The following is a 57,671-nucleotide window of genomic DNA, read 5'->3' as shown; positions in this document are numbered from 1 at the left end:
GAAGCCCCCAAGCTGATTGCCGGATATGCCAGTAAGGTCCGTGACGAACGTGAAGTGACCTACCTGCCGAATGGGAATGGACTTTTTAAGGACAGCTTTGCTCATCTCCTGGAAGGCTATTCTCCCAGTGTGAGCAGGTTGGCACACCATGGACATAACCTCCGTTTTGACCCGGCAAGCTCAGTCGTGATGCCGGCGGATGAAGGCGACAAGGTTGCCGTCGAGGTGGTCAGTGACAACACGTACTACTACGTGGTCACAATCGACTTCAACAATCGGTACCAATGGTAATTTCCTCATCTTTCTTACCCCGCTGTCCCTGGCGACGGCTCCATTCCGACTAACCCCGGCCTCTGTGCCGGGGTTTTCCCGTATCGCAGGTTCGGCGGATTCTAGTGGTCGGTGGGATGGAGAACCCGGTTCTGTGGGGATATCGCTGCCGTTCCCGGGGGGTGGGGTCCCACGGGTCGATACGCAGTGGCCACATCAATGCGGACATGAACACTGCCGGGTAGGTGGGTTGCAGGTGACCCACCAACCCCGTTTGAGGTGGGTTCTGACAGGGGATTCCAAGGTTTGACACAGTGTGTGTCAATATTTATCCATGCGTAGAATACTCACCGGCCTCATCGCCGGCACAGTGGCGGTTGCCGCCACCATCTCCCCAGTTCAGGCATCCTCGGAGAGTGGGCTGTCCAGCCTGGGCTCCAGCGAGGGATACAGTTCTTCCGAGCTGTCCTCCGGTGTGTCCTCCGACGCGGAAGCAGAGGACTCCGGTGAGGAGTTCGCCGCCACCAGCAGCGGGGACGATCTCACCATCGCGATCGCTGTCCTGGCCACCGGTGGCATCATCGCAGCAGGTCTGACCTGGGCTGTTCAGCAGCGACTGATCGCCAACCCACTGCCCGGGATCATCCCCAACCCGCCAGCTCTCCCCGCTCCGGCTCCCGCACCTGCACCAGCTCCCGCACCTGCACCAGCTCCGGCTCCAGCCCCGGCTCCCGCGCCAGCCCCGGTGCAGCGTCAGGCCGCACCGGCACCAGCCCCCGCGCCTGCTCCGGCAGCACGTTCCTACAAGAACTGCACCGCTGTGTGGAACGCCCTCGGCCGATCCATCAAGAGGGGGGAACCGGGTTACGCCAGCCACCTCGACGGGGATAGCGACGGCATCGGTTGCGAGCGGGATCCGCGCTAGAGTAAGCAACCACTGACGGTCTTTCTGTCAAGCCCCATGGGTTCTGGCCTGTGGATGAATCACCTTCATCCCCGGCCCACCTGTGGGGCTTTTGTCATGCCCTTGTCGGGGTGGGGTCTCCCGGGGTCGAATCAGGTCACATGACCGATCGACAGGGGGACACATGAAAACTGAGAAACAGAAACTGGGTGCGGTGGGGGAGAACCTCGTGGCAACCCACTACGTCCGGCGCGGCTACGGGATTGTGGAACGCAATGTCCGCTATCCGTTCGGGGAGCTGGATCTGATCGTGGAGGATTCAGACGGCACGACCGTGTTCGTGGAGGTGAAAACCCGGCGGGGGACGGGGTTTGGTTCGGCCGAGTCGGTGACGGGACGCAAACTCACCCGGATGCGGCGGGCGGCCACCACCTGGCTGCAGGGCAGGCATTACCGCGAGATCCGATTCGACGTGGTCACGGTGGTCATTGATCCCGCCACCGGCGGATATGTGCTGGATCATTATGAGGGGGTTGACGATGGCGCTCGGTAGATCCCTGACCACTGCCCCGTCCGGGGTGAACGCCACCGTCGTGCAGGTGGAGGCCAATGTCGGTGCCGGACTGCCGGGCACCTACGTGGTGGGGCTTCCCGACGCCTCCATCACGGAGAGCCGCGACCGGATCAAGACGGCGGTGATGAACAGCTCCCTGACCTGGCCCAAAACCAAGGTCATCATCAGCCTGTCACCCGCCTCCGTGCGCAAGAGTGGCTCCCACATCGATTTGGCCATGGCCGTGGCGGTGTTGGCCGCGCAGAACAAGGACCGGGATTTCCGGAGCAGGGCCGCCGCCACGATGTTCCTGGGGGAGGTGGCGCTCGACGGGTCCCTGGTGCCGGTCACCGGGGTGCTCCCGGCGTTGCTGGCTGCCCGTGACCACGGGGTGGGGGATGTGGTCATCCCCGCGGGCAACCTCGCCGAGGCAGGCCTCATGGAGAAGCCCCGGGTCCATCTAGCCACCCACCTGCGTGACATTGTCGCCTGGCTGGATGGGCTGATGGATCTGGATCAGGCGTCCCGCGGATTGGATCTGGACGTGGATAACCACCCGGATATGCGTGATGTGGTGGGGCAGCCGGAGGCACGGTTCGCCGCCGAGGTGGCCGCCGCCGGGGGACACCACATGATGATGCTGGGTCCCCCGGGGTCGGGGAAATCCATGATCGCCCAACGCCTGCCTGCACTGTTGCCACCTCTGGATGAGCAACAGCGCATCGAGGCGACCGTGGTGCACTCGGTGGCGGGGCGGACCTTCAACGGGGCGGTGCTGCGTGCCCCGTTCGTGGCTCCCCATCACAGCGTGAGCAGGGCCGCGTTGCTGGGCGGGGGATCGGGCAACCCCATGCCCGGCGCGGTCAGTCTGGCCCACCACGGGGTGTTGTTCCTGGATGAGGTCAGTGATATTCCAGCGTCCACCCTTGATACTCTGCGCACACCGCTGGAATGTGGCAGTGTCCGGATCGTGCGTTCGCGGCAGGACATCACCTTCCCAGCCCGGTTTCAACTGGTGATGGCGGCCAACCCGTGCAGGTGCGGGGCGGAGCAGCCCACCGAGTGCACGTGCACCGGTGCGGCCCGGGCCTCCTATCTCACCAACCTGTCCGGACCGCTGCGGGACCGGCTGGATCTCGTGGTCCGGACACACGCGAAGGGATCGGTGCTCGTTAACACCGGGGAGGAGGCCACCGCGCCGATTGCGGAGAGGGTGCGGGAGGCGCGGCGTCGACAAGCATCCCGGTGGTCGCGGGCCGGACTGCGCGACACGGTCAACGCCACCGTCGACCCGCACCGGATGCGCCGGGAGTTCCCCGCCTCGGAGGAGGCGATGGCGTACCTCGGGGTCTTCCTGGCCGACGGGGTGGTCTCACAACGCGGGGTGGACCGTGCACTGAAACTGTCGTGGACCCTGTGTGACCTCGACGGTGGCGCCAGGCCGGATCTGGATCACGTGGCGCGGGCCCTGGAACTGCGGGGCACGACCGGTGTGGAGGTGGCGGCATGAGCGCGATGATCACCGACCGGCTCAAGGCGTGGGCCTATCTCTCACGCGTGGTGGAGGGGCCGAGCGCGCACCTGCAGGCACTGCTGAAACAGGGGCGCGACCCCGAGGCCATTGCGCATGCGGTGAAACACCGGGAACCGTGGATTGGGGACCTGCTGCGCGAGACGCTGTCCCGGTATGAATGGGATGTGGCCCAGCAGGACCTGGAACAGATCCTCGCGCTGGGTGGTCGGCTCATCACACCGGAGGACCGGGAGTGGCCGGCGACGGAACTCGACCACGCCTTCGGGTTCGCAGCCTCGGGCATGAGTGATCATGTCCGCACCTACCAGGACGATGCCGTCCCACCCCATGCGCTGTGGGTGCGGGGTGGTGACCTGCGATCCCTGACCGCCCAGGCGGTGGCGCTGGTGGGCACCCGGGCGGTCAGTCAGTACGGCCGCGAGGTCACCGCCCTGATCGTGGACAACCTGGTGCCCCACCAGTGGACCATCATCTCCGGCGGGGCGCTCGGGGTGGACACCGTAGCCCACACCACCGCCCTGCGCGCCGGGGGTTCCACCGTGGTGGTTGCCGCATGTGGCCTGGACCGTTCCTACCCGGCCCACAACCGTGCCCTGTTCGAGGAGATCGTGAGCAGGAGTGGGGCCATCGTGACGGAGTATCCCCCGGGTACACCACCGCAGCGACACCGGTTCCTCACCCGCAACCGGCTGGTGGCGGCCCTGTCCCAGGGGACGGTGGTCACCGAGGCGGCGTGGCGTTCCGGGGCGCTGAACACCCTGAGCTGGTGCGCGGGGCTGGGGCGGGTGGCCATGGCGGTGCCGGGACCGGTCACCACAGCCGGGTCCCTCGGCTGCCATGAACGCATCCGCAACGGTCACGCGCAGATGGTGTGCAGTGGTGATGAGATCCGCTCGCTACTGGGGGCGATCGGTGGCATGGATGCCCAGGAGCAGTATGAACTCAACTTTGCGGCCAACCCGATCCAGGGACTCAGCCGAAATGAACTGCGGGTCTACGATGCGCTGGGCCGACACCCACGTGAGGCTGCTGAGGTGGCCACCGAGACAGGTCTGACGCTGGCCCTGGTGATCCATCTGCTGGTGGATCTCAACTCCCGCGGTCTGGTTGCCAGGGAGGGCGTGCGGTGGGTCCGGATCGCTGAACAGGGTGCCGGAGCGGGAGGTGACACCGGTGGTGGGTAGAGCAGAAAAGTGTGGGAAAAGGCTTGCGCGGGGATTCGGGCGCAGATATTGTGGGTGAGGCAAGCCTAAGTAAAGTTCTTCAGGGTTCGGGCTGGTTCCCTGGAGGCCCACCTCATGACCGGGTGGTGGTGTCACTGTGGAAACACGCGGCACCACCACCTGGTTCCGGGGACGCTAGGGTTATGCATCATGGGTGAGTCAGAAGTGAAGGCGGCACGTTCTCCGGTGGACGTGTCGCCTTCTTCTGTTCTCTACAGCTGATGATGGCAGGTAGGGGCCGGTAGCGGCCGACAGGGAAGGACGGGAGGACACGATGGGTGATGACCACAGACATTCACAGATGTCCGAGGCGATCGAGGATTTCTGCGATTACCTCACCCTGGTGGTGGGGCGGTCCGAGGCGACGGTCCGGGGGTACCGGTCGGATCTGCGCCACATGGCTGACACCATCCCCGAACTGACGGATTTCACCCTGCCCAATCTCCGGGCCTGGTTGGGCCGGGCCGTGGAGGAGGGCAAAAGCAGGGCCACGCTGGCCCGGCGTACGGCATCGGTGAAGTCGTTTTCCACCTGGGCGGTCAAGAGCGGTCTCATCGGCGGGGACGAGGCCGCCCGTCTGGTGTCCCCGAAGGTGACGCGCAACCTGCCGCGCGTGTTGGGTGAGGTCCAGGCGGGGGAGTTCATGGGCAGTGCCGCCTCCGGCAGCGAGGATGAGTTCCGCCGCGACAGTGCCATCCTGGAACTGCTGTATGCCACGGGGATGCGTGTCTCCGAACTCTGTGGCCTGGACCTGGGCGATGTGGACCATCACCGGCGGATGGTCCGTGTGCTCGGCAAGGGTGACAAGGAGCGCATGATCCCCTTCGGCAAGGCGGCCGCGGACGCGCTGGAGCAGTGGCTGCAGGTGCGGGACCAGATGGCGAAGGTCGATGACGCGCTGTTCGTCGGGGTGCGCGGGGGGCGTATCGACACCCGGCAGATCCGCCGGATCGTCGAGCGGACGGCGCAGGTCGCCGGGACGGATCACCTCTCACCCCACTCCCTGCGTCACACCGCCGCCACCCACCTCCTCGACGGTGGGGCGGACCTGCGCCAGGTCCAGGAGATGCTGGGGCACTCCTCCCTGCAGACCACTCAGATCTACACCCACGTCAGTTCCCAACGCCTGCTGGAGGCCTTCCGGCAGGCACACCCGCGGGCCTGACCGGTTTCAACCGGATGGTGGGGGTGGGCAGCAGTCCGACGGGGTTGATGTAGTCATCACCGATCCGCGCACCCCACTGCAGTCCGGGGTGGGCGGTGGTCGGGTGCCCCAGCGTCCCGATGGCCTGCTTTACGACGACCGGGTCGCCGGTGGAGACGTGGGCGTGCACCGGCTGGTAGGTGGTGCGCACCCCGTCTGCGTGGTCAATCGAGATCGTCGGGGTGCCGGCCACCATCCCGGCGAATACCACGATGCCGTCACCGGCGCTGACCACCTCCGCGCCGATCTCCAGGGGCAGGTCCACCCCGCGGTGTCCCGGCAACCAGTTGTGCTCCGGTTTGTCGAAGGCCCGCAGCACCGTGCCAGCCCGGGGCAGTCCCGACGCCGGATTGACATAGGCCCGTGCGTCCGACAGGAAGGAAAGCGGTAGCGCCAATACAATAAGGACTGCAAGCAGCGCCCGGAGCAGATGTCGGAGGTGGTGTGTTACGCGCCGCTCATCATGGTGGATCGGATAACTGGTGATTCTCATAGTGTGATGGTCGCCCACAACCGCAGCACTGTCACCGGCGACAACGCGGCCCTGTGGATGGTGGAGCGGTTGTGACCGGTGGGAAGTGATCCGGGGAGGGGTTATCCACAGTCTCCTCCCACCGTTTGGAGGTGCAGGTCAGGCTGTGTAAACTGTTCCCAGCAGTGTGCCCGGATCTGTCCCCGCCCAGGCGGATGAGAGTCCCAGGTCATTGACTACGCGCGGTGGCATTTTGAAGATCTCTTCGAAAACCCAGCTCAACCAGGTCCCAGAACAGTACTTGTTGTGGGTGTTGGGCAGGTAACCCATCGCTAGGGTGCAGGATCAAAACCTGCACAACATTTTTCAAAACCGAAACTCAAAACTTAAAGAAAGGGGCTTACCATGGCAGTCGTAACCATGCGAGAGCTTCTCGATGCTGGTGTGCACTTCGGCCACCAGACCCGCCGCTGGAACCCGAAGATGCGTCGTTTCATCTTCACCGAGCGCAACGGCATCTACATCATCGACCTCCAGCAGACCCTGACCTACATCGATCAGGCCTTCGAGTTCGTCAAGGAGACCGTCGCACACGGTGGCACCATCCTGTTCGTCGGCACCAAGAAGCAGGCCCAGGAAGCTGTCCAGGTTGAGGCAGATCGCGTCGGCATGCCGTACGTGAACCACCGCTGGCTCGGTGGCATGCTCACCAACTTCCAGACCGTGTCCAAGCGTCTGCACCGCATGAAGGAACTCCAGGCAATGGATGCTGCTGAGGACGGCTACGAGGGCCGCACCAAGCGCGAGACCCTCATGCTGACCCGCGAGCGCATCAAGCTGGAGCGCGTCCTCAGCGGTATCGCTGACATGTCCCGCATCCCGTCCGCTCTGTGGATCATCGACACCAACAAGGAGCACATCGCTGTCGCTGAGGCGCACAAGCTGAACATCCCTGTTGTTGCCATCCTGGACACCAACTGCGACCCTGACGTTGTCGACTTCCCGGTTCCGGGCAACGACGATGCCATCCGCGCAACCGCTCTGCTGTCCCGCGTCATCTCCACCGCCGTGGAAGAGGGCAAGAAGGCACGCGAGGAGCGCCAGCTGGCAGCTGCGCGCGACGCCGCCGGCGAGCCCAAGTCCGAGGACGCACCAGCTGAGGCTGCTGCAACCGAAGAGGCACCGGCTACCGAGGCTCCTGCAGCTGAGGCACCGGCAACCGAAGAGGCTCCCGCAACCGAGGCTCCTGCAGCCGAGGCACAGCAGGAGACCGCAGCTGAATAAGCTGTAAACATCAGCTGCACCTTCAAGCCCCCACGACGATGGAACTTTTCACCTAAGAATTTCACGTGACGTGGGGGCTTTTCGGGCAGTCTCCCGCACCGGCTACCGGGTGGTCCATGTACGATCACCTAGGACGGGCGGGCTGGGCCGATGTGCCCTAACCTAGGCTTGTAAAGCATTAATTATCCATACATAAGGAGGATCGCCCCCTAATGGCGAACTACACCGCTGCGGATGTTAAGAAGCTCCGCGAACTCACCGGTTCCGGCATGCTCGACTGCAAGAAGGCCCTGGAGGAGTCCGCTGGAGACTTCGACAAGGCTGTTGAGATCCTGCGCGTCAAGGGCGCCAAGGATGTCGGCAAGCGCGCAGAGCGCAACGCCACCGAGGGTCTGGTTGCCGTCTCCGGCGACACCATGATCGAGGTCAACTCCGAGACCGACTTCGTGGCCAAGAACGATGAGTTCAAGAACTTCGCTGCCAAGATCGCCGAGGCTGCTGCCGCCGCCAAGGCCAACTCCCCTGAGGAGCTTGCAGCAGTGGACGTCGACGGCCAGTCCGCACAGGACGCACTGCAGGAGTTCTCCGCCAAGATCGGCGAGAAGCTCGAGCTGCGTCGTGCAGTCACCCTCGAGGGTGACAACACCGCTGTCTACCTCCACCACCGTTCCGCTGACCTGCCACCATCAGTCGGCGTTCTGGTTGCGTACTCCGGTGAAGGTGCCGAGGCTGAGGCTGCTGCACGTCAGGCTGCCATGCAGATCGCTGCACTGCGCGCCTCCTACCTGACCCGCGAGGACGTCCCCGCCGAGGTCATCGAGAAGGAGCGCTCCATCGCCGAGCAGATCACCCGCGAGGAGGGCAAGCCGGAGCAGGCCATCCCGAAGATCGTTGAGGGTCGCCTCAACGGTTTCTACAAGGAGAACGTGCTCCTGGAGCAGGCTTCCGTCGCTGACAGCAAGAAGACCGTCAAGGCTCTGCTGGACGAGGCTGGCGCCACCGTCACCGCCTTCGCCCGCTTCGAGGTCGGCCAGGCTTAAGCCTGCCACCCGGGGATCCTGATCCCCGGCAGTGGTGACCACCCCGTTTCGGGGAACTCACCACCACCATCAGCCCCGCCCATCGACATTGCTCTGATGCGCGGGGCTGAATCATGTGCACAATCCCCACCAGCCGGTGGGGCCCGCCGTGACACCCTCACACATCTGCGCACCCTACCCGCCGGTGCGCCCATGACACTGTAAGATCAGATGCCAGAAACGGGAATGCCCCAGAGGCATGCCCATGAGACAGACGAAGACCCCAAAGAGGTCTGTCGACAACAACCGAAGGAGAACGCCACGGTGACCACCTCGAGTGCAGAACCCCGCAACAGCTACAAGCGTGTGATGTTGAAGCTCGGAGGTGAAATGTTCGGTGGCGGCAAGGTCGGCATCGACCCCGATGTGGTCGACAATGTCGCCCGCCAGATCGCCGAAGTGGCCAAGAGCGGCGCGGAGATCGCCGTGGTCATCGGCGGTGGCAACTTCTTCCGTGGCGCCGAGCTGCAGCAGCGGGGCATGGACCGCGCCCGCTCGGACTACATGGGCATGCTCGGCACCGTCATGAACTGTCTGGCACTGCAGGACTTCCTCGGACAGCACGGTGTGGAATGCCGCGTCCAGACCGCCATCAACATGGCGCAGGTCGCCGAGCCCTACCTGCCGCTCCGTGCGGAGCGCCACCTGGAGAAGGGCCGCGTGGTCATCTTCGGTGCGGGCATGGGTATGCCGTACTTCTCCACCGACACCACCGCCGCCCAGCGTGCCCTGGAGATCGGCTGCGATGTCCTGCTCATGGCCAAGGCCGTCGACGGTGTGTACAGCGCCGATCCGCGCACGAACCCGGGCGCCGAGCTGTTCACGGAGATCACCCCGAAGGAGGTCATCGAGAAGTCCCTCAAGGTCGCCGATGCCACCGCCTTCAGCCTGTGCATGGACAACAACATGCCGATCCTGGTCTTCAACCTGCTGACCGACGGCAACATTGCCCGCGCCGTCAACGGCGAGCGTATCGGCACGCTCGTCCAGTCCTGATAGATTTGTCTAGAGAACATGGCTTCCGCAAGGAGTCCTGAACTGCGAAAGCACAGGAGAAACTTTAATGATTGATGAGATCCTCTTCGATTCTGAAGAACGCATGTCCAACACCGTGGAGCACACCCGCGAGGACCTGATCACCATTCGTACCGGGCGTGCCAACCCGGCGATGTTCAACGGTGTCCTGGCCGAGTACTACGGCGTGCCCACCCCGATCACCCAGATGTCCAGCATCTCCGTGCCGGAGCCGCGCATGCTGATCATCAAGCCGTACGAGATGACCTCGATGGGTGTCATCGAAAACGCCATCCGCAACTCCGACCTCGGTGTCAACCCCACCAACGACGGCCAGGTGCTCCGCGTGACCATTCCGCAGCTCACCGAGGAACGCCGCCGCGACATGGTCAAGATCGCCAAGGGCAAGGGCGAGGACGGCAAGATCGCCATCCGCAATGTCCGCCGCAAGGGCATGGAGCAGCTGAAGAAGCTCCAGAAGGACGGCGAGTTCGGCGAGGACGAGGTCGCCGCAGCCGAGAAGGAGCTGGACAAGGTCACCGCCCGCTACGTCGAGCAGGTCGATGAGATTGTTGCCCGGAAGGAAGCGGAGTTGATGGAGGTCTAGAGACCCCATCATCTTAGGAGTCGTCGTTTCATCGTCACAGTCAGGGCGGGGGAGCGGCGCTTTCTTCTGTTTCCCGCGTGCCCCGTGGAGTCACCCCTGGGGAAGCGGACGACGCGATCTGCGTTTCATCAGTTTGAACCCCCGAGGAGAACCCCATGAGTGAGCCGGAGCACCATCACCGGACCGTGCGGATGCCCAAACCGAAAAATAGTGCGGGTCGTGATCTCAAGGCCGCGATCGGCGTGGGCGTCGGTCTCGCTCTCCTGGTGATCGCGGGCATCGTGCTCAGCCCCTGGGGCTGGTACCTCGTGGTCGCCGGTGCCGTGGCCGTCGCCACCTGGGAGGTCGGTGGCCGCCTGAAGGAGTCCGGCTACCACCTGCCCATGCCCATCATGATCATCGGCGGGCAGGCCATGGTGTGGTTCTCCTGGCCGTTTGAGACCTCCGGCATCCTGGCCTCCTATGTGGCCACCGTTCTGGTGTTGATGTTCTTCCGGATCTTCTACAACGGCCCGGAGAAGGAGGCCAGGAACTACCTGCGCGATACCTCCGTGGGCATCTTCGTCCTCACCTGGATCCCGCTGTTCGGCAGTTTCGCGGCGATGCTGTCGCTGATGGAGAACAACAACGTCCCCGGAACCTTCTTCATCCTCACCTTCATGTTGTGCGTGGTGGGTTCCGACGTGGGTGGTTATGCAGCGGGCGTGTTCTTCGGCGCCCACCCGATGGCACCGGCGGTCAGCCCGAAGAAGTCCTGGGAGGGTTTCGCCGGTTCCATCCTCCTGGGATCGCTCACCGGTGCGCTTGCGGTGCACTTCCTGCTGCACCACCACTGGTGGCTCGGTGTGATCCTGGGCATCTGCCTGGTCATCTGCGCCACCCTCGGCGACCTGGTGGAATCCCAGTTCAAACGCGACCTCGGCATCAAGGACATGTCCAACCTCCTACCCGGACACGGTGGGCTGATGGACCGTCTCGACGGCATGCTGCCCTCGGCGATGGTCACCTGGCTGATCCTCAGCGTGGTGAGCAGCTCCTACGCGGGGTGACAGGTAGGTTCAAACAGCAAAGGGGGCCCGCCCCGGGGTAGTGGTTCAACCCCCGGCGCGGGCCCCTTCTGTGACTCTCAGGGGACGATCAGGACAGTGCCTTCTGGATCTTCTTGATCTTGCGGCGGTACTCGAACATGCGGACCCCGCCGACCATCGCCATGATCAACGCACCGGTGATGGCACTGAGCAGGTAAGCGACACCCGCTGGGATCTCGAAGGTCCAGGTCAGGATGTTCATCTCCACGGGGGCCTGGTTCTGCAGGATGAAGATGAGCAGGGCCACCAGCAGCAGCGCCCCGACCACGAGTGCGACCCAGGTTCCACCGACCAGGGTGCGTGTGGATGCCGGTGCGGGATCCTGGTGCAGGTTGTCCGGATGGTCAACCGGGTCGGTATCCTCCCCCCGCAGCGCCGGTACCGAGGCGGTAGCATCACCGGCAGGCGGAATATCCCCGGCGTAGGGGGCGGTGTGGGGGTCGGTGTGCGGGACATCGTCGGGATGTGATCGGTCCTTGGTCATAACATCATTGAACTCGCGAACCCGGGATTCCGCCACCTATCCACGCTATTGATACATAACTGATGGACAGTGGGGTGGGCGTCGACAAGCATCCCGTCGGGTGACCGCGCGCGTCACACCCGGGCCGCCCCGGTGATCCCGGGCTCCGGAGTTAGACTGATGGGTCCCCGACGTGCAACAATGGGAATATTATGGCTACACCCTTACCCCTGGTATTTTCTGCCCCCAAGCGCGGTATGCCACCGGCTCACTTCGCAGACCTCTCCGATGAACAACGGATCGAGGCGCTTTCTGAGCTCGGCCTGCCCAAGTTCCGACTCAATCAGATCGCCCGCCACTATTACGGCCGGCTCGAAGCTGACCCGATGACCATGACCGACCTGCCCGAGGACGCCCGCGCCAAGGTCAAGGAGGCCCTCTTCCCGACGCTGATGGAACCCCTCCGCGTCGTGGAGGCCGATGATGAGAACACCCAGAAGACCCTCTGGAAACTCCATGACGGCACCCTCCTGGAATCTGTGCTCATGCGTTACCCGGATCGTGCCACCCTGTGCATCTCCTCGCAGGCCGGTTGTGGCATGGCCTGCCCGTTCTGTGCCACCGGTCAGGGCGGGCTTGACCGCAACCTGTCCATCGGTGAGATCGTCGATCAGGTCCGCAACGCCGCCGCGACCATGCATGCCGAGGGTGGGCGTTTGTCCAACATCGTGTTCATGGGCATGGGTGAGCCACTGGCCAACTACAAGCGTGTGGTCTCCGCGGTTCGTCAGATCACCCAGCCGTCCCCGGACGGTTTCGGCATCTCCCAGCGCAGCGTCACCGTGTCCACTGTCGGCCTGGCGCCGGCGATCAGGAAGCTTGCCGACGAGGACATGTCCGTCACCCTGGCTGTCTCCCTGCACACCCCGGACGATGAACTGCGCGATGAGCTGGTGCCGGTCAATAACCGCTGGTCCGTCGCCGAGGTGCTCGACGCCGCCCGCTACTACGCCGACAAGTCCGGCCGGCGTGTCTCCATCGAATACGCGCTCATCCGTGACATCAACGACCAGGGCTGGCGTGCCGACATGCTGGGTGAGAAGCTGCACAAGGCGCTCGGTTCCCGCGTGCACGTCAACCTCATCCCCCTGAACCCGACCCCGGGTTCCAAGTGGGACGCCTCCCCACGCGAACGCCAGGACGAGTTCGTCCGTCGTGTCATCGCCCAGGGCGTGCCCTGTACCGTGCGTGACACCAAGGGCCAGGAGATCGCGGCGGCCTGTGGTCAGCTTGCCGCGGAGGAGAAGTAACCTGCATCTGCTGATCATTGGCATTATCAGCATTCATCCATAGGGTAACGCTGGTAATCTCGGGCGGGACTATCCATGAACAGGATAGTCCCGCCCGATTTTTGTTTCATGGAAAGCTGATGAGCCGATGACCGATCCGACTCAGGGAATACGCCTGACCGACCCCACCCTCCAGGCACTGGCCGTGCGTGATCTCACCAAGATCTACGGTGGCCAGCCCGCCGCGGACAGTATCAACCTGGACATTCCACGGGGGGCTCTCTACGGTATCGTCGGCCCCAACGGCGCGGGTAAGACCACGATGTTGTCCATGGCCACCGGCTTGGTGCGCCCCACCCGAGGTACGGCGTGGGTCGCCGGGGCCAACGTGTGGGAGGACCCGTTGCGCGCCAAGCGTGCCATGGGACTACTTGCCGACGGTCTGCCCATCTTCGACCGGCTCACCGGTCGTGAGCTGTTGAGTTACGTGGGTGCACTCCGCGGTCTGGACGAAACTGTGGTCCAGGAACGCAGCATGGAGCTTCTCGACGCACTGGGCCTCGCCGATGCGGGGGCCAAGCGGATCGTGGACTACTCGGCCGGCATGACCAAGAAGATCCTGCTGGCCCAGGCATTGCTGCACAATCCCGAGGTGCTCATCCTCGATGAACCACTTGAGGCTGTCGATCCCGTATCCGGCAGACTCATCCAGGAGATCTTGCGGAACTTCACCGCCGCCGGGGGCACTGTGGTGTTGAGCTCCCATGTGATGGAACTGGTGGAGGGATTATGTGATCACGTGGCCATCATCAACCAGGGCCGCGTGGTGGTTGCCGGGCATGTCAATGACATCCGGCGCGGGCGTTCCCTGACCGACGTGTTCGTGGATGTGGTCGGTGGTGCGGCACTGGGGGAGGGATCATTGTCCTGGCTCGGTGGCCGGGATGAGCCCGGAGAGGACAAGCGACGGTGACCAGGACACTGCTGGGGCTCCAGGCCACCATGTGGAAACGCACGGTGTCCGGCAACAACGCCGCAATCACCATGATCACGCTGGTGTCCATCTACGGAATCATCGGCCTGTTCAGCTTCATGCTGATGCTGGGGGAGGGGTTGTCCGGTGGCTCGATGGGCATCCTGGCCGGCATTGTTGCCTCCGGAACCATCGCCTACACCATCGCGGCCATCATGTGGCCCTCTGGCGAGGGGCAGCTGCACCCTGCAGCCTTCGCGCTCATACCGATCCGCGCCCGGGATATCCTCCCGGCGATGGCCGTGGCCACTCTCATGCAGTCACGGGGCATCCTGGCGGTGATCTGCACCGTGACCACCGCCGTGGTGTCCTCCCTGTTCTACCCACCGGCGATGATCCCCGTGGTGTGGGTGATGCTGGCCTGCGCCCTGGTGATGACACTGCTGCTGGGTGAGCTGATCAGTTCCCTCGGTTCCTCCTCATCCTCGAGGGTGAGCAAGGAACGCATGAGCCTGTACGCCTCCGTCGGGTTCATGGTGGTCATCATCGCCTACCAGCTGATGACCTCCCAGGGCGCCTCCGCCCATGTGGACGCCTTCGGACAGATCGTGCGGTGGACCCCCTTCGCCTCCACTGCAGGCGTCATCGAAGCCGCGGCAGCGGGGCAGTGGTTGATGGCTGGGATCCTTCTCATGCTCACGGCCTTCTACCTCGCACTCGGTGTCCGGTTGTGGGTGGCATTGATCAACCGGGCGTTGACAGCGCCACTCGACGGGGGAACCGGATCTCCGACCAAGACGCATAAGGAGGCAGACCCCACGGCCCGGGTCCTCATCCCGGCCGCACTGCCGAGCACACCCTTCTGGGCGGTCTACTTCCGGTCCCTGTTGTACCTGGTCCGCGATTCCAGACTCCTGGCCTCCCTGATCATCTTCCCGATGCTGGGCATCATCTTCCTGGTGCAGGCCTACACCATCGACACCTTCATGATCTACGCGGGACTGGTCATCCTGGCGGTGTTCGGTGGGGCCATCGCCACCAACGATTTCGGTTATGACGGGCCCTCCACCTGGGTAAACATGGTTTCCGGTGCCCCGGCTCGTTCCCTGCTGCTGGGCCGTCACCTGGCGCAGATGACCCCCGTGGCCGCCGGGGTGCTGCTGTTTGCGATCCTCACCCTGGTGATCGCCGGGAACCTGTATCTCAGCATGCTCATCATCGTGATCACCTTCGGAATCCTGGCCACCACCGCGGGCATCGCGCTGTTTGCCACCACCTTCAATCCCTTCGCCACCGCGAAACCCGGCACCAGCCCCTGGGGTGATCGCAGTGGGTATTCGGGCGCGGCCTTCGTCTCGGCGTTTGCCACACTGCTGCTGGGGTGGATCCCCTCCCTGCCCGCCATCGCGCTCACCATCTATGGCTATGCCGGCGGTGTGACCTGGGCGGTGGTGTTGGGTCAGGTCCTGGCCCTGGTGATTCCGTTCGCCCTCTACACCCTGATGATCCGGATCTGTACCCGACGGGTGGAGGACCGGATGCCGGAGATCTTCGATAAGGTCAAAAGCTACGTGGGCTAACCGGGGTGTGTGGACTCGGCCGGGGGACAAGCCGGTCGGCGGGACCGGTCTGGGGGCAGGTCTGTCGACCTGACCGGTTCGAGTGGGCGGAGCAGTTTCTTTCCCCAGCGCACGCCGGGGAAGGATAGCTCCGTCATGAGGGGGTGTTCCTGTGAGCCATCGACCGCGGGGGAGTGCCCACTATGTGTGGGGAGATATGCTCACTTCCGGAACACTCCCGGTATGATCCCGCATATCAGAGGGGGAAGAAGGCATGAAAAAAGGAGCCCGAACAGTATTCGGACTCCCAGGAGAGAAGGAGGAAACCCCTACTTCTTCTCCTCCAGACGCAGCTGGCGGACACGCTCAGGATCGATGTTGACCGAACGCAGCTGGTTGTCGGTCAGCTCACCCCAGGTGCCGGACAGGGTGGACTGGTCGTAGTTCCAGTCAGGCTCCACATGGCCGAGTGGCTTGTTGCGGGCGGTGAGGGTGCGGACCTGGGAGAGCTTGGGCTCGAACAGGTGGATCAGCAGGCCGATGGCGATCAGTGCGGCGAGGACAAGCAGCCAGATCGTCTCGACGTGACCCTGGTGGTTACCGAAGTTGAAACCGAGCAGGAACAGCACAGAGATCCAGCCGGAAATCTGGATTGCGTTGCGTCCGATGTCATGCCAGCCCCATGCTGCCGACGGCTCATCAAGGGTGGAGACACCGTTGTAGATCTCGGGCTCAATCTTGTGGGAGGAACCAGCCACGTCATACTCCTTCATTCGCACACCGCTGATGGAGATCGGCGCGCACCTACAGAACTTGGTTTACTTCCGTTCATGTTCTCACATTTCCCCTGGCGACGCTAAAAAACCACTGTGGTGCATGTCGCTCCCTGTCGCGCTGAGCTGGCGGAATGGGGTTCGCCTGCTGGGTTTTTCCAGAACCCCATCCTTAGTATTGCCCCAAACGGGTGTACCCGGGCACCCCGATCAGCCAAATCAGCCGGGTCCCCACCACGTTCATACCGCGTCCCCACCCCTCACCGCGCACCCTGTGCCGTGCCCAGCCCTGGAATCCACCAAACCCCGGGGAGGGTGCAACAATGGTCCCTGTGACTACAAAGATTCTCATCCTCGGCAGCACCGGATCCATCGGAACCCAGGCGTTGGAGGTTATAGCTGACAACCCCGATCTGTTCACCCTCGTGGGTATCGCCGCGGGCGGGTCCAACCCCGGCCTGGTCATCGAGCAGGCCCGGGCCTTCAACCTCCGGCCACACCAGGTCGCGGTGGCAGGGGAGCGGGCTGCCGCCGAGGTGGGTGAGGCTCTCGGTGGAACGGTCATCGACGGTCCCGACGCTGCACGCACACTGGTGGAATCCGTCCAGGTCTCCGACCCGGCCGATACCGTACTCAATGCGCTCGTCGGTTCCATGGGGCTGGGGGCCACACTGGCCACGCTGCGCTCCGGTGCCCATCTGGCGCTGGCCAACAAGGAATCACTGGTGGCCGGTGGTGATTTCGTGATGTCTCAGGCGCGTCCCGGGCAGATCATCCCGGTGGATTCCGAGCATTCCGCGATGGCACAGTGCCTGCGCAGTGGCGCCGAGGGGGAGGTTGCACGCATCGTGCTGACCGCCTCCGGTGGGCCGTTCCGTGGCTGGACCCGCGAGCAGATGTGGGAGGTCACCCCGGAGCAGGCGGCGGCACACCCCACCTGGTCCATGGGGCAGATGAACACCCTCAATTCCGCCACCCTGATCAACAAGGGCCTGGAGCTCATCGAGGCGACCCTGCTCTTTGACACCGACGCCGATCTCATCGATGTCACGGTGCATCCCCAGTCGATCATCCACTCGATGATCACCTTCAAGGACGGCTGCACCATCGCCCAGGCATCCCCGCCGTCGATGAAGCTGCCGATCTCCCTGGCGATGAACTGGCCCCACCGGGTCCCCGGGGCCCAGCCTGCGCTCGATTTCACCCAGGCCCATACGTGGACCTTCGAGCCTGTCGACGACGCCGCGTTCCCGGCCGTGCAGTTGGCGCGGGACGTCGCACAGCAGAAGGGCACCTTCCCCGCGGTGTACAACGCCGCCAACGAGGAGGCCGCGGCCGCCTTCCTCGCCGGCCGGATCCGTTTCCCGCAGATCGTGGATGTGGTGTCGGAAATACTCCAGGGGGCTTCCGGGTTTGCTGGTGTATCGTCAAATATCGAAGACATTCTGGCCACCGAATCCGAGGCCCGCACGCGGGCGAATCAGCTCATTGACCGGTTGGCCCGATAAGATCATGTCTCGGTAACACCAGTAGTCAGTTAAGGAGCTCCACCGCGTGGCAGCCTATCTCGTCGGTGTGGTGCTGTTCTTCCTCGGCATCGCAGTAACAATCGCGCTTCACGAGTGGGGCCACTACATCACCGCCCGGGCCTTCGGGATGAAGGTCCGCCGGTTCTTCATCGGCTTCGGACCGAGCGTGTTCACCGTGCGCCGCGGTGAGACGGTCTACGGCCTCAAGGCCGTCCCCGTCGGTGGTTTCTGTGACATCGCGGGCATGACCGCGCAGGATGAGCTGGCACCGGACGAACACCACCGCGCGATGTACAACAAGCCGTGGTGGCAGCGCATCATCGTGCTCTCCGGCGGTGTGGTGATGAACATCCTCGTCGGGTTCGTCGTGCTCTACGGCGTCGCGGTCACCTCCGGCATCCCGAATCCGGACGCCGATTTCACGGCCACGGTGGGTTCCGTGCAGTGTGTACCCGACCGCCAGATTGATGCCACAACCCTGTCGGACTGTGTCGGCACCGGACCGGCCGGGGATGCGGGCGTGCGTGTCGGGGACCGGATCCTCGCCGTGGGTGACCGTGAGGTCGCCTCCTTCGAGGAGGTCCGTGACACCGTTCAGCAGCTGCCGGGCGAGACCGTCACCCTGAGCATCGAGCGCGACGGGATGCTTATCGACGTCCCCGTCATCGTCGAGGAGGCCACCCGCCTCGATGCGAGTGGCCGGGAGGTCGCCGTCGGAGCCATCGGTGTGACCAGCCAACCGCCGACCGATGTGTACAAGAAATTCGGCCCCGTGGAGGGTGTGGGAGCAACTGCACGTTTCACCGGCGACATGATCAGTGCCACATTTGACGGTCTGCTGGCCTTCCCGGGCAAGATCCCCGGGGTGGTCGCCTCCATCTTCGGTGCGGAGCGGGAGATCGACGGCCCGATGAGCGTGGTCGGCGCCTCCCGCATCGGCGGCGAACTGGTTGAGCGGTCCATGTGGGACATGTTCATGATGATGCTGGCCAGCCTGAACTTCTTCCTCGCCCTGTTCAACCTGGTTCCGCTGCCCCCACTGGATGGCGGGCACATCGCGGTGGTGCTCTACGAACGCATCCGGGACTTCTTCCGGAAACTGCGCGGCAAGACCCCGGGTGGCCCGGCCGATTACACCAGGCTCATGCCGATCACCGTGGGCATGGCGGCCCTGTTGATGTCCGTCGGTGCGACCGTCATCATCGCCGATGTGGTCAACCCGATCAGGTTGTTCGGTTAGGGCGTCGGTGACAACAGGGCCCGGCAATTGCCGTCTCTGCTGAATCCGCCTGCAGTGATAGACTTTCCTGACATAACTGACTTCAACCCGGAACGTTTCACGGCAGCCGGGGAACCCCACCGGTTCTGACTCTGCCGCACCAAGGAGCATCTAACGTGTCTATGCCAATCGGTCTCGGTCTACCCCCAACCCCACCACCAGTTCTGGCTCCGCGACGTAAAACCCGCCAGCTGATGGTCGGATCGGTCGGTGTCGGATCCGATCATCCGATCTCGGTGCAGTCGATGACCACCACCAAGACCCACGACATCAACGCCACCCTGCAGCAGATCGCCCAGCTGACCGCCAGTGGCTGTGACATCGTGCGCGTGGCGTGCCCGATGCCCATCGATGCCGAGGCGCTGCCCATCATCGCGAAGAAGTCCCCGATCCCGGTGATCGCCGACATCCACTTCCAGCCCAAGTACATCTTCTCCGCCATCGACGCAGGCTGTGCCGCCGTCCGTGTGAACCCGGGCAACATCAAGGAGTTCGATGGTCGCGTCAAGGAGGTCGCCCAGGCCGCAGGTGATGCCGGTATCCCGATCCGTATCGGTGTCAACGGTGGTTCCCTGGATAAGCGCATCCTGGACAAGTACAACGGCAAGGCCACCCCGGAGGCCCTCGTGGAATCCGCGCTGTGGGAGGCCAGCCTCTTCGAGGAGCACGGCTACGGTGACATCGCGATCTCGGTGAAGCACTCCGATCCGGTCCTCATGGTCGAGGCCTACCGCCAGCTGGCGGAGAAGTGCGATTACCCGCTGCACCTCGGTGTGACCGAGGCCGGCCCGAAGTTCATGGGAACCATCAAGTCGTCTGTGGCCTTCGGTGCACTGCTCTCCCAGGGCATCGGTGACACCATCCGCGTGTCCCTGTCTGCTGATCCGGTCGAGGAGATCAAGGTCGGCGATCAGATCCTGCAGTCGCTGAACCTGCGTCCCCGCAAGCTGGAGATCGTCTCCTGCCCATCCTGTGGTCGTGCCCAGGTTGATGTGTACAAGCTGGCAGAGGAGGTCACCGAGGGCCTCGACGGACTTGAGGTCCCCCTGCGCGTGGCGGTCATGGGTTGCGTCGTCAATGGCCCCGGTGAGGCCCGTGACGCCGACCTGGGTGTCGCTTCCGGCAACGGTAAGGGTCAGATCTTCGTCAAGGGCGAGATCATCAAGACCGTGCCCGAATCCCAGATTGTCCAGACCCTCATCGAGGAGGCCATGCGCATCGCCGAAACCATGGACCCTGAGGTCCTGGCGGCCGCCGAGGCCTCCGGCATGAAGGCCGAGGTCAAGGTCACCCGCTAGACCTTCTTTCCTTCCCGGCCGTCGATCACCTCGTGTGATCAACGGCCGGTTTTTCATGCGGGTGGCCTGCGGGGGATGATCTGAAAACACCCACGGTGTGGGAGGCGGAAGCAGGCGGGGAGCTTTGTTAATCTTCACGCATGAAGAAGGCGTGGCGCAGATCCGTGGTGGCAGCAGTCATGACGACGGTCATGGCATCAGGAGGTCTCATCGCCTGCACCCCACGCCCGGACACCGCCGACCCGGTCGCCGCGGATTTCCTGGAGGCCTGGGACAACCAGGACTATGAGGCCTTCACCGGGATCACGGACCAGGCCGACCTGGCCGCCACCACGATGCAGACCACCTATGCGGGACTGCAGGCCGAGGATGTGGAACTGACCCTCGGTGACGTCCAGTCGCGTGAGGCGATCGCCACCGCCACCTACACCGTCACCTGGAAACTTCCCCGGGAACGCGAGCTCACCTATGACGCGTCGATGACCCTGACCAAGATGGGCGACGAGTGGACCGTGCGCTGGCAACCGTCACTGGTCCATCCGCAGCTGGGCGCCAACCAGCATCTGGAACTGCGCGCCGTCAACGCCCAGCGCGCCAGCGTCATCTCCTCCGACGGTGTTCCCGTCCTGCAACCGGGCACCACCTACCGCATCCTGGTGGACCCTGCCGAATCCTCCGATGCCGCCGCAGCCGTGAAGAGGGTCGCCACCTCACTAGAGCAGTCCCACGCCCGTGACCCCCGGGTCCCGCGCATCGACGCCGAGGAGGTGGTCTCCCAACTGGGGGACACCCCCTATTCCCTGGCCACCGTCGATGAGACACTGGGCCGGGAGATGGAGCAGGAACTGGCCGGGGTGCCGGGGATCGTCTTCAACGATGAGGCCGCCATGGTCTCAACCGACCCGTCCTTCGCCCCTGACATCGTCTCCCGTGTGGCGCGGATCGTCGATGAGGAGCTCGATGGTTCCAACGGCTGGCGGGTCTCCATCGTCACCGCCAACGGCGCGGTCATCGATGATGTTGTTTACCATGCCCCTGAGCTGGCACCCAGTGTGCGCATCAGCCTCGACCACGATGTGCAGCGCGCCGCGCAGGAGGCGGTGGACATGCGGCAGGAGATGCAGGCCATGCTGGTGGCTGTGCGCCCCTCCAGCGGTGAGATTCTCGCCGTTGCCCAGACCAGGGAGGCGGATAAGGACGGCAACATCGCGCTGATGGGTATGTTCCCACCCGGCTCCACGTTCAAGATCATCACCGCGGCCGCCGGCATCCAGAACGAGGGGATGACACCGGGCACGCCGGTACCGTGTCCCGGAACCATGAACATCCTCGGGCGCGTCGTGACCAACTACAACGGTTTCTCCCTCGGCACCACGTCCCTCGACCGGGCGTTCGCCTCCTCGTGCAACACCACCTTCGCCGACCTGTCCACCCGCCTCGCGCCGGGGGAGTTGCAGGACGTGGGCAAACAGTTCGGCCTGGGGATCGATTACCAGATCCCTGGGTTGGACACCATCACCGGCAGTGTCCCCGAAGGGGAGACCGCCCTCGACCGCACCGAGGCCGGTTACGGTCAGGGACTCGACCTGGCCAGCCCGTTCGGCATGGCACTGGTGGCCGCGACCGCTGCGGCGGGACGGACCCCGACCCCGGTGCTCATCTCCGGGCACGAGACCACCGCCAGCGAGCAGCCACCGGCTCCTGATCCGGCCGCGATCTCCCAGCTGCAGTCCATGATGGCCTCCGTGGTCAACGGTGGTACCGCACGCGGTATGCAACAGACCGGTGGCCAGATCTACGCGAAGACCGGTGAGGCCGAGATCAACGAGGGGTCCCACTCCTGGTTGACGGGATACCGCGAGGACGACATCGCCTTTGCCACCCTGGTGGTACTCGGTGGGGGATCGGAAACCGCCACCGCCATCACCGACCGGTTCTTCATCCGGCTCGATGAGATGCGGACTGAACGGCAGCCGACCACCACCGCACAGGAGTGATGCCCGCGGATGTGGGAAGCCTCGCCACTACCGGTTCGGCTCCCCTGAGGGTGGGGTACTAGCATGGTGACCATGTCTACACTGCGCGCACCGCTTGTCCCCGGAGAACCAACCCCCATCAGGAAGGTCCCCGCCCACATTGAACGTCCTGAATATGTGTGGAAGGACGAGGTGCAGGAAGCCATCGGTGAGCCCTATGTGCAGACCCCCGAGGTCATCGAGGCGATGCGCGAGACCTCCCGCATCGCAGCCAACGCACTCAAGGTCGCCGGTGCCGCTGTGGCACCGGGTGTGACCACCGATGAGATCGACCGCATCGCCCATGAGTACATGTGCGACAACGGCGCCTACCCCTCGGACCTGGGGTACCGGGGCTTCACCAAATCCGTGTGTGTCTCCCTCAATGAGATCGTGTGCCACGGCATCCCGGACACAACCGTCATCCAGGACGGCGATATCGTCAACATCGATGTCACCGCCTACAAACACGGTGTCCACGGTGACTGCAACGCCACGTTCCTGTCCGGGAATGTCTCCGAGGAGCACCGCCTGCTGGTCGAGCGCACCGAGGAGGCACTGATGCGCAGCATCCGCGCCGCCAAGCCGGGACGTGAGATCAACATCATCGGACGCGTCATCGAATCCTACGCCAAGCGCTTCGGCTACAACGTGGTCCGCGACTTCACCGGCCACGGTATCGGCCCGACCTTCCACAACGGCCTGATCGTGTTGCACTACGACAACACCCAGTACCGCGATATCCTCGTCCCCGGCATGACCCTGACCATTGAACCGATGATCAACCTGGGTTCCCTCGACTACGAGATCTGGGATGACGGCTGGACCGTCCAGAACAAGGACCGGAAGTTCACCGCCCAGTTCGAGCACACCATCGTCATCACCGAGGACGGCAACGAGATCCTCACCCTCCCGGACGAGAACATCTGACACCCATGGCCGCAGGGTCCGCGTTCCTGATCGCCGGCACCACCTCCGATGCCGGGAAATCGGTCATCACCGCCGGGTTGTGCCGTGCCTTCGCGCGCGCCGGGCTGCGGGTGGCACCGTTCAAGGCGCAGAACATGTCCAACAACTCCGCCGTCACCTCAGACGGTGGGGAGATCGGCCGTGCCCAGGCGCTCCAGGCCCTGGCCTGCGGGTTGGAACCGTCCGTGGAGTTCAATCCCATCCTGTTGAAACCCGGCCTGGACAACCGTGCACGACTGGTGATCATGGGCCGGGAAGAGGGGGATGTGGGTGCCGGGGACTATATCCGACACCGCCATGACTTAAGGGGCATCGCGGCGACACAGCTGGCACGTCTGCGGGAACGCTTTGACATCGTGGTGTGCGAGGGGGCGGGATCCCCGGCTGAGATCAATCTGCGGGCCACGGATGTGGCCAATTTCGGTCTGGCGCAGGCGGCACGGCTGCCCGTCTACATCGTCGGTGACATCGACCGGGGTGGGGCGCTCGCCCACCTGTTCGGCACCCATGCGATCATCTCCGAGGAGGACCGCGCGCTGATCCGCGGGTTTGTCATCAACAAGTTCCGCGGGGATCAGGACCTGCTGAAGCCCGGCCTGGTCCAGTTGGAGGAATTGACCGGGGTGGCGACCAAGGCGGTGATCCCCTTCATCGATGGTGTCTGGATCGACGCGGAGGATTCATTGCAGTCCCCGGTGGGGCGCGTGGTCGGTCCGGGCGGGCGACACCCCCTGGGAACCCAGCGTCTCACCATCGCCGCGATCCGACTGCCCCGGATGCTGGGTGCCACGGATGTGGAGGCGCTGGCGGCGGAACCCGGGGTCACGGTCACCTGGGTCGATGATGTGGACTCGGTGTCCGATGCTGATCTGGTCATCATCCCCGGCACGACGGCCACCGTGGCTGATCTCGCCTGGTTGCGGCACCGGGGTCTGGATCGTGCGCTGGGGGACCGTGCCACCCGTGGGATGCCGATCCTGGGCATCGGTGGTGGGTACCAGATGATGGCCACCACGATCACCGAGGAGGGTCACGCCCCGTCGCCGGTGGCTGGCCTTGCGCTTTTCGACGTCCACATCACCTTCACCCCGGACACCACCATGGTCAATCACGGCGACGGTTCCTATGAGGTGCACCACGGGCGGGTGCAGCACCACGGCGAGCAGGCGTGGATTGAGGGGGAGGGGGCGCGTCGACAAGCACTCTTCGGTACCCACCGGCATGGGTACCTGGAAGATGACCGCGCCCGACGGCGGTTCCTCACAGAGGTGGCTGCCCGTGCCGGGAAACCCGGCTTCACCGTCTCCTCCGACACCTCCTTCGATGGTGCCCGGCTCGAGCAGCTCGATCGCATCGCCGATGTTCTCGAGGAACACTGGGACCTGGATCAGCTCCTGGAGGAGGTCAGCAGCCCCGCGAGCGTGGCCAGCACACCGGAAACCAGATAGGTCCAGGCCACGATCACCGGCGACAACCACGGCCACGGGACCTGTGCGGGCAGGACTGCCTGCCCCATCGTGTAGACCATGAGCAGAATCATCATGATGGCGGGCACCGGGATGATCCACCCCGGGAGGGTCGTCGGTGGTTTCCTGACCGCCCGTACCAGCGGGAAGATGCACCCTGCGATGGACATCACCGCAGCCGCCACGATGATGATGGTGGTGATGGTGGTGTCAGCCCCCAGCGACAGCCACGCAACCACCCCGGCACCCCCGGTGGCCAGCAGCGTGGGGCCAGCCCATTTCAAGGGCAACTGTCCAAGCCCACCGAGATAACAGGCCAATGCTGCGGCCGGCATGAGGTAGAACGATGCGGTCATCCCCACCGTGGCGAGTATCGGCGACGACCCCAGCCGCGCGATACCGACGATCATGCCAATGCCGAGGATCACCACACCACCGAGCGCCGAGAGCCACTGGTAGATCCGCGGGGCGTGACGGTGCCGCAGTTGGGTGACCACCGTCGTGGCTCCGAGGGCCACCCCGGCGGCGGACACCAGCGCATAGATCGGGCTTCCCGGCACCAGGGCCGCGGCGATGACCGCCAACAGAACCGCCCCCGCGGTGGCAAGGCTGGCCGTTCCCGCCCGGATATCGCGGTCTCGGGGGCGCGGGGTGAGGGAGCCGTGCAGGGAGGGGATCGACACGTTGGGGATCAGTATTCTTCCGGGGGAGGGGGAACGGACAGTAGCGGAATCGCCATTCAGTCTACCCACCCACCACCCCATCCCCGGTGCCGCCCCGGGTGCGTACAGTCCCAGGCGGTGGTGACCGGTCAGGAGGTGGCGGAAAAGACAAAGGCACCCACCGGTGGGTTGCGTTGTGCTGCCGCGGGGGTGCCTTGTCAGACGTGAACTGATCGGATGATCAGCCTGATTACTGGATGATGCCGTTGTACTTCAGGAAGTTGATGATCGGGAAGACGATGACGCCGAGGATACTGCCGACGGTGAGGGTGTCAAAGACATTCTCCCAGGCACGCAGCCAGCGGGGAACGGGCTCGCCACTGTCATCGCGGGAGGAACCGAAGCCATCGGTGCCGTAACCCGGCTCGTCAGCGTTGAGGTCCTGACCCCACTCCGAGGCGGTGGAACCGTTGGAGGAGATCATCTCGATCAGGCCGGGAGGGGTGTCCTCTGGCTGGTTGGTGTCCTGGGCGGCGGCGACGGTCATGCCACCGAGGGAGATGGCTGCGGCGGAAACAATGGCGATGGCAGAGTTGCGGAACTTACGCATGGGATGCGGACCTTTCAGATCAGGCAGTGGTGGGAGGGTGACTTACTTCAGAACGCCGGTGTAGACCAGGTAGTTGTAGGCAGGGAAGACGATGACACCCAGAACGGAGGCGATGGCACCGATCCAGGTCAGGTCGTACATGTTCTGGACCCAAGCGGGGAGATCGTCACGGTTGTGCTCCTCACCGAGGGCATCCTCGCCGGTGACAGGCGTGCCGGCATCCCACTCATCGCCGACGGCAGCGAAGCCACCGGAGGACAGTGCAGGGAATGCAGAGGAGAGATTAGCGTTGGAGTTGGTGTCCTCCTGGGCGGTGGCGATGGAGGCGGTACCCATGGACAGGGCGAGTGCAGTGATGCCAGCGACTGCAGCGGTGCGGAAAGAACGCATGAGATAGTCCTTTGTAGTTGTTAGTTATTTCCCACCCTTATGGGAGGGGCTGAACAGATTAGTCAGCAACCTCAGATGAAGCGCCAACTGGGCGGATCGCTTAAGACGCAGTGTACCGAGAGCTACCACGGAAGGTGGGAGATCGCTGGGAATAGTCCAGCAAAACAATTCCCATCATATAACCCCGGTGTGCTGCCCAGATTGTCCCAATTGGTGGTTAGACCATCTGACGCACACGAGTCTATAGAAAAATGCTGAGCATTCAACGGAGAAGGCCGACATAAGGCCAAGTTTTTCCAAGCCTTCTCAAAGGTGGATGCTTTTACCGATGTACGCTGGGCCTGCAATTAGAGTGATAATCATCACTCCCCCCCCCACATAGGGGAGAGGGGAGCAGCATTCAAGGGGAGGCTGCGACCGGAACCTAGAACTCCAGGCCCAGAAGTGCGTTTTCGATGACCTCAGGCAGGGCCGGGTGGATCCAGTACTGGCGAGTGGCCACCTCGCGGACATCCAGATCAAACGCCATGACGGTGATGAGCTGCTGGATGAGGGTGGATGCCTGGGGTCCGATCAGGTGGGCGCCCAACAGCCTGCCCGAATCACGGTCGGCGATCAGCTTGACGAATCCCGTGGTGTCCTCCATTGCCCAGCCGTAGGCGACATCACCGTAGTTCTGCACCTTGATGGTCAGATTGTGGCCCGCAGCGCGCGCCTCGGCCTCGGTCATGCCAACCTGGGCGATCTGGGGATTGGTGAACACCGCGGAGGGAACGTGGTCATGGGGCATGGTCTGCAGTGCATCAGGGTGGAGGAGGTTGTGGCGCACGGCGCGCATCTCCGCGTTGGCCACATGCTTCAGCTTGAACGGGCTGGACACATCCCCCAGGGCCCACACGCCTGGTGCGGTGGTGCGGCCGTACTCATCCACCTTGATACGACGGCCGTCCATCTCGATGCCTGCCGTGTCCAGATCCATCTGGTCACCGTTGGGGGTTCGTCCCGTTGCCACCAGCAGCACATCCGCTGTGATCGGATCTCCGGAGTCCGGGCTGACGGTGACGGAACCGTCGGCATTGTCGGTGACACCGGTGACGGAGGTGGACATGCGGACATCAACACGTTCCCGGGTGATCTTGGCGATGCGGGCGGAGATATCTGCATCAGCGTCGCGCAGCAGCACCTCGGAACGGTTGATCAGGGTGACCGTGGTGCCCAGGGAGGAGAAGACGTGGGCGAACTCGAGGGCGATGAAACCACCGCCGACGATGACCAGGGAGGAGGGGAGTTCCGGCAGGTGCATAATGTCTTCATTGGTGTGGTACCGGGCGCCGGACTCCTTGATCACCGGCGGGATGAAGGGACGGGAGCCGGTGGCGATCACGATCTGGTCACCGGTGATGACCTTCTCCACGCCAGCTTGACCCGTGGAGATGGTTTTCTCCCCGATGAACCGGGCATGCATGTCACAGACATCGATATTGGGGGTTTCCGGGCCACGGCGGTAAGCCTCCCCGCCCTCGGCGATGAGATCAATGCGGCGGGTGAAGACGCGGTCGACGATGGACGGCCAGTCGACACTGTTGTAGGTGGCGTCGATGCCGTACTTCGAGGAGTCGCTGATCTCGCGGGCGATGTCGGCGGCATAGACGTACATCTTGGTCGGGATGCATCCAACGTTCAGACAGGTGCCACCGAAGGTGCCCTTTTCCACGATGGCGATCGACTTGTCGTCGAATTCCGGACCCGGAATCGAGTTGCCGGAACCGGTGCCGATGATGATGAGGTCATAGTGCTTGGTCTCAGTCATGGAAATGTGGACTCCTGGAATCTACGTGTCGGTGGAACTGGGCGGGTGAAACAGGGGGCGAACAGTCATGGTCGGGTGTCCCTTCCACGGCAGAACTGCGGTGAGCAGCCCAGTGTCCGGCCCATCGTCCTACAACAAGGTGAACGGGGGGTTTTCTTCCCTCAGTATCCCATCGGTACCCGGGTCACACCCCACCCGGGTGGGGCGGGGTGAAGAGGTCACCGGCGGCGCAGCCACTCCACGGTGACCTCAAGGGCCCGGGTGCGCACCGGTTCCCGGGAGAGGAAGACATCGTGCATTGCCTCCTCCAGCGGTGAGACGGTCACCCGGGAGGAGGGGCGGGCCAGGTGCGGTGCCCATTTCCTGATCTGTCTGACATCCAGGACACCGTCGGAGGACATGAGGTCGGGGCTGGGGATCTTCTTCAACCAGGATTTCCCCGAACACAGGGTGAGTACATCGACTCCAACATTGACCCGGTTCTTCTGGACCTCCCGCTGGCCGAGGGTGATCGCGCGGAGCCATCCGAAGGGTTTCCGGTGTCCGCTGACGGGTTTCATCTCGGTGTCGAACTCCCACTCTCCGCGGTAGTCCCGGTGGATGGACCGGCCGTAGAGACCGAGACCGCCACCCGGGGCGAACCGGGTGGGCCGCCACCGTCCCACAACCCGGAACACCGTGATGAGCAGGGAACGGATCGGCTCCGGGTACATCCAGTCCAACCAGGGACTGTTCATGACCACCGCCGGGATGGTGGCGTGCAGGTCGGGGGAGGAGGTGCGCAGATGATCCAGCCACAGGGTGACGATAAGCCCACCGGTGGAGTGGGCGAGCGGAATCATCGTGGGGTGCTGCCGGGTGATGAGCTGCGTGGCCCTGGTGAGATCCGGGTAGTAATGGGCGAGATCGGTGGTGTAGTGCCAGTTCTGCCCCTCGCGGTAGGAGCGGCCGCATTTGCGCAGATCCAGGGCGTAGACCGCAAAACCCTGGTCGTGGAGAAATTCCGCAACCTCGGTGTGGAAGAAGTAGTCGGACATGCCGTGGACCCACATGACGGCCGGTCGTTGCCCGAACTCCCCGTCATCTGTGGTGCCGGGGCGGTAGCGCACCAGGGTGCACACCACGTCGGTTTCCCCGTCCGGATCCCGGCCCAGGGGGATGGTCAGACTCTGGTATCCGGGACCCAGGATGTCCTGCTGCCAGTCACCGTCCGGGGACGGTGCATCTCCTGCGGCACGATCGTTGATTGTCGGCATGTGTCAACGATAGGGCATGTCTTCCGGACAGGTGGCGGCAATCGGGCTGGCGCGCGACTGGGCAGCGGGTCCGGACGGTGCGGTTTCCCTCATCACACCCTCCTCGCATCCTCCGGTGTGCCCGGAATCTTCCTGGGGGTGGTGAACGGGGGAGATTATGGGCATACGGGCCAGGTTATGTCGAGGGTATTTACGTACCCCCGTATCAGCAGGCGTACACTACTGAGCTACGGACAACGTGCACCTGCACCCCCTCAAGGTCTAGACCGGGACAGGTGTTCACCACGTGTTGCAGCGCCATCCACCCCTGTGCAGTCACCCGGGTGGATAGTTGTGTGCAGCACGCAGGGTGTGTTCGGCAGACCACTCGCGGAGATAAAAGGAAGTTGAACATGTCAGATTCCCCGAAGAACGCACACAAGGTCACTGACGAGGCGGACGTCGTCCTCGTCGGTGCTGGAATCATGAGCGCCACCCTCGGTGCGATGCTACGCCAGCTGGAGCCCGGCTGGTCCCAGGTGATCTTTGAGCGTTTGGATGGTGCGGCACAGGAGTCGTCCTCCCCGTGGAACAACGCCGGTACCGGCCACTCGGCGCTGTGTGAGCTCAACTACACGCCGGAGAAGAACGGCAAGATCGACATCTCCAAGGCTGTCAACATCAATGAGAAGTTCCAGGTGTCGCGCCAGTTCTGGGCACACCAGGTCGAGGAGGGCATCCTCTCTGACCCGCAGGAGTTCATCAACGCCGTTCCCCACGTCTCCTTCGGCCACGGTGCCGACCAGGTTGCCTACATCAAGAACCGCTACAACGCACTGAAGGATCACCCCCTGTTCCCCGGCATGGAGTACGCCGATGACCAGGAGACCTTCGCGGAGAAGCTGCCACTGATGGCCGAGGGCCGTGACTTCTCCGATCCGGTCGCCATCTCCTGGATCAAGGAGGGCACCGACATCAACTACGGTTCCCAGTCCAAGCAGTTCCTCAAGGCCGCCGAGGACGGTGGCACCGAGATCCGCTACGGCCACGAGGTCAAGGACATCACCAAGGATGGTGCGAAGTGGAAGGTCACCGTCAAGAACGTCCACACCGGTGACACCCAGACCATCCGCGCCAACTTCGTCTTCGTCGGTGCCGGCGGCATGGCCCTGCCCCTGCTGCAGAAGTCCGGTATCCCCGAGATCCGTGGTTTCGGCGGCTTCCCGGTCTCCGGCGAGTGGCTGCGCTGCACCAACGAGGAACTCATCGAGCAGCACGCCGCCAAGGTCTACGGCAAGGCATCCGTCGGTGCCCCGCCGATGTCCGTCCCGCACCTGGACACCCGCGTGATCGACGGCGAGAAGGGCCTGCTGTTCGGCCCCTACGCCGGCTGGACGCCGAAGTTCCTCAAGGAGGGTTCCTACACCGATCTGTTCTCCTCGCTGCGCCCGACCAACCTGGCATCCCTGCTCGGTGTCGGCGTCCAGGAGATGGGCCTGACCAAGTACCTGATCACCGAGGTGGTCAAGGACACCAAGGCCCGCATGGAATCCCTGCGTGAGTACATGCCGAACGCCAAGGAAGAGGACTGGGAGCTGATCACCGCAGGTCAGCGCGTCCAGGTGATCAAGCCTGTCGGCGCACCGCGCTTCGGTTCCCTGGAGTTCGGCACCACCCTGATCAGCAACTCCGAGGGCTCCATCGCCGGTCTGCTCGGTGCCTCCCCGGGTGCCTCCATCGCACCGGCCGCCATGATCGAGCTGCTGGAGCGTTGCTTCGGTGACCGCATGATCGAGTGGGGCGACAAGATCCAGGAGATGGTCCCGTCCTACGGCAAGAAGCTGGCCAATGAGCCGGAGATGTTCGCCGAGCTGTGGGAGTACACCCAGAAGACCCTGAAGCTGGAAAAGGCTTAAATTCCGTTCTTCAAACCACCCCCTGTCGCCGGTTGTTGCCGGCGACAGGGGGTGGTCGTCGTTGCGGCCCCGTTAACTGCTGCTTGTCGACGACCCCCTGATCCGTCCGGCTGGGTAAAATTTCAGGCATGCAGAGGATCACACCCACGATATGGTGCGCTGGCAATGCAGATGAGGTTGCTGCATTCTACGAACACGTCTTTGAAACTGTCCCGGGTGGGGTAGTCATCCGGCAGGTCGAGCGGTACCCGGAAGAGGGGCTTCTCGATTTTCAGCGACCTCTGGCAGGTAAGACGCTGACCATCACCCTGGAGATCGCCGGTTTCCAGTTCATTCTCCTCAACGCCGGTGATGAGTTCCGGCCCACCCCGGCCCTGAACTTCATGCTCAACTTCGACCCCATCCTCGGCCCGGACATGGGTGAACTCCAAAAACTCGTCTGGGACCGCTTATCTGAGGACGGTCGTGTCCTGATGGATCTGGGACAGTACCCCTTCAGCGGGAGTTACGGGTGGGTGGAGGACCGTTATGGCGTGAGCTGGCAACTCATCCTCACCGATCCGCAGGGCGAGCCCCGGCCGTTCATCATGCCCTCCCTGATGTTCGGGGCCAGGGAACAGAACAGGGCCGCCGCTGCCCAGGAACGCTGGGTGGAGGTCTTCCCCGACTCCCGGTTGGGTGCCCGAGCCGTGTATCCCGAACCCGCCGGTCCCGCAGTCGAGGGAGCGGTGATGTTCTCCGAATTTCAACTGGCGGGGCTGTGGTTCACCGCCATGGATTCAGCTGTGGAACAACCCGGGTCCTTCACCCCGGGTGTCTCCCTGCTGTTTGCAGCCCGCGGACAGCAGGAACTGGATCGTATCTGGGCTGCACTGTCCGCGGTTCCCGAGGCGGAACAATGTGGGTGGCTGACCGATGAATTCGGGGTCAGTTGGCAGATCGTGCCCGACACCATGGACGAACTCATGACGCGTCCGGGTGCCTTCGGGAAGCTGCTGGCGATGAAGAAGATCGAGATCGCCGACTTCGACTGATCAGGTGCCGCAGAAGGTCATATAGGTGTCCTCGAATCCATCAGGGCCTGGCTGTTCGTAGAAGTCCATCCCGGCCCGTCGGGTGAAGGGGTCGGTGACCAGGCTCAGCAGGGTGGTGAAGGCATCCCACCGGCCGTCGACGGCCTGGGACAGCGCCTCCTCCACCAGGTGGTTGCGGGGCACGTAGACGGGGTTGAGCTTCTGCATGCGGATGAGATCCGGCTGGACGGCCAGCCACCGCGGGATCCAGTCCTCGAACCCAGTCGGCGGGGTGGACTCCACCGACCACTCACTGAGTGTGCGGTTCAGGGTGGTCGCATCGGGTGAGTGGGTGCGCATCAGCTCCAGATAGGACTCGATCAGGCCGGCGGTCTCCGGCGCGTCCGCGTCCAATCCCAGCCCGGCGGACAGCTCCCGGTGCAGGGCATCGTTGTAGCGGTCGGTAAAGGTGTTGATCAGCTCCTGGGCCCGGTCCACCCCGGCGTCGGGCGTCTCGCCGAACAGCGGGATGATGGTCTCCGCCAGGCGGGCGAGGTTCCACCCCAGGATCAGCGGCTGATTGCTGAACTTGTAGCGGCCATAGGTGTCGATCGAGCTGAACACCGCGTCCTCCCGGTAGCGGTCTATGAAGGCACACGGGCCGTAGTCGATGGTCTCACCGGAAACCAGCGTGTTATCCGTGTTGAGCACGCCGTGGACGAACCCAAGTCGCATCCACCGGGCCACCGTCTGCGCCTGGGCGTCCATGACCTGCTGGAAGAATCCGGAATAACGCTCCGGACCGGGTTCGGGGAACTGGGCCCCCAGCTGGGGATAATGCCGGGTGATCGCGTGATCGGCCAGCCGACGCGTCAGGTCGATGCCCCCGGTGATGTTCGCGTACTGGAAGGAACCGACACGGATATGGCTGGTGGCCACCCGGACCACCACAGCGCCGGGCAGCACCCGGTCACGTTGGATCTTCCGTCCCGTGGTCACCACTGCCAGCGCCCGGGTGGTGGGCACACCCAGCGCATGCATGGCCTCGGAGACGAGGTATTCACGCAGTGCGGGCCCCAGTGCGGCCCGGCCGTCCGCCCCACGGGAGTACCGGGTTCGGCCCGACCCCTTGAGGTGGATGTCGCGCAGGACGCCGTCGGTGCCGCGGATCTCCCCGAGCAGGAGGGCGCGCCCGTCCCCGAGGCTGGGCACGAACTGCCCGAACTGATGGCCCGCATACCCCTGGGCCACCATCTTCGTGGTCGGTTCCGGGTTGAGCCCGAGGAGGAACTCCACGCCCGCGGGCGAACGCAGCCAGTCCGGTTCGATACCGAGCAGGCGCGCGAGGTCCTCATTCAACACCGCCAGCTCAGGCTCCGGCTGGTCCTCACCGCGCCAGGGGGTGGTCAGCTCGGGGAACTCCCCGGCGAAGTGTGCCTCCAGGGTGAACGGGGCGGATGGATGATCGGTGGGCCGTTCCGGGTTCGTTGGGGTACTCATGGTGCCAGCCTAGTGATATCCACCGGCTAGGATGATGACTCATGAATTCCCATGACTTGGCCCCTGCAACCCCCGCCGGTGAGGTATCCGGCACCGTCCACACCGTTTCTCTCATCGGTGGTGGGCCGGGTGCCTGGGACCTGATCACCGTGCGCGGGATGAACCGTCTGCGGGAAGCTGATGCCATCCTCGCCGATCATCTCGGCCCCACCAGTGAACTGGATCAACTGTGTGATCTGTCCACCAAGGAGGTGGTGGATGTCTCGAAACTGCCCTACGGCCGTCAGGTGGCGCAGTCCCGCACCAATGAGCTGCTGGTGGAATATGCCCGGTCCGGGAAGAAGGTGGTCCGGCTCAAGGGTGGGGATCCCTATGTGTTCGGGCGTGGTTTCGAGGAACTGGAGTACCTGGCGCACCATGGCATCGCCTGCGAGGTGATCCCCGGGGTGACCAGTGCGATCTCAGTGCCGGGGGCGGCGGGTGTACCCATCACCCAGCGCGGCGTGGTGCACTGTTTCACGGTCATCTCCGGGCACCTTCCCCCTGGCCACCCGAACTCCCTGCTGGATTGGGATGCCCTGGCGAAGACGGGTGGCACGCTGTCCATCATCATGGGGGTGAAGAATGCCGGGCGGATCGCCGAGGCCCTCATCCGGGGAGGTCTGGCCGCGCACACCCCGGTGGCGATCATCCAGGAGGGCACCACCCAGGCACAGCGGTCGGTGCGGTGCACCCTGGACACCCTCGGCGAGGTGATGGTCAGCGAGGAGATCAAACCACCTGCCGTGTACGTGATCGGCGAGGTCGCCGGGCTGGGGCAAACGGCGGTCAACTGACCCCTGGATGTTCGATCAGTGAACATCCTGCACACATCCGGGGGTGAATCAGGTCACCTGGGACTCGTTTTCGTCCGACTCCGGGACGGAAATCCAGAGGGTGTGTAGGGTAATCCTGATCCCATGCACGGTGTGGCACCCACAGACAGTCGTGATGAGGGCCGGGGTGACAGGGTAGGACCCTAGGTCGCCGGTCACCGTGCCGGTTACCCGAAAGGCCAGCGATTACCCCATGTCCACCAGTCAGGTGCTCCCATACCCGTTCTCCGCAGTGGTGGGGCAGGATGAACTCCGCCTCGCACTGATTCTCACGGCCATCTCACCCCGCATCGGTGGGGTGGTGGTCCGTGGCGAGAAGGGCACAGCCAAAACCACCACCGTCCGTGCGTTTGCCGGGCTGCTCGGTGATGCGCCACTGATCAACCTCCCGCTCGGTGCCACCGAGGACCGCGTGGTCGGTTCCCTCAACATGGAGACCGTCCTGACCACCGGTCGCGCCGAGTACAAGCCGGGCCTGCTGGCCCAAGCGGACGGGGGCGTGCTCTACGTCGATGAGGTCAACCTGCTTGCGGACCACCTCGTCGATGCGCTTCTCGACGCCGCCGCCAGCGGTCGCGTCTCCATCGAGCGCGATGGCATCTCCCATTCTTCACCCGCGAACTTCGTGCTGGTGGGCACCATGAACCCGGAGGAGGGCGAACTGCGCCCGCAGCTGCTCGACCGCTTTGGGCTGGCCGTGGATGTCGTGGCCTCCAACAACCCTGAGACCCGCGTGGAGATCATCCAGCGACGCCTGGCCTATGAGGCCAACCCCGAGCAGTTCGTGCAGAACTGGGCCGCGCAGGATGAGGAGATCTCCCAGCGCATCCACGCCGCCCGTCAGCTGCTGGCTGATGTCGAGCTGCCCGGTGAGCTGCTCTCTCAGATCGCCTGGCTGTGTTCCCGCATCGAGGTCGACGGCATGCGCGCCGACCTCGTGATCACCCGCACCGCCCTGGCCCACGCAGCCTGGCAGGGACGCACCCAGATCACCGATGAGGATGTCGAGGTCGCCGCCCGCCTGGCACTGCCACACCGTCGTCGCCGCAATCCCTTCGACGCCCCGGAGATGGAGGAACGCAAACTGCAGGAGGTGCTGCAGGAGGCACGCAACTTCTACAAGGACACCACCAAGCAGGGACCCGCGGCCGAGGAGACGGACGAGGACACCGGCGCCACCGCCTTGGTCGACACCGAGAACCCCACCGATGAACAGGGGCAACAGGGCACCGCGCAGGCCAAGGCACAGTCAACCGGAAAGGTAGGTACTGCCGGACACGGCGAACCCTTTCGCTCCTAGGGTTTTCCGCCTCAACACCATGGGCGATGAGGACTCCACCCCGGGTCGTCGCTCCAAGTCGTACACACGCCAGGGTGCGGATGTCCGACCGAAGAAGGACGGACACGGCATCAACCTGGTGGGCACCCTCATGGCCGCCGCCGACCGTGGCGCCGCCGTGGTGGACGGCCTGGTGGATTTCCGCCCGGAGGATCTGCGCGGGTCCCTGCGCCGCGGACGCGAGGCCAACCTCATCGTGTTCGTGGTGGACACCTCCGGATCCATGGCTGCCCGCTCCCGGGTGCGTGCCGTGACCGGTGCGATCATGTCCATGCTCACCGACGCCTATCAGCGTCGCGACAAGGTGGCGGTCATTGCGGTCAACGGCAACAAACCAACCCTGGTGCTGGCACCGACCAGTTCCGTCGACATGGCGCAGAAATCGCTCGACGCCATGCCCATGGGTGGGCGCACCCCTCTTGCGGAAGGCCTGATCATGGCCCGCGATCTCATGGAGAGGGAGAACCGCAAGGAGCCCTCCCGTCGTCCGTTGCTGGTAGTCATGACCGACGGCGAGGACACCTCCGAGGCCGGTGAAGCCGGTATCGCCACTGCAGCCCGTGCCGTGGTCAAGTCCGGTCTGTCCGGCAACCTCGTCATCGACTGCGAGGGACGCATGAAGGTGCGCAAGGAACGCGCCGCCGTGCTCGCCCAGCTCCTGGGTGGGGTGTGTGTACGTCTGTCGGAGATGAACGGCGACAACATCAAGACGGTCATCAACGCGTAGCGCTGACACCTAGACCACCAGCGTCAGCGTCTCCTTCTTCCCCTCGTTGATCTCCACGGTCATCCCCGCCCCGCGGGCGATGTCCGCGACCTCACCCGCGGTGGTGGCCTCCTGTGGTGAGGTGGCCAGCACCCGGGCGAGCTCACCCTTGTAGTGCTTGCTGAAGTGACTGACCACCTTCCGGGTCCCGTCCCCCTGCACCGACTCCACCCGTACCGTCACCGCGCCGGGGACCTTCCCGAGCTGCTGGTAGGTGCCGCTGCGCAGGTCGATGATCAGGTCATCAACTCCGGTCAACACATCGGTGATGGCTGACCCCCAGCGGGCCTTCATGGTGGGTGTTGTCCCCTTCGGATCGGGGAGTTTGGTGCCCCCGGACAACCGGTAGTGGGGGATGTGGTCCCCGGCCCGCACCACGCCGAACAGGGCGGACCCAATGGCCAGTCGGTTGAGGGCAGCGGGGGTGAGGGTGTCGGCGGCGAGGGCGTCGTAAAGCACACCGGAATACCGCAGCACGGCGGGCATGGTGGGGGCGGTGCGCAACACGGTGTTGGCGACGGCCTCCGGCCGGAGTTTCTCCGAGATGCCCAGGACCGGCAGCGCATTGTCGGGGGACAGGGCCCCCAGATCGGTGATGATCGACTCGCGGACACCGGTGAGGTCGGCGAAACTCAACGAGGCCAGATCGAGCGGAGCACCCGCACCACCGGGTGTCTTGGTTTCAGAAGGGGGCAGGAGGATGAGCATGGCTAACAGCGTACAAAACCCCCTGATCCCACCCGCTGGGGCCCTGCAGATCCCGTCTGCACGGTGGGTCATAACGGGTAATGACGGCGCACCCGGCTGCGGGGGAGTATGGTGCGTTTATCCGCAGATGGCAACACCGGTTAGTCTGGCTCACGTCCCCTCCGATTCCCCGGCCGATCCGGCCTGCGGGGAATCAGGAACAGGCACTCTCACCAGGTACTTCACGGACACCTCAGCCGGTGTCCGCGGGGAATTTTCCAAAACACCGCCCGGCAGCGGGTCAACCCAGTTGAAGGGGTATATTTTACACTCATGATTACTCGTCTTTCCACGCTCTTCCTGCGCACCCTGCGCGAGGACCCGGCTGACGCCGAGGTGCCCAGCCACAAGCTGCTGGTCCGTGCCGGTTATATCCGTCGTGTCGCCCCCGGCGTCTACTCCTGGCTGCCCCTCGGTCTGCGGGCGTTGCGCAACATCGAGCAGGTGGTGCGCGAGGAGATGGATGCCATCGGTGGACAGGAGCTGCTGTTCCCCGGTCTGCTGCCCCGCGAGCCGTATGAGACCACCCAGCGGTGGACCGAATACGGAGATTCGCTGTTCCGCCTGAAGGATCGCAAGGGTGCTGATTACCTCCTGGGCCCCACCCATGAGGAGATGTTCGCCTCCACGGTGAAGGATCTCTACAGCTCCTACAAGGATTTCCCGGTCACCCTGTACCAGATCCAGACCAAGTACCGCGATGAGGAACGTCCCCGTGCGGGCATCCTGCGTGGCCGTGAATTCGTGATGAAGGATTCCTACTCCTTCGACATGACCGACGCCGGCCTGGAGGAGTCCTACGCCCGCCACCGTGCGGCGTACCAGCGCATCTTCGATCGCCTCGGCATCGATTACGTCATCTGTAAGGCCACCTCCGGTGCCATGGGTGGGTCCGCCTCCGAGGAGTTCCTCGCGGTGTCCGCCAACGGTGAGGACACCTTCGTGCGTGCCACCGACGGCGACTTCGCCGCCAATGTGGAGGCCGTGGTCACCCAGCCGGGTCAGGAGCGCTCCATCGAGGGCCTGCCGGAGGCCGTGGTCCATGAGACCCCGGTGTCCGAGACCATCGAGACGCTGGTGGCGTGGGCCAACTCCATCGGGGTCACCGTCGAGGGTCGTGAGGTTCAGGCCTCCGACACCCTCAAGTGCATCGTGGTTAAGACCCGCGAGCCGGGTGCCGAGGAGTGGGAGCTGACCGGTATCCTGGTTCCGGGCGACCGCGAGGTGGACATGAAGCGCCTCGAGGCCTCCCTGGAGCCCGCGGAGGTGGAACTGGCTGTCGAGGCCGACTTCGCCAAGTACCCGTTCCTGGTCAAGGGCTATGTCGGTCCGGTCGGTCTGGCCCGCAACGGTGTCCGGGTGCTGGCCGATCCCCGCGTGGTCACCGGCACCTCCTGGATCACCGGTGCCGATGAGAAGGAACGCCACGTCGTCGGCCTTGTTGCCGGCCGTGACTTCACCCCGGATGGTGTCATTGAGGCCGCCGAGATCAGGGAGGGTGACCCGGCGCCGGAGGGACAGGGCACCCTGACCCTGGCCCGCGGCATCGAGATCGGTCACATCTTCCAGCTGGGCCGCAAGTACACCGAGGCCTTCGACGTTCAGATCCTCGACGAGAACGGCAAGCGCGCGATCCCGACCATGGGTTCCTATGGCATCGGTGTCTCCCGCCTGCTCGCGGTCCTGGCCGAGCAGCGCCACGACGATGCCGGCCTCAACTTGTCCGCCGCCGTCGCCCCGTACCAGGTGCACGTGGTGGCCGCCAACAAGGACGCCGCCGCCATCGAGGCCGCCGAGCGGTACGCCACCGAGCTGTCCCGGGCGGGTATCGACGTGCTTTTCGACGACCGCCCCAAGGTCAGCCCCGGCGTGAAGTTCAAGGACGCCGAACTCCTCGGCATGCCCTTCGCCCTGATCCTGGGCCGTGGTTACGCCGAGGGCACCGTGGAACTGCGCGTTCGCGGTGGCGAGAAGACCGAGCTGCCGGTCGATGAGGCGGTGGAGACCATCGTGCGCCTCGTCAACGAGGCACGCGGCTAGTCTCAGCGTCCCAACGACAACAACACCCGCCCTCCTTATCCCACCTGTCTGACGGTGGGGGAGGGCGGGTGTTGTTGTGTGTCGGCGTCGCCGGGGAGCCTAGTCGGTCACCCCGGTGCCCAGTTCAATACCCAGGCCAGGAACCGAGTTGATGAGGTTGCGGGTGTAGTCCTGCTGTGGGTTGTTGAAGATGGCATCGGTGGGTCCGGCCTCCACCACCTGTCCCTTCTTCATCACCACCACGTCGTCGGCGGTCTGGCGGACCACCGCGAGGTCATGGGTGATGAACAGGTAGGTCAGGGACAGTTCATGCTGCAGCTCCGCCAGCAGACGCAGGATCTGGTTCTGCACCAGCACATCCAGGGCGGACACTGCCTCATCGAGCACAATGACCTCGGGGTTGAGGGCGAGTGCGCGGGCGATGGCGATGCGCTGGCGTTGACCACCGGAGAGCTCATTGGGGTAGCGTCGCATCGCCGAGCGCGGCATGGACACCATGTCCAGCAGTTCCGCGACCCGCTTCTCGCGGGCCTTGCGATCCCCACCGACCTTGTGGATGACCAGGGGTTCCTCGATACAGCGGTAGATCGAGTACATCGGGTCGAGCGAACCATAGGGGTTCTGGAACACCACCTGCAGTTTGCGGCGCATGTTGAACAGATCCCTGCGGCTCAACGTGGACAGATCCGTGCCGTTGTACAGCACCTGCCCACTGGTGGGTTCCAACAGGCTCAGCACCATGTTGGCCACGGTTGATTTACCGGAACCCGATTCACCCACCAGTGCCGTGGTGGTGCCCTTGCGGACATAGAACGACACATCATCCACGGCCTTGAGGGTTTTCTTATCCCCACGTGAACCCCGGATGTTGAACTCCCTGGTGAGGTTCTTGACCTCGATGACGCGTTCCTCCGTCGTCGGGTCCACCGTGTCTGCAGTGGCACCGGCGGTGAGCAGCTCCGCGGATTCCACGCCCTTGGCCTGTGCGCTCTGGATGCGGGCGGATGCCAGGGAGGGGGCCGCCTGGACCAGGCGCTGGGTGTAGGGGTGTCGGGGGTTGCGAAGGATCTGCAGGGATGGGCCGGATTCGACAATGCGGCCGCGGTGCATGACCACCAGGTGCTCGGCGCGTTCCGCCGCCAGACCCAGGTCATGGGTGATGAACAGCACCGCGGTACCCAGATCCCGGGTCAGTCCCTCCAGGTGGTCGAGGATCTGGCGCTGGACGGTGACATCCAGGGCAGAGGTGGGTTCATCGGCGATGAGCAGTTTCGGGCGGGCCGCCAGACCGATGGCGATCAGGGCACGCTGTCGCATGCCTCCGGAGAACTCATGGGGATACTGTTTGGCACGACGCTCAGCATCGGGGAGTCCCGCCTCCTCCAGGACTTCAGTGACGCGGGCATCCATCTCGGAACCCGGGACCACGTTGTTGGCCTTGAGGGACTCCTTGACCTGGGAACCGATCTTCCACACCGGGTTCAGGTTGGTCATGGGGTCCTGGGGTACCAGTCCGATCTCTGAACCGCGGTACTTCTCCATCTGTTTGTTGGACAGACCGGTGATGTCCTCACCGTTGAAGATGATCTTGCCGCCGGTGACCTTTCCGGTGCCCGGCAGCAGGCCGATGATAGACATGGCGGTGGTGGATTTACCGGAACCGGATTCGCCCACGATGGCCACGGACTGGCCGGGGTAGACGGTCAGGTTGGCGCCGCGCACGGCGTTGACCACACCGGTGGAGCTGGTGAAGGAGATCTCCAGGTCACGGAGTTCCAGCAGGGGTTGGTCACCCGGGTGATCAGGGGTGTTCGGGGTGGTGGTGCGTGGATCGGTCATCGCTTCCTCGCCTTCGGATCGAGAGCGTCACGGACGACATCGCCCATCATGATGAAGCTCAAAACGGTCAGTGCCAGTGCCATGGCGGGGTAGAATAGCACCATCGGCTGGGTACGCAGGGAGGTCTGCGCCTTGGCGATGTCCGCACCCCAGGACACGATGCTCGGGGGCAGGCCGATGCCCAGGAACGACAGGGTGGCCTCGGCCACGATGAAGGTGCCCAGCGCGACGGTGGCGTACACGATGATCGGTGCCGCGGCATTGGGCATGATGTGGGAGAGCAGCTGCTTGACCTTGGACGCACCCAGGGCGCGCGCCGAGGTGACATACTCCTCGTTCTTCACGGACAGGACCGCACCGCGAGTGATACGCGCGATATTGGTCCAACCGAACAGTCCCAGGACGAGCACCACGGTGACGATGGTGCGGTGTTCCTTGAACATCTGCATGACCACGATGGCGGCCAGCACCAGAGGGATGGCGAAGAACATGTCGGTCACGCGCGAGAGAATGGTATCGACCCAACCGCCGAAGAAGCCGGCGAGTGCACCGAAGACGGTTCCAATCAGCACCACCAGCAGGGTGGTCAGGACACCGACGGCGACAGATGCGCGGGCTCCGTAGACGGTGCGGGCGAAGATGTCACAGCCCTGGCGGTCGAAACCGAAGGGGTGGCCCGGCTGGGGGCCGTCCAGGGAGTTGGCGAGCACACAGTACTGCGGGTCGGTGGAGGTGAACAGCTGCGGCACCAGCGCGAGGGCGAGGGCCAGCAGGATCAGCACGGAGGACACCCAGAACAGGGGACGACGGCGCAGGTAGTTCCAGGCCTCACCCCACATGGAGGTCGGGGCGGAATCATCGGCGACGGCATCGACAGCACCGAGACCGGTTTCATCCTCCTCGGCGATGAAGTGGTCCTGACCCGGGCGGATCAACGCACCGTGGCGGGAACTGGAGGGGAAGAAATGGGCATTCTCAGGGGTCTGGTCATCCTGACCGAATGCCTTGTTGGTGTGGAATTCATTGTTAGGCATAGCGGATCCTCGGGTCGAGCACGGCGTAGATCAGGTCCACGACAAGGTTGGCGATGATATACACAATCACCAGGACGGTGACGATGGAGACCACCGTGGTGGGTTCACCCCGGAGGATGGCCTGGTAGAGGGTGCCACCGACACCGTTGATGCCGAAGATGCCCTCGGTGACAATCGCGCCACCCATGAGCGCACCCAGGTCGGCACCGAGGAAGGTGGCCACCGGGATCAGGGAGTTGCGGAGGACGTGGCGGTTCATCACGGTGAAGTTGGACAGGCCCTTGGCGCGGGCGGTGCGCACATAGTCGGCCCTCAGGTTCTCACTCACCGACTGGCGGGTCAGGCGCAGAACATAGGCGAAGGAGACGGCTCCCAGCACAAACGCGGGCATGAGCAGCGCCGTGAAGGTCTCATTGGAACCGACCGTCACGGGCAGCAGTCCCCATTCAACGCCCACCAGGAACTGGAGGACGAAACCGATGACGAAGGTCGGCACCGCGATGACCACGAGCGACAGCACCAGGACGGTGGAGTCGAAGATACCGCCACGGCGCATGCCGGCGTAGACACCGAAACCGATGCCGAAGACCGCCTCGAACGCCAGCGCCATGAGTGCCAGCTTGATGGTGACCGGGAAGGCGTTGGCCATGACGTCGATGACCGGTTGTCCGGAGAAGGTCGTTCCGAAATCAAGGACGAAGATGCCCTGGATGTAGAGCAGGTACTGGATCAGGAACGGTCGATCCAGGTTGTACTCCTCGCGGATTCTCTGGGCCGCGGCCTCGGTCAGGCCACGGTCACCACCGAGGGCCTGGACGGGGTCACCAGGCATGAGGAACACGAGGGCGTAGATCAGCAGAGTTGCACCGAAGAAGACCGGAATCATCTGGAGCAATCGCCGCCCGACGTAACGAAGCATGAGCGTGGGTGTCCTTGCTTGTTGTGGGGTGGATGATGGATGGATAGGTGCCGTGTGGCCTACATCATCCTCCTGCGGCGGCCTGGTGGCTGCAAACGCAGGAGGGTGAGTCAAACCACACGGAGAATGGGTGTTGACAACCGAAAGGCCCAGGAATCGTTTCGGGGTCCTGGGCCATTCGGGGTCTGCGACCGGGGGTGAACCTGGTCAGCGACGGGTGTCAGATCCTAGTTCTTGGTGATCTGGTAGTACGCCGGCTGGGAGTTCCACATGAACTCGACGTTGTCGACGTTGTTGGAGTAGCCACCGACCGCGTTGGAGTACCAGGTCGGGATCGCCGGGAGGTCCTGCAGGAGGATCTCCTGTGCCTCGTTGTAGGAGGTGACGGCCTGCTCGGCATCCTCGGCGCCGGCGGCCTCGCTGAGCTTGGCGTCGAAGTCGGGGTTGGAGTAGTCACCGTCGTTGGAACCTGCACCGGTGCCATACAGTGGGCCGAGGAAGTTACCCAGGGATGGGTAGTCCGCCTGCCAGCCGGTACGGAAGGCACCGTCGATGGTGCGGTTGGTCACGTCATCGCGCAGGGACTTGAAGTCCGGGTAGGGGTTGCCGATGGCGTTGATACCCAGGGTGTTGCGGATGGAGTTGGCGACAGCGTCGACCCAGGCCTGGTGGCCACCGTCGGCGTTATAGGAGATGGTGAACTCACCGTTGAACGGTGCGATCGCATCGGCCTCGGCCCACAGCTCCTTGGCACGCTCCGGGTTGTACTCAAGCACCTCGGCGCCGGTGAGGGAATCGGAGTGACCGTCGATGACCGGGGAGGTGAAATCGGTTGCCGGGGTGCGGGTGCCCTCGAAGATGGTCTCGGTGATCTCATCACGGTTGACGGCCATGGAGATCGCCTGGCGACGCAGCGCGCCCTCCTCACCGGAGAAGTGCTCGAGGCGCTCCGGGATGGTGAAGGACTGGAAGACCGCGGACGGCTGGTTGATGGAACGGCCCTGGAGTTCATCCTCGTAGGTGGAGAACGCGAAATCCGGGATGGCGTCCAGTACATCGAGGTTGTCGGACAGCAGATCGGCGTAGGCGGCATCGAAGGTCGGGTAGAACACGAACTTCACGCCGTCGTTCTGGGGTGCACGACCGCCGTCGTAGTCCTCATTCGGGACGATGAGGGCATCCTGGTTGTGGTTCCACTCGCTCAGTTTGTAGGGGCCGTTGCCCACCGGGTTCTCGCCGAAGGCCTGCATGTCCTCGAAGGCGGATTCAGGCAGCGGGTAGAACGCGGAGTATCCCAGACGCAGCGGGAAGTCGGACTCGGGCTGGTTCAGCTCGATGGTGAAGGTGGTGTCGTCGACGACCTGCAGGCCCTCCATCTCCTCCACACCCTCCTCATAACCCAGGATGGGCTCGAAGAAGTAGGCGGAGAGCTGATCATTGGCCACGGCGTAGTTCCATGCGTTGACGAAGCTCTCTGAGGTCACCGGGGTGCCGTCGGTGAAGGTCGCGCCCTCCTTGAGGGTGACGCGGTAGGTCTTGTCGCCCTCGAGTTCGATGGATTCCGCGAGATCGTTCTCCACGGAACCGTCCACGTTGTAGTAGACCAGTCCGGCGAAGATGGAGTCGACGATGCGGCCACCACCGACCTCATTGGTATTGGCCGGAACCAGGGGGTTCTGCGGCTCGGTGCCGTTGACGATCACATAGTTGTCACCGCCGGATGCGGAATCGCCGGTGCCACCGGCGGAGTCGGACTCGGAATCCGAGGAGCATGCGGCGAGGCTGAGTGCCAGTGTCGCTGCCGCGGTGACGGCAAGAGACTTCTTTAAAGTCATTTGAGACCTCCGTGAGTTTTAGGTTGATTCCACCGGTGCGATGTCGGTGGAACCCCGTGCCTGAATCCTAAATGTGACTCATGTCGCAACCAAACCGGTTTGAGATGTAAATTTCATGCGTTTGTCAGCAAAAATTAATTTATTAGGGAGGAAATCGCTTCTAGCTGGGCATTGTCGGAAGGGCCCGGAATTCCGGGCGGGCAGCCGGTGACTGATTTGTTATCGTTTCTACCCCCGTAGGTGGGGCACAATTGAATCCCCAGCATGGGATCGATTGCACATCAGGGTGCGACGGGGTCACCCGCGTCAGGTGGCTCGCCGTCGACCCCGGCAGGGGGCCGGGCACGGGGGAGGCGTCGGGCGGGCGTCGATAAGCAGCGCCCTGGGGGTCAGGCGAACGCGACGGTGTCGCGCGCGGTGGACCCGGCGACGCGGCTGGCCAGCAGGCGCCAGGCGGGGTCGGTGGCCACGGAGGCGGCATTGTGCCAGGAGGTGACCGCATTGTCCTGCACCTCGCGGATCAGCGCGAGGGCGGTGTCCGGATCGGTCGGCTCGGTCAACCCGGTCAGGTCATAACCGGGTTCCGAGGGGGCGGTGTCGGCGAAGGGGTCGATGGCGGTGCGCAGTACCGCGGCGTACCCGCGGTGGCGGTCGATGGCCTCCTGGGTGGCATCCGTGAGGTCGGGGGAGACGTAGGCCAGTGCGACCCCGAGTGCCCAGGCGGCGGCGTACTCGGTGGCAAGCAGATCCTGCGCCCGGGTCAGGTCCTCACCCTTGAGAGAGATGCCCTCCGGGATGTCGATCTCCTCCGCGGGCGGTGCCAGGCGGGCCTGATCGATGTAGTGACCGATGATGAGGGGGACCGACTCGGTGGGAATCTCCTCCAGGTGACCCAGGATCTGCTCCTGGCTGACCATCATGTGTGCGGCGGCGTCATCCGTGGGGGCGGCGGCGATGGCCGGGACGCTGAAGGTGCAGGACTCGGGGAGAACGCCGTCGTCGGTGAAACCGCACAGCCGTTCAATCTCCGCGGTGATCTCGTCTGCGTGTTCCGTCCGCAACGCGGAGGCGCCCGGCGCGGAATCGGTCAGGGCCTGGGCATCATGCAGCGCCTCCTGATACATCTCCACCAGGGCCTCGTCGGGGGTGGGCGACGGGGTGCAGGCCACGGCCAGGGTGGTCGCGAGCGCGGTGATGATGGTGAGGATGAGGTGCTTCGTGAAGCGCATGCGGTGAAGTGTAGCGGGTGGGTGGGACACCCTCGGACACCCGGCGGTGATCAGTGTGTCCACCGGACAGTAAGGTGTGGGCATGGCTTTCCCCACCGCTGAAGAACTCATCGCCCTCATCACACCCGTCGTCGCCACCCACCATCTCGACGTGGAGGGGCTGCGCGTGACCAAGGCCGGCCCGAAATCAACCGTGGCCATCAAACTCGACTCGGATTCCCGCCCCGACCTCGACCTCCTCGAGGTGGTCAGCCAGGAGATCGGTGAGCTTTTCGACGCCGCCGAGGCCCGCGGTGAGCTCAGCTTCGGTGCGGGCTACCTGCTCGAGGTGTCCACCCCCGGCGTCGACATGCCGCTCACGCAGCCGCGGCACTGGCGCCGCAACCGTACCCGCCTGGTCAGCCTCGATGTGGATGGCAAGAAACGCATCGCCCGCATCGGCGCACTCAATGACGAGGAAACCGCCGTCATCCTCATCGAACGTGATAAAAAGCTCCTCTCCGTCACGGTCCTGGAATTGGCTAATTCCCCCCGCGCAGTGGTAGAAATTGAATTCGCGAAACCCGCGCAGGATGAACTCGATCTCACGGGACGCACATTCGACGAAGCCGTGGACGAAACAGACCGCTAGAATCCACGGAACCCTGAGAGGAAGACAAGTGAATATTGATGTCCAGGCTCTAAAAGCCATTGAGAAGGAAAAAGGCATCCGGGTGGAGGACATGATCCGCACCATCGCGAACGCCCTGTTCCATTCCTATCTGGACAACCGGGAATCAGATGGCCCGGAAAACTCCAAGGCCCGCGTGGACATTGATGTCGCCACCGGTGCCGTTGCCGTGATCGTCACCGAATTCGACGATGAGGGTGCCATCTCCTCAGAATACGATGACACGCCGTCCAACTTCGGACGTGTCTCCGCCCGCGCGGTGCGTGACGCCATCGTGCGGCGCCTGCGTGAGGCTGAGGCCGAGCGCGCCTTCGACGCCTACGCAGACTACGAGGGCACCGTCATGTCCGGCCTCGTCCAGGCCGATTCACGGGCCGCCGAACGTGGCATCATCGTGGTCCAGCTCGGCACCGAAAATGACAGCCAGGATGGCATCCTGCTGCCCGCCGAGCAGATCCCCGGTGAGAAACTCAAGCACGGCGACCGCGTCAAGAGCTATGTGGTCGGCGTGGGCAAGGGCCCGGTTGGCATCCAGATCAACCTCTCCCGTACCCACCCGGAGCTCGTGCGCCGCCTGTTCGAGCTGGAGATCCCCGAGGTTGCTGATGGGTCCGTGGAGATCGTCGCGATCTCCCGCGAGGCCGGCCACCGCTCCAAGGTCGCGGTCCGTGCCACGGTGAAGAACCTCAACGCCAAGGGTGCCTGCATCGGCCCACGCGGTCAGCGTGTGTCCAACATCATGCGCGAGCTCGGTGGCGAGAAGATCGACATCATCGACTACTCCGATGACCCCGCCACCTTCGTGGGTAACGCACTCGCCCCATCCAAGGTTGTCAGTGTTGAGATCGTCGATGCGGAACAGCAGGTCGCCCGCGTGGTTGTGCCTGACTACCAGCTCTCCCTCGCGATCGGCAAGGAGGGGCAGAACGCCCGCCTGGCAGCGCGTCTGACCGGATGGAAGATCGATATCCATTCCGACATGGGGTAGTTGCACGGGGTGACCGCGCTTCCCGGGCTTGTACCGGGGGCGTTCTAGAGTGCGAAGTTTGCCTGGAAATTACCCTGGTGTCACTCCGGTGACGGGCAGATGAAGATTGGAATCGGTGATTATTGAATCACAGGTTCCAATTTCTGCTCTAAATAGCGTAATATTGGAAAAGGCCCACATGCGGCCTGTGGATTCTGCACCGAACCCCGGATTTTATTTCCGATCGGAACGGATCAGAAGACAGTCACGGTGAACCAGCGTGGTGAACCAAGGTAGTGCGAAAGGGATTGAATGCAGCTGGCCCCCGACACCGGTGTGGACGACGTGGACAACGTAAGTGCACCTGTCACCGAGGCGAACGCTGCTGTCAAAACGATCCGGATCCGTACCTGTATCGCCACGAAGCGACGGGTCGATGACATCGACCTCCTTCGTGTAGTCGAACACCCGGGACAACCAGGTGTGATCCTCCCTGATCCGAAGCGTCGGATGCCAGGTAGGGGAGCATGGCTGACACCCACCATTGCCGCATTGGAGCTTGCTGAACAGCGTCGTGCCTTTGGCCGTGCGCTGAGGGTGTCCACCACGGTGGATACAGGTCACGTACGCACGTACCTGGTGGAACAGACCACCGGACCCGACATTGTAAGGAAGACCGAACACTGATGAGCACACGATGAAGCATCAGCGATGAACGTCAATAATCATTGCTAGAGTTCTAGGTCCGTCACGGGCCTTTGACCTCTAGCGAAAATCTAGAGGAGAAAAGTGCCCGGAAAGCTACGTGTACACGAGCTCGCGAAGAAGCTCGGTATTACCAGCAAGGAACTGCTCACCACGCTCAAGGAGCAGGGTGAGTTCGTCAAGACCGCATCGTCCACCATCGAACCGCCGGTGGTGAAGAAGATGCAGGAACACTATCAGGCAACCGGTGGGGCCAAGGCCGACACCGACAGCAAGCCGACCCCGGCGAAGCCCGCCGCCAAGCCCGGTGCGCCAGCACCGAAGCCAGGAGCAGCGCAGAAGCCCGCCGCCCCGACCCCGGGTGCCGTCGCGGCCCCGAAGCCGGGTACCGCTGCCGCCAAGCCGACCCCGGCGAAGCCGGCACCGGCCCAGCCCGCAGCACCGAAACCTGCTGCAGCCAAGCCAGCTGCCGCCAAGCCAGCCGCCGCGAAGAAGGCACCGGCCCAGCCTGCAGCACAGAAGCCAGCCACCCCGGCATTCTCGGGTCCCACCCCGGGAGATGCCGCGAAGAAGGCTGCCGAGGACAAGGCAACCCCGAAGCCGGGCGGCGAGGCACCACGTCCGAACGCCATGCCACGGCCGATGGCGAAGCCCGGCCCGAAGCCGGGTGCACGCGCACCGCGCGTGGCCAACAACCCGTTCTCCACTGGCGCCGCAGACCGTCCGGGACCACGTCCCGGCGGTGGTGGACCCCGCCCGGGTGGCGGACCCCGTCCCGGTGGCGCACCACGCCCACAGGGCGGACAGCGTCCGGGCGCACCGCGCGATGGTCAGGGCGGCCCACGTGGCCAGCGCCCGGGACCGGGTGCCGGTGGCCCACGCCCGCAGGGTGGTAACGCCGCAGGCGCAGCCTCCCAGGAACGTCAGGGTGGCGGACGTCGTCCATCACCAGCCATGATGCCTCCGACCCCCGGCCAGATGCCTGCGAAGGCACCCGGTAAGGGTGGCCGTGGCGGTGGCCAGGGTGGCCCCGGTGGCGGCACCGGTGGTTTCAACCGCGGTGGCGGCGGTGGCGCAGGTCGCGGCGGACGTCGCGGTGGCACCGCAGGTGCCTTCGGACGTCCGGGCGGCGCACCACGTCGTGGTCGCAAGTCCAAGCGTCAGAAGCGCAATGAGTATGAGTCGATGCAGGCACCGAACGTCATTGGTGGCGTTCGTCTGCCCGACGGCCGTGGCCAGACCCTGCGTCTCGCCCGCGGTGCCTCCCTGTCCGACTTCGCCGATAAGATCGGCGCGGATGCGGCAGCACTGGTGCAGGCCCTGTTCAACCTCGGTGAAATGGTCACCGCGACCGCATCGGTTTCCGACGAGACCCTGATGCTTCTCGGTGATGAGATGAACTTCAAGGTCGAGGTCGTCTCCCCTGAGGATGAGGACCGCGAGCTCCTCGAGAGCTTCGACCTGCAGTTCGGTGAGGACATCGGCGACGAGCAGGACCTGGCCAAGCGTCCCCCTGTGGTCACTGTCATGGGTCACGTCGACCACGGTAAGACCCGACTCCTGGACACCATCCGTAAGGCCAACGTCGGTTCCGGCGAGGCCGGTGGCATCACCCAGGGCATCGGTGCCTACCAGGTCCAGGTCGAGGTCGAAGACGACCTGCGCACCATCACCTTCCTGGATACCCCGGGTCACGAGGCCTTCACCGCCATGCGTGCCCGTGGTGCCAAGTCCACAGATATCGCTGTTCTGGTCGTGGCCGCCGATGACGGCGTCATGCCCCAGACCATTGAAGCCATCAACCACGCGAAGGCCGCTGACGTGCCGATCGTGGTTGCGGTGAACAAGATCGATAAGCCGGACGCTTCCCCGGAGAAGATCCGTGGTCAGCTCACCGAGTACGGTCTGGTTCCGGAGGAGTACGGCGGAGACACCATCTTCGTCGACATCTCCGCGAAGCAGGGCACCAACATCGATGAACTGCTGGCCTCTGTCTGCCTGACCGCGGACGCCGAGCTGGATCTGGTTGCCAACCCGGACATGAACGCACAGGGTGTCGCGATTGAAGCGCACCTCGACCGTGGTCGTGGCCCGGTTGCCACCGTTATCGTCCAGCGCGGTACCCTCCGCGTCGGTGCCTCCATCGTTGTCGGTGACACCTATGGTCGTGTCCGTCGCATGGTTGATGAGTACGGTCGCGATGTCGAGGAGGCCGGTCCTTCCCGTCCGGTCCAGGTGCAGGGTCTCAACGGAGTGCCCGGCGCCGGCGACAACCTGCTCGTGGTCGAGGATGACCGCATCGCCCGTCAGATCGCCAACCAGCGCAATGCCCGCAAGCGCAATGCACTGGCAGCACGCTCCCGCAAGCGCGTCTCCCTCGAGGATCTGGATTCAGTCCTCAAGGAGACCTCGGTCCTCAACCTCATCCTCAAGGGTGACAACGCAGGTTCCGTGGAAGCACTTGAGGAGGCACTGCTCAAGATCGAGATGGAAGATGAGGTTGAGCTCAACATCATCGACCGTGGTGTCGGTGCGGTCACCCAGACCAACGTCACCCTGGCTGCAGCCTCCAACGCCGTGATCATCGCCTTCAACGTCCGCGCTGAGGGCAAGGCCACCGAGGAAGCCAACACCGAGGGTGTGGATATCCGTTACTACACCATCATCTACCGCGCCATCGAAGAGGTGGAGGCAGCCCTCAAGGGTATGCTCAAGCCGATCTACGAGGAGCGCGAGGTGGGCAAGGCCGAGATCCGTGCGATCTTCAAGGCTTCTTCCATCGGCCTCATCGCAGGTTGCATGGTGGAAGAGGGCAAGGTCCGCCGCAATGCAACGGCCCGCATCATCCGCGATGGCAATGTCATTGCCCCCAACGCGAAGATCGAGTCCCTGCGTCGTGAGAAGGACGATGCCACCGAGGTCTCCGCAGGTTACGAGTGCGGTATGGTGCTGTCCTACCCGGACATCGCCGTCGGCGACAAGATCGAGGTCTTCGAAATGGTCGAGGTTCCACGCGAATCCTAGGATCCCCCGCGGATCCGGGCACACCACCAGGTGAGGCCCGTCGCGTAGCAGCCTGAAGGCCCGGCCCCCCGGAACATGTTTCCGGGGGACCGGGCCTTTTGTCGTTGTTTCCGGCAGGCTGGCGGGAATCCACACCGGTGTGCGGAATCCCTTTGCGGACAGGGTAGAATCTGCGGATAATCAGTACAACTGTCAAACCTTAAGGAGTGGTCCTCATGGTGGATAACGCCCGTGCGGCCAGAATGGCCAAACGCATTCAGACCATCGTCGCCAGCGCAATCGAACGCGAGATCAAGGACCGTCGCCTCGAGTACATCACCATCACCGATGTCACCATGACCGGCGATCTCCATGACGCCTCCGTGTTCTACACCGTCCGTGGTGAGAACGTGGGGGATGAGCCGGATCTGGAGGCTGCAGCCGAGGCGCTCCACCGTGCCCGCGGCCAGCTCCGCAAGATTGTCGGCGAGCAGCTGGGTGTCCGGTTCACCCCGACCCTGACCTACCGTGTGGACACGGTTCCGGAGGCCTCCGCCCACATGGAGGCCCTGTTGGAGCGTGCCCGCCAGCGGGATGCGGAACTGGCCAAGCTCAAGGAGAACGCCGTTCCGGCGGGTGACCCCAACCCGTACAAGTCGGATACCCGTGAAGAGGATGAGGCGTAACGTCTGTGACCATCCATTCTGATTTCCGTTCAGCAGCGGAACTGGTATCTGCTGCCCACACGGTCAGTGTGGTCGGGCACCTGCGCCCCGATGCGGATGCCATCGGCAGTGTCACCGCGACGGTCGAGGCACTGCGGCAGCTGGGCAAGGATGCCCGCGGCTACATCGGCCAGACGGACCCGATGCCCTCGAACCTGAATTCCATTCCCGGGTCGGAGGAGATCATCTTCACCTCCGTCCCGCCGGTCTCCGATCTCATCATCGTGGTGGACTGTGGGTCCCAGGAGCGCACCGGTGAGTTCGAGGAATCCATCATCGGTGCCCGTGACCGGACGATCGTGGTGGACCACCACGCCACCAACCCCGGTTTCGGCCGGGTGAACCTCATCAGCACCGAGGCGGAATCCACCACCACGATTCTCCTTGACTGGTTCGATGTGCTGGGGGTCCAGACCACCCGCACCATCGCCCACGGCCTGTATGCCGGCCTGCTCACCGACACGGGCTGTTTCCGTTGGGGTCGCCCCGTCATGCATGACATGGCACGTCGTCTCATGGAGCACGGTCTCGACATCCGTGAGATCTCCGCTGAGCTCATCGACAAGACCTCCCTGGAGGATCTCCAGCTGGTGGGTCGCATCATGTCGCGGATTGAGATGCACCGTGCAGGTCCGTACCGCCTCGCCGTGCTGGTGGCCGATCACGCCACCATCAACGGTCATTCCAAGGCCGCGGTGGAGGGCCTCATCGAAATGGTCCGTGCGGTTGACGGTGCCGATTTCGGTGCGGTGTTCAAGGAGTATGAACCGGGTGTGTTTACGGTTTCCCTGCGCTCCTCCCACCTGAGCGTGGGGTCCCTGGCGGTTCATCTCGGTGGGGGTGGGCATGTCCCCGCCGCCGGGTACACCGCCCGCGGTACCGAACTGGAGGCACTGGACACGCTCATCGCCGCCGCCGTCGAACTTGGGGAGTCCCTGACCACCACACACATGGCCAACGGTTAGGGGTCATTGATCATCCATGTCGCCTGATCCGTCCAGTGGGAACCCCGGCCATCACAGCAGTGACACGTCGGGTGATTCCACCACCGGGGAGGAGCTGGGCCAGGTCACCGCGCGGCAGATCTTCGCCCTGGCCCTGCCGGCACTGGGTGTCCTGGCGGCGATGCCGTTGTATCTGCTTCTGGATACCGCCGTCGTCGGCCGTCTCGGCGGGTTTGAGCTGGCGGCCCTCGGTGCCGCCGTGACCATCCAGTCCCAGGTGACCACCCAGCTGACCTTCCTGTCCTATGGCACCACCGCGCGTTCTGCGCGTCTCTTCGGTGCGGGGGACAGGCGTGGTGCCATCGCCGAGGGGGTGCAGGCCACGTGGGTGGCCGTGGCTGTCGGTGTGGTCATCGCAGCGATCATGATCCTGTTCGCCCCGTGGTTCACGTGGTGGCTCTCCGGGGACCGGGAGGTGGCGGACGCTGCGGCGCAGTGGTTGCGGGCAGCCGCCTTCGCCGTCCCGCTGGTGTTGATCATCATGGCCGGTAACGGGTGGTTGCGTGGCATCCAGAACACGCGACTGCCTCTCTATTTCACCCTGGCCGGGGTGATACCCGGCGCGGTTCTCATCCCCATCATGGTCGGCCGGTACGGGCTGGTGGGATCGGCCTATGCCAATGTCATCGCAGAGGGGATCACGGCTGCCCTCTTCCTCATCGCGCTGGTCAGGCACCACGACGGGCCGTGGCGCCCGCAGTGGGAGGTGATCAAGCGTCAGCTCTTCCTGGGCCGTGACCTGATCATGAGGTCGCTGAGTTTCCAGGTGGCCTTCCTGTCCGCAGCGGCGGTGGCGGCCCGTTTCGGAACGGCCTCACTGGCCGCACACCAGGTGATGTTGCAGCTGTGGAACTTCATCACCCTCGTGTTGGATTCCCTGGCGATCGCGGCACAGACACTGACGGGTGCGGCGCTCGGGGCCGGGTCCATGGCCGTGGCACGAAGGGTGGGCACCCGGGTCATCGGGTATTCCGTGGCGTTCGCCGGCCTCCTGGGCATCATCTTCGCGGCCCTGAACGGCGTCATCCCGCGGTTGTTCACCCGGGACGCAGCGGTGCTGGAGGCCATCAACAATCCGTGGTGGATCATGATCGTCATGATCATCCTGGGTGGTGTGGTCTTCGCCATCGACGGTGTTCTGCTCGGTGCGTCGGATGCGGTGTTTTTGCGCAACGCCTCCATCCTGGCGGTGCTGCTGGGTTTCCTGCCGGGGGTGTGGATCTCCTACCTCGTCGACGGTGGGCTCACCGGCGTGTGGGTGGGGTTGTTGGCGTTCATTGTCATCCGTCTCATCGCGGTGGTCTGGCGCTTCCGGTCGATGCGCTGGGCGCGGGAGGGGAGCGCGCTGTCCTGATGAGCACTTGTTGTCGCCGACAGTCCCTCCCTCATCGCGTAAACTATCAAAACCAGACCGGGCCGCATCCGGCCGTAGGGATTAATGGGGATCAATGAAGGCAGAGGTGAACGTGACCACAACACTCTGGGCGGTTGCAGACCTCCACGCAGCGGTGAAGGCGAATGCCGATCCGATCGAGAAGATCCAGCCGAAAGACCCCTCTGACTGGTTGATCGTTGCTGGTGATGTGGCGGAACGCACCGAGCTGGTGTTGTCGGTGCTCGCCCGTCTCCGTAAACGCTTCGCCACCGTCATCTGGGTGCCGGGCAACCACGAGTTGTTCTCCCGGTCCCAGGACCGGTACCAGGGGCGGGATAAGTACAACGAGCTGGTGGAGGGGTGCCGCAGGATCGATGTGCTCACCCCGGAGGATCCGTATCCCGTCTTCGCCGGGGTCACCATCGTCCCCTTGTTCACCCTGTACGACTATTCCTTCCGACGCCCCGGTTTCACCGTGGAGCAGGCGGTCCAGGCCGCCCGTGACCGTCAGGTGATGATGACCGATGAGTTCTCCATCGCCCCGTTCGTGGATATCCGTGCGTGGTGCTGGGACCGCCTGGCGTATTCCATCAAGCGCCTGTCCAAGATCACCGGGCCGACCATCCTGATCAACCACTGGCCCCTGGTGGTGGAACCGACCCAGCGGATGCGCTGGCAGGAACTCGCCCTGTGGTGCGGGACCAGACACACCCGCGGGTGGGCCGAACGGTACAACGCGCAGGCGGTGGTCTACGGCCACCTGCACATACCCGGGGTCCAGGTGATCAACGGAATCAGACATATCGAGGTCTCGCTCGGTTATCCGAGGGAGTGGGAACAGTGGGGTTCGGGCCATGTGTGGCCGTACCCGGTGATGGAGGTGGAGCATGCTGGATGAGTCCCTCTTTCCGGGATCCGCGAAGTTCTCATTCATCAGAACCGATGATGGGGACCTGAACCTGGACAATTTCCACCGGCTCCATCCCCTGGAGAAGGCCCTGGTGGCGCATGCGGTGGATATCCGCAAGGCCGAGTTCGGGGATGCCCGCTGGTGCGCCCACCAGGCATTACGTGCTCTCGGGCGTGACAGTGGTGATCCGATCCTGCGCGGTGAGCGCGGCATGCCCCTGTGGCCGTCGTCGGTGTCGGGTTCTCTGACCCACACCGATGGTTTCCGTGCGGCCGTGGTGGCACCGCGTCTGCTGGTGCGCTCCATGGGCCTGGACGCCGAACCGGCTGAGCCACTGCCCAAGGACGTTCTGGGATCCATCGCCAGGGTGGGGGAGGTACCCCAGCTCAAACGCCTGGAGGACAACGGTATCCACTGCGCCGACCGGTTGCTGTTCTGCGCGAAGGAGGCCACCTACAAGGCCTGGTTCCCGCTGACCCACCGGTGGCTGGGGTTCGAGCAGGCCGAGATCGATCTGCGCGACGACGGCACCTTCGTGTCCTACCTGCTCGTGCGCCCCACCCCGGTGCCGTTCATCTCCGGGCGCTGGGTGCTTCGCGACGGTTATGTCATCGCCGCCACCGCTGTGACCTGAAGGGATACGGTCACAGGGTGTTGGGACGCGCTACGAACACGGTGGCCAGGCGTTTCCCCTTCTCCTCCACCAGGGCGATCGACCGGCCCGACGGGGTGACCGCCGCATGCACACCCCTGAGTCCACGCGGTTCCAGCCACTTGCCCATCGACAGCGCCTCACCCTCCTCCTCGGTGATGTCCAGGACGGGGTAGGAACGCGCCAGGGCCTCATCCAGGCTCAGCGATAACCGGGCGGTGTCCTGGAGATCAGCCAGGGGGATCGCATCCTCCAGGGTGAAGGGGCCCACCTCGGTGCGTCGCAGCGCGGTCAGGTGGCCACCCACCCCCAGGGCGGCCCCCAGGTCACGCGCCAGGGAACGGATATAGGTGCCCGACGAACAGTGGACCCGCACATCCAGATCCACGAAACCACCCTCGCGGCGCTGCTCCAGCACATCGAACACGCTGACGGTCACCGGGCGCGCCGGGATATCCACCACCTCACCGTCGCGGACCCGTTCATGCGCCCGCTTCCCGTCGATCTTGATGGCGGACACACTCGCCGGCTTCTGCATGATCTCCCCGGTCAGCGAGGTGACGGCGGCGGCGATCTGGTCGTCGTCAAGCGTCGAGGCGTCAGCCGAGAAGATGACGTCCCCCTCCCGGTCGTCGGTGGTGGTGGACGCGCCGAGTCGGATGGTGCCGTCGTAGGCCTTGGTGGTGGTCACCAGGTGCGCGAGGAAACGGGTGCCACGTTCGATGCCGACCACCAGCACGCCGGTGGCCATGGGATCAAGGGTGCCCGCATGGCCGACCCTGCGGGTGGAGAAGGCGCGACGCAGTTTCGACACCACGTCGTGGGATGTCATTCCGGCGGGTTTGTCCACCACGACGAGACCTGAGTTCTGGACGGGATCATTCATGCCTGAGAAGTCTATGCCGTAACCTGTAGCCGTGGATATTTGGCGCGGTTTAAAGGAAGTTCCGGCGGACCTTGAGGGTTCGGTGGTCACAATCGGCGTGTTCGACGGTGTACACCGTGGACATCAGACACTCATGCGGGAGGCCTCCCGGCAGGCGCGTGAACTGGGGG

Annotated in this window: 52 protein-coding genes (2 of these 52 cut by a window edge); 36 read left to right on the top strand and 16 right to left on the bottom strand. The window is 64.1% G+C overall.

Annotated features, from left to right (window positions below):
* The 6 genes from H9627_RS00515 to H9627_RS00490 all read left to right on the top strand — a co-directional run.
* Window positions 1-291: the 3' portion of a hypothetical protein gene (locus H9627_RS00515; protein ID WP_191732077.1), read on the top strand. It extends 183 nt beyond the left edge of the window; only the last 291 of its 474 coding nucleotides appear in the window; its start codon lies off the left edge, out of view; it ends in the stop codon at window positions 289-291.
* 313 nt (window positions 292-604) lie between these two features.
* Complete coding sequence (locus H9627_RS00510; RefSeq protein WP_191732076.1) at window positions 605-1,195, top strand: excalibur calcium-binding domain-containing protein; 591 nt, start codon at window positions 605-607, stop codon at window positions 1,193-1,195.
* A gap of 163 nt (window positions 1,196-1,358) precedes the next feature.
* Window positions 1,359-1,727: a YraN family protein gene (locus tag H9627_RS00505; protein ID WP_191732075.1), complete on the top strand. Its 369-nt coding sequence runs from the start codon at window positions 1,359-1,361 to the stop codon at window positions 1,725-1,727.
* Window positions 1,714-3,237 carry a YifB family Mg chelatase-like AAA ATPase gene (locus H9627_RS00500; protein ID WP_191732074.1) on the top strand — a complete coding sequence of 508 codons (1,524 nt, stop codon included), beginning with the start codon at window positions 1,714-1,716 and terminating at the stop codon, window positions 3,235-3,237. Before H9627_RS00505 ends, H9627_RS00500 begins: the two co-directional genes overlap by 14 nt.
* Before the next feature lie 5 nt (window positions 3,238-3,242).
* On the top strand, window positions 3,243-4,445 hold the full coding sequence (dprA, locus tag H9627_RS00495) for a DNA-processing protein DprA (protein ID WP_191732442.1): 1,203 nt from the start codon (window positions 3,243-3,245) through the stop codon (window positions 4,443-4,445).
* Window positions 4,446-4,758: 313 nt separating this feature from the next.
* Window positions 4,759-5,649 (top strand): tyrosine recombinase XerC, encoded by an 891-nt coding sequence (locus tag H9627_RS00490; protein ID WP_191732073.1) that lies wholly within the window; start codon window positions 4,759-4,761, stop codon window positions 5,647-5,649.
* On the opposite strand, the gene H9627_RS00485 is transcribed toward H9627_RS00490, so the two are convergent.
* Window positions 5,597-6,181: a M23 family metallopeptidase gene (locus H9627_RS00485; RefSeq protein WP_404826181.1), complete on the bottom strand. Its 585-nt coding sequence runs from the start codon at window positions 6,179-6,181 to the stop codon at window positions 5,597-5,599. The two genes, H9627_RS00490 and H9627_RS00485, sit on opposite strands and share 53 nt — an antisense overlap.
* A 384-nt stretch (window positions 6,182-6,565) precedes the next feature.
* Between H9627_RS00485 and rpsB the strand changes: the two genes are divergently transcribed.
* The 5 genes from rpsB to H9627_RS00460 all read left to right on the top strand — a co-directional run bounded on the left by rpsB (window position 6,566) and on the right by H9627_RS00460 (window position 11,193).
* Window positions 6,566-7,444, top strand: a complete 879-nt coding sequence (gene rpsB / locus H9627_RS00480; protein WP_191732072.1) for a 30S ribosomal protein S2 — start codon at window positions 6,566-6,568, stop codon at window positions 7,442-7,444.
* Window positions 7,445-7,656: 212 nt separating this feature from the next.
* Window positions 7,657-8,484 (top strand): translation elongation factor Ts, encoded by an 828-nt coding sequence (gene tsf, locus H9627_RS00475; protein WP_191732071.1) that lies wholly within the window; start codon window positions 7,657-7,659, stop codon window positions 8,482-8,484.
* A 303-nt stretch (window positions 8,485-8,787) separates the two neighbouring features.
* Window positions 8,788-9,519 (top strand): UMP kinase, encoded by a 732-nt coding sequence (gene pyrH / locus H9627_RS00470; RefSeq protein WP_191732070.1) that lies wholly within the window; start codon window positions 8,788-8,790, stop codon window positions 9,517-9,519.
* Between the two features lie 67 nt (window positions 9,520-9,586).
* Entirely contained in the window at window positions 9,587-10,144 is a 558-nt protein-coding gene (frr, locus tag H9627_RS00465) for a ribosome recycling factor (RefSeq protein WP_191732069.1), read from the top strand.
* 155 nt (window positions 10,145-10,299) lie between these two features.
* Window positions 10,300-11,193: a phosphatidate cytidylyltransferase gene (locus H9627_RS00460; RefSeq protein ID WP_191732068.1), complete on the top strand. Its 894-nt coding sequence runs from the start codon at window positions 10,300-10,302 to the stop codon at window positions 11,191-11,193.
* 88 nt (window positions 11,194-11,281) lie between these two features.
* On the opposite strand, the gene H9627_RS00455 is transcribed toward H9627_RS00460, so the two are convergent.
* Entirely contained in the window at window positions 11,282-11,716 is a 435-nt protein-coding gene (locus tag H9627_RS00455) for a LapA family protein (protein WP_191732067.1), read from the bottom strand.
* Between the two features lie 191 nt (window positions 11,717-11,907).
* Between H9627_RS00455 and rlmN the strand changes: the two genes are divergently transcribed.
* The 3 genes from rlmN to H9627_RS00440 all read left to right on the top strand — a co-directional run bounded on the left by rlmN (window position 11,908) and on the right by H9627_RS00440 (window position 15,537).
* Window positions 11,908-13,005 carry a 23S rRNA (adenine(2503)-C(2))-methyltransferase RlmN gene (gene rlmN / locus H9627_RS00450; RefSeq protein WP_191732066.1) on the top strand — a complete coding sequence of 366 codons (1,098 nt, stop codon included), beginning with the start codon at window positions 11,908-11,910 and terminating at the stop codon, window positions 13,003-13,005.
* Between the two features lie 127 nt (window positions 13,006-13,132).
* Window positions 13,133-13,957 (top strand): ABC transporter ATP-binding protein, encoded by an 825-nt coding sequence (locus H9627_RS00445; protein ID WP_191732065.1) that lies wholly within the window; start codon window positions 13,133-13,135, stop codon window positions 13,955-13,957.
* Window positions 13,954-15,537: a hypothetical protein gene (locus H9627_RS00440; RefSeq protein ID WP_191732064.1), complete on the top strand. Its 1,584-nt coding sequence runs from the start codon at window positions 13,954-13,956 to the stop codon at window positions 15,535-15,537. The genes H9627_RS00445 and H9627_RS00440 overlap by 4 nt, the downstream gene beginning before the upstream one ends.
* Window positions 15,538-15,845: 308 nt before the next feature.
* Here H9627_RS00440 and H9627_RS00435 read toward each other — a convergent pair whose 3' ends face one another.
* Window positions 15,846-16,274 carry a DUF2631 domain-containing protein gene (locus H9627_RS00435; protein ID WP_191732063.1) on the bottom strand — a complete coding sequence of 143 codons (429 nt, stop codon included), beginning with the start codon at window positions 16,272-16,274 and terminating at the stop codon, window positions 15,846-15,848.
* A gap of 338 nt (window positions 16,275-16,612) precedes the next feature.
* On the opposite strand from H9627_RS00435, the gene dxr reads away from it, so the two are divergent.
* From dxr to H9627_RS00405, 6 genes are all read left to right on the top strand, one after another.
* Entirely contained in the window at window positions 16,613-17,797 is a 1,185-nt protein-coding gene (dxr, locus tag H9627_RS00430; RefSeq protein WP_191732062.1) for a 1-deoxy-D-xylulose-5-phosphate reductoisomerase, read from the top strand.
* Window positions 17,798-17,843: 46 nt separating this feature from the next.
* A complete protein-coding gene (locus H9627_RS00425) occupies window positions 17,844-19,058 on the top strand; it encodes a M50 family metallopeptidase (protein WP_191732061.1) in 1,215 nt (404 codons plus the stop codon).
* 155 nt (window positions 19,059-19,213) lie between these two features.
* Entirely contained in the window at window positions 19,214-20,395 is a 1,182-nt protein-coding gene (gene ispG / locus H9627_RS00420) for a flavodoxin-dependent (E)-4-hydroxy-3-methylbut-2-enyl-diphosphate synthase (protein ID WP_191732060.1), read from the top strand.
* 140 nt (window positions 20,396-20,535) lie between these two features.
* Window positions 20,536-22,392 (top strand): penicillin-binding transpeptidase domain-containing protein, encoded by a 1,857-nt coding sequence (locus H9627_RS00415; RefSeq protein ID WP_191732059.1) that lies wholly within the window; start codon window positions 20,536-20,538, stop codon window positions 22,390-22,392.
* Window positions 22,393-22,464: 72 nt separating this feature from the next.
* A complete protein-coding gene (gene map, locus H9627_RS00410; RefSeq protein ID WP_191732058.1) occupies window positions 22,465-23,340 on the top strand; it encodes a type I methionyl aminopeptidase in 876 nt (291 codons plus the stop codon).
* Window positions 23,341-23,345: 5 nt separating this feature from the next.
* Window positions 23,346-24,827 (top strand): cobyric acid synthase, encoded by a 1,482-nt coding sequence (locus H9627_RS00405; RefSeq protein ID WP_191732057.1) that lies wholly within the window; start codon window positions 23,346-23,348, stop codon window positions 24,825-24,827.
* Here H9627_RS00405 and H9627_RS00400 read toward each other — a convergent pair.
* The 5 genes from H9627_RS00400 to H9627_RS00380 form a co-directional block, all read right to left on the bottom strand.
* On the bottom strand, window positions 24,767-25,528 hold the full coding sequence (locus tag H9627_RS00400; RefSeq protein ID WP_191732056.1) for a hypothetical protein: 762 nt from the start codon (window positions 25,526-25,528) through the stop codon (window positions 24,767-24,769). The two genes, H9627_RS00405 and H9627_RS00400, sit on opposite strands and share 61 nt — an antisense overlap.
* Before the next feature lie 229 nt (window positions 25,529-25,757).
* Complete coding sequence (locus tag H9627_RS00395; RefSeq protein WP_191732055.1) at window positions 25,758-26,117, bottom strand: hypothetical protein; 360 nt, start codon at window positions 26,115-26,117, stop codon at window positions 25,758-25,760.
* 42 nt (window positions 26,118-26,159) lie between these two features.
* Window positions 26,160-26,507 (bottom strand): hypothetical protein, encoded by a 348-nt coding sequence (locus H9627_RS00390; protein WP_191732054.1) that lies wholly within the window; start codon window positions 26,505-26,507, stop codon window positions 26,160-26,162.
* Window positions 26,508-26,931: 424 nt separating this feature from the next.
* Entirely contained in the window at window positions 26,932-28,317 is a 1,386-nt protein-coding gene (mtr, locus tag H9627_RS00385) for a mycothione reductase (RefSeq protein WP_191732053.1), read from the bottom strand.
* A 218-nt stretch (window positions 28,318-28,535) separates the two neighbouring features.
* A complete protein-coding gene (locus H9627_RS00380) occupies window positions 28,536-29,573 on the bottom strand; it encodes an alpha/beta hydrolase (protein ID WP_191732052.1) in 1,038 nt (345 codons plus the stop codon).
* Between the two features lie 392 nt (window positions 29,574-29,965).
* On the opposite strand from H9627_RS00380, the gene mqo reads away from it, so the two are divergent.
* Together mqo and H9627_RS00370 are read left to right on the top strand one after the other, a co-directional pair.
* Window positions 29,966-31,468 carry a malate dehydrogenase (quinone) gene (gene mqo / locus H9627_RS00375; protein WP_191732051.1) on the top strand — a complete coding sequence of 501 codons (1,503 nt, stop codon included), beginning with the start codon at window positions 29,966-29,968 and terminating at the stop codon, window positions 31,466-31,468.
* Between the two features lie 128 nt (window positions 31,469-31,596).
* Window positions 31,597-32,502 carry a VOC family protein gene (locus H9627_RS00370; protein WP_191732050.1) on the top strand — a complete coding sequence of 302 codons (906 nt, stop codon included), beginning with the start codon at window positions 31,597-31,599 and terminating at the stop codon, window positions 32,500-32,502.
* On the opposite strand, the gene H9627_RS00365 is transcribed toward H9627_RS00370, so the two are convergent.
* Window positions 32,503-33,981 (bottom strand): protein adenylyltransferase SelO, encoded by a 1,479-nt coding sequence (locus H9627_RS00365; protein WP_191732049.1) that lies wholly within the window; start codon window positions 33,979-33,981, stop codon window positions 32,503-32,505.
* A 41-nt stretch (window positions 33,982-34,022) separates the two neighbouring features.
* Between H9627_RS00365 and cobA the strand changes: the two genes are divergently transcribed.
* The 3 genes from cobA to H9627_RS00350 all read left to right on the top strand — a co-directional run bounded on the left by cobA (window position 34,023) and on the right by H9627_RS00350 (window position 36,922).
* Window positions 34,023-34,817, top strand: a complete 795-nt coding sequence (gene cobA / locus H9627_RS00360) for a uroporphyrinogen-III C-methyltransferase (RefSeq protein ID WP_225213318.1) — start codon at window positions 34,023-34,025, stop codon at window positions 34,815-34,817.
* Window positions 34,818-35,049: 232 nt separating this feature from the next.
* Complete coding sequence (locus H9627_RS00355) at window positions 35,050-36,156, top strand: ATP-binding protein (RefSeq protein ID WP_191732048.1); 1,107 nt, start codon at window positions 35,050-35,052, stop codon at window positions 36,154-36,156.
* 19 nt (window positions 36,157-36,175) lie between these two features.
* Window positions 36,176-36,922, top strand: a complete 747-nt coding sequence (locus H9627_RS00350) for a vWA domain-containing protein (protein ID WP_191732047.1) — start codon at window positions 36,176-36,178, stop codon at window positions 36,920-36,922.
* A 9-nt stretch (window positions 36,923-36,931) separates the two neighbouring features.
* On the opposite strand, the gene yaaA is transcribed toward H9627_RS00350, so the two are convergent.
* Window positions 36,932-37,669, bottom strand: a complete 738-nt coding sequence (yaaA, locus tag H9627_RS00345) for a peroxide stress protein YaaA (protein ID WP_191732046.1) — start codon at window positions 37,667-37,669, stop codon at window positions 36,932-36,934.
* Window positions 37,670-37,981: 312 nt separating this feature from the next.
* Here yaaA and H9627_RS00340 point away from each other — a divergent pair, with 312 nt between their 5' ends.
* Entirely contained in the window at window positions 37,982-39,748 is a 1,767-nt protein-coding gene (locus tag H9627_RS00340) for a proline--tRNA ligase (RefSeq protein WP_191732045.1), read from the top strand.
* Window positions 39,749-39,847: 99 nt separating this feature from the next.
* Here H9627_RS00340 and H9627_RS00335 read toward each other — a convergent pair whose 3' ends face one another.
* The 5 genes from H9627_RS00335 to H9627_RS00315 all read right to left on the bottom strand — a co-directional run bounded on the left by H9627_RS00335 (window position 39,848) and on the right by H9627_RS00315 (window position 46,604).
* Window positions 39,848-41,587 (bottom strand): ABC transporter ATP-binding protein, encoded by a 1,740-nt coding sequence (locus H9627_RS00335; RefSeq protein ID WP_191732044.1) that lies wholly within the window; start codon window positions 41,585-41,587, stop codon window positions 39,848-39,850.
* Window positions 41,584-42,621: an ABC transporter permease gene (locus H9627_RS00330; protein WP_225213317.1), complete on the bottom strand. Its 1,038-nt coding sequence runs from the start codon at window positions 42,619-42,621 to the stop codon at window positions 41,584-41,586. Before H9627_RS00330 ends, H9627_RS00335 begins: the two co-directional genes overlap by 4 nt.
* Window positions 42,614-43,540 (bottom strand): ABC transporter permease, encoded by a 927-nt coding sequence (locus tag H9627_RS00325; protein WP_191732043.1) that lies wholly within the window; start codon window positions 43,538-43,540, stop codon window positions 42,614-42,616. The genes H9627_RS00330 and H9627_RS00325 overlap by 8 nt, the downstream gene beginning before the upstream one ends.
* Window positions 43,541-43,767: 227 nt before the next feature.
* Window positions 43,768-45,375, bottom strand: a complete 1,608-nt coding sequence (locus H9627_RS00320; RefSeq protein WP_191732042.1) for a peptide ABC transporter substrate-binding protein — start codon at window positions 45,373-45,375, stop codon at window positions 43,768-43,770.
* A gap of 389 nt (window positions 45,376-45,764) precedes the next feature.
* Window positions 45,765-46,604, bottom strand: coding sequence for a DUF4439 domain-containing protein (locus H9627_RS00315; RefSeq protein ID WP_191732041.1), 840 nt, complete (start codon window positions 46,602-46,604; stop codon window positions 45,765-45,767).
* Window positions 46,605-46,686: 82 nt separating this feature from the next.
* Here H9627_RS00315 and rimP point away from each other — a divergent pair, with 82 nt between their 5' ends.
* The 9 genes from rimP to H9627_RS00270 all read left to right on the top strand — a co-directional run bounded on the left by rimP (window position 46,687) and on the right by H9627_RS00270 (window position 56,597).
* Window positions 46,687-47,235, top strand: coding sequence for a ribosome maturation factor RimP (rimP, locus tag H9627_RS00310; RefSeq protein WP_191732040.1), 549 nt, complete (start codon window positions 46,687-46,689; stop codon window positions 47,233-47,235).
* Between the two features lie 28 nt (window positions 47,236-47,263).
* Window positions 47,264-48,262 (top strand): transcription termination factor NusA, encoded by a 999-nt coding sequence (gene nusA, locus H9627_RS00305; protein ID WP_191732039.1) that lies wholly within the window; start codon window positions 47,264-47,266, stop codon window positions 48,260-48,262.
* 291 nt (window positions 48,263-48,553) lie between these two features.
* On the top strand, window positions 48,554-48,928 hold the full coding sequence (locus H9627_RS00300) for a YlxR family protein (protein ID WP_191732038.1): 375 nt from the start codon (window positions 48,554-48,556) through the stop codon (window positions 48,926-48,928).
* 102 nt (window positions 48,929-49,030) lie between these two features.
* Window positions 49,031-51,970, top strand: a complete 2,940-nt coding sequence (gene infB / locus H9627_RS00295) for a translation initiation factor IF-2 (protein ID WP_191732037.1) — start codon at window positions 49,031-49,033, stop codon at window positions 51,968-51,970.
* A 215-nt stretch (window positions 51,971-52,185) separates the two neighbouring features.
* Window positions 52,186-52,635 (top strand): 30S ribosome-binding factor RbfA, encoded by a 450-nt coding sequence (gene rbfA / locus H9627_RS00290; protein ID WP_191732036.1) that lies wholly within the window; start codon window positions 52,186-52,188, stop codon window positions 52,633-52,635.
* A gap of 5 nt (window positions 52,636-52,640) precedes the next feature.
* Window positions 52,641-53,639: a DHH family phosphoesterase gene (locus H9627_RS00285; RefSeq protein ID WP_191732035.1), complete on the top strand. Its 999-nt coding sequence runs from the start codon at window positions 52,641-52,643 to the stop codon at window positions 53,637-53,639.
* Between the two features lie 16 nt (window positions 53,640-53,655).
* Window positions 53,656-55,032 carry an MATE family efflux transporter gene (locus H9627_RS00280; protein ID WP_225213315.1) on the top strand — a complete coding sequence of 459 codons (1,377 nt, stop codon included), beginning with the start codon at window positions 53,656-53,658 and terminating at the stop codon, window positions 55,030-55,032.
* A gap of 112 nt (window positions 55,033-55,144) precedes the next feature.
* The gene (locus tag H9627_RS00275; protein ID WP_191732034.1) at window positions 55,145-55,951 is read left to right on the top strand and encodes a metallophosphoesterase family protein; all 807 of its coding nucleotides are present in this window, start codon (window positions 55,145-55,147) and stop codon (window positions 55,949-55,951) included.
* The gene (locus H9627_RS00270) at window positions 55,941-56,597 is read left to right on the top strand and encodes a 4'-phosphopantetheinyl transferase family protein (RefSeq protein WP_191732033.1); all 657 of its coding nucleotides are present in this window, start codon (window positions 55,941-55,943) and stop codon (window positions 56,595-56,597) included. Before H9627_RS00275 ends, H9627_RS00270 begins: the two co-directional genes overlap by 11 nt.
* A gap of 10 nt (window positions 56,598-56,607) precedes the next feature.
* Here H9627_RS00270 and truB read toward each other — a convergent pair whose 3' ends face one another.
* Complete coding sequence (gene truB / locus H9627_RS00265) at window positions 56,608-57,501, bottom strand: tRNA pseudouridine(55) synthase TruB (protein WP_191732032.1); 894 nt, start codon at window positions 57,499-57,501, stop codon at window positions 56,608-56,610.
* A gap of 31 nt (window positions 57,502-57,532) precedes the next feature.
* Here truB and H9627_RS00260 point away from each other — a divergent pair, with 31 nt between their 5' ends.
* Window positions 57,533-57,671, top strand: the start of a protein-coding gene (locus H9627_RS00260) for a bifunctional riboflavin kinase/FAD synthetase (protein WP_191732031.1). It continues 887 nt past the right edge of the window; only the first 139 of its 1,026 coding nucleotides appear in the window; it begins with the start codon at window positions 57,533-57,535; its stop codon lies beyond the right edge, outside the window.

The organism is Corynebacterium gallinarum (assembly GCF_014837045.1).
Lineage (GTDB): Bacteria > Actinomycetota > Actinomycetes > Mycobacteriales > Mycobacteriaceae > Corynebacterium > Corynebacterium gallinarum.
Note: the sequence above shows the minus strand (reverse complement) of the source record. Positions and strands in the feature narration are given on the sequence as shown.

Coding starts and splice junctions, on each gene's coding strand:
- truB (WP_191732032.1), bottom strand. CDS start 57,501: ATGAATGATCCCGTCCAGAACTCAGGTCTCGTCGTGGTGGACAAACCC.
- H9627_RS00325 (WP_191732043.1), bottom strand. CDS start 43,540: ATGCTTCGTTACGTCGGGCGGCGATTGCTCCAGATGATTCCGGTCTTC.
- H9627_RS00335 (WP_191732044.1), bottom strand. CDS start 41,587: ATGACCGATCCACGCACCACCACCCCGAACACCCCTGATCACCCGGGT.
- H9627_RS00445 (WP_191732065.1), top strand. CDS start 13,133: ATGACCGATCCGACTCAGGGAATACGCCTGACCGACCCCACCCTCCAG.
- H9627_RS00455 (WP_191732067.1), bottom strand. CDS start 11,716: ATGACCAAGGACCGATCACATCCCGACGATGTCCCGCACACCGACCCC.
- tsf (WP_191732071.1), top strand. CDS start 7,657: ATGGCGAACTACACCGCTGCGGATGTTAAGAAGCTCCGCGAACTCACC.
- H9627_RS00395 (WP_191732055.1), bottom strand. CDS start 26,117: ATGCGTAAGTTCCGCAACTCTGCCATCGCCATTGTTTCCGCCGCAGCC.
- yaaA (WP_191732046.1), bottom strand. CDS start 37,669: ATGCTCATCCTCCTGCCCCCTTCTGAAACCAAGACACCCGGTGGTGCG.
- rlmN (WP_191732066.1), top strand. CDS start 11,908: ATGGCTACACCCTTACCCCTGGTATTTTCTGCCCCCAAGCGCGGTATG.
- H9627_RS00315 (WP_191732041.1), bottom strand. CDS start 46,604: ATGCGCTTCACGAAGCACCTCATCCTCACCATCATCACCGCGCTCGCG.
- H9627_RS00355 (WP_191732048.1), top strand. CDS start 35,050: ATGTCCACCAGTCAGGTGCTCCCATACCCGTTCTCCGCAGTGGTGGGG.
- H9627_RS00415 (WP_191732059.1), top strand. CDS start 20,536: ATGAAGAAGGCGTGGCGCAGATCCGTGGTGGCAGCAGTCATGACGACG.
- H9627_RS00485 (WP_404826181.1), bottom strand. CDS start 6,181: ATGAGAATCACCAGTTATCCGATCCACCATGATGAGCGGCGCGTAACA.
- H9627_RS00330 (WP_225213317.1), bottom strand. CDS start 42,621: ATGCCTAACAATGAATTCCACACCAACAAGGCATTCGGTCAGGATGAC.
- H9627_RS00505 (WP_191732075.1), top strand. CDS start 1,359: ATGAAAACTGAGAAACAGAAACTGGGTGCGGTGGGGGAGAACCTCGTG.
- H9627_RS00490 (WP_191732073.1), top strand. CDS start 4,759: ATGGGTGATGACCACAGACATTCACAGATGTCCGAGGCGATCGAGGAT.
- H9627_RS00365 (WP_191732049.1), bottom strand. CDS start 33,981: ATGAGTACCCCAACGAACCCGGAACGGCCCACCGATCATCCATCCGCC.
- H9627_RS00380 (WP_191732052.1), bottom strand. CDS start 29,573: ATGCCGACAATCAACGATCGTGCCGCAGGAGATGCACCGTCCCCGGAC.
- map (WP_191732058.1), top strand. CDS start 22,465: ATGTCTACACTGCGCGCACCGCTTGTCCCCGGAGAACCAACCCCCATC.
- H9627_RS00320 (WP_191732042.1), bottom strand. CDS start 45,375: ATGACTTTAAAGAAGTCTCTTGCCGTCACCGCGGCAGCGACACTGGCA.
- rpsB (WP_191732072.1), top strand. CDS start 6,566: ATGGCAGTCGTAACCATGCGAGAGCTTCTCGATGCTGGTGTGCACTTC.
- H9627_RS00390 (WP_191732054.1), bottom strand. CDS start 26,507: ATGCGTTCTTTCCGCACCGCTGCAGTCGCTGGCATCACTGCACTCGCC.
- H9627_RS00300 (WP_191732038.1), top strand. CDS start 48,554: ATGCAGCTGGCCCCCGACACCGGTGTGGACGACGTGGACAACGTAAGT.
- H9627_RS00280 (WP_225213315.1), top strand. CDS start 53,656: ATGTCGCCTGATCCGTCCAGTGGGAACCCCGGCCATCACAGCAGTGAC.
- H9627_RS00350 (WP_191732047.1), top strand. CDS start 36,176: ATGGGCGATGAGGACTCCACCCCGGGTCGTCGCTCCAAGTCGTACACA.
- cobA (WP_225213318.1), top strand. CDS start 34,023: ATGAATTCCCATGACTTGGCCCCTGCAACCCCCGCCGGTGAGGTATCC.
- mqo (WP_191732051.1), top strand. CDS start 29,966: ATGTCAGATTCCCCGAAGAACGCACACAAGGTCACTGACGAGGCGGAC.
- H9627_RS00460 (WP_191732068.1), top strand. CDS start 10,300: ATGAGTGAGCCGGAGCACCATCACCGGACCGTGCGGATGCCCAAACCG.
- dprA (WP_191732442.1), top strand. CDS start 3,243: ATGATCACCGACCGGCTCAAGGCGTGGGCCTATCTCTCACGCGTGGTG.
- H9627_RS00270 (WP_191732033.1), top strand. CDS start 55,941: ATGCTGGATGAGTCCCTCTTTCCGGGATCCGCGAAGTTCTCATTCATC.
- mtr (WP_191732053.1), bottom strand. CDS start 28,317: ATGACTGAGACCAAGCACTATGACCTCATCATCATCGGCACCGGTTCC.
- dxr (WP_191732062.1), top strand. CDS start 16,613: ATGGTCCCTGTGACTACAAAGATTCTCATCCTCGGCAGCACCGGATCC.
- H9627_RS00510 (WP_191732076.1), top strand. CDS start 605: ATGCGTAGAATACTCACCGGCCTCATCGCCGGCACAGTGGCGGTTGCC.
- H9627_RS00370 (WP_191732050.1), top strand. CDS start 31,597: ATGCAGAGGATCACACCCACGATATGGTGCGCTGGCAATGCAGATGAG.
- rimP (WP_191732040.1), top strand. CDS start 46,687: ATGGCTTTCCCCACCGCTGAAGAACTCATCGCCCTCATCACACCCGTC.
- rbfA (WP_191732036.1), top strand. CDS start 52,186: ATGGTGGATAACGCCCGTGCGGCCAGAATGGCCAAACGCATTCAGACC.
- frr (WP_191732069.1), top strand. CDS start 9,587: ATGATTGATGAGATCCTCTTCGATTCTGAAGAACGCATGTCCAACACC.
- H9627_RS00500 (WP_191732074.1), top strand. CDS start 1,714: ATGGCGCTCGGTAGATCCCTGACCACTGCCCCGTCCGGGGTGAACGCC.
- H9627_RS00340 (WP_191732045.1), top strand. CDS start 37,982: ATGATTACTCGTCTTTCCACGCTCTTCCTGCGCACCCTGCGCGAGGAC.
- H9627_RS00405 (WP_191732057.1), top strand. CDS start 23,346: ATGGCCGCAGGGTCCGCGTTCCTGATCGCCGGCACCACCTCCGATGCC.